Genomic DNA, 57,671 nt, shown 5'->3' with positions numbered 1-57,671 from the left:
CAACCGATTTTAAACGTCGCATTAGCAGCAAGTTCAGCCATTTCGGCGAAATTTACAGAGTTACTGGCAACATCACAACTGAGTGAACAGCAGCTGTTTTCTCAAGATTATAAAGAAATACCTAATACAAACCCGACTAAATACAGCACCGACTACGACAGCTTAACCGATAAAATTTTACCACCAATTCAAGAACCCATTCTTGAAAATAAGCAAATCCTGTTTGCCGGTGCCGTAGACAAAAAAGGTTACTTCCCTACTCACAATAAACGCTACAGCCAGCCACTAACCGGTAACTACCAACAAGATTTAGTGAATAACCGCACTAAGCGTATTTTTAACGATGCTACAGGCAGCCGCTGCGGCAGCCACACCGAAAGCTTTTTATTACAGACCTACAAACGAGATACCGGCGAGATTTTACATGACCTATCAGTACCCATTTATGTAAATGGGAAACACTGGGGCGGTTTTAGAATTGGTTTTAAAAGCAGTTGAAGGCAAAGCTGTAAACGATATGATCTGACCCCGCTAAAAAAGTAGACACGGGGTTTAATTTATTGATTCATATTACATGGGGCTCACATTGCCTAACGCTCTATGCATTCTCACTGATTGCTCATCCATTCTTTTTTATACTGAGCAAAGAAACTTTCTGAGCACGCATTATCCCAGCAATTTATTTTTCTAGACATGCTTATCGTTACATCTCGTTTGTTCAACCACGCTATCATTTCTTTTGCTAGATATTAACTCCCTTGGTCTGAATGAAACAATAGGCTATTTCCATCTGGTTTACGTGCATGCTACGCTTTGTAATAAACGCTGCACACGACCTTTACTGCAATCAAACCCATTGGCTACGGCGGCTTCCCACAATTTTCTGTAACCAGCTATACAGTGATCTTTACTACTTCTTTTTCAAAAAATGAAGTAATGAGTCGTTTTTATTCACTCTATAAGCCACTCTCTACGGTGATCATAGTTTTTCCCCGTGTGTCGATGTTTTTTGCATGATGTGAAAGCGAATAAGGCAGATTGCTTTTCATTGATATAAAAATTGCGGATTTCTTTGCGACTCTCTACACAAACTCAGTTTAAAATAAAAACGGCCAATCATACAATCAGCCGTTTTATAATTGATTCTATGGCTTTTAGTTTCATATTAGCCTTTTGGCTTATATGGATCCGGTGTACCTAGCTTAATAGGCGGCTCTTTAACTAAAGTTTTATTAAACTCTATTACTTTTTTCATGACCACTGGTAATACCCAAGTACTATCCGGAGCAATGTTATAACTCTCTTTTGGATCTTTGGTCAGGTTATAAATATGAGGCACATTTAATTTTTTAGGCGTACCAAACATACTATTTAGCTCTATAAAATGAATTTTCCAATCACGCCATTTGTATGCATACATTTCATCACCGTTGTATACAGGAAAACCTTCTCGAGCACTCTTACCATTTTCGTTAAACAATACTCCAGTTTGAACTACCCCATCAATAATACGATCATCAGGTAATTCAAAGTCCATAATTTTAGCAAATGTTGGTAACAAGTCAGTCATATGAATGATTTCATTACTAACAGTGCCTGACTTTATCTTATTTGGCCAACGAACAATAAATGGCGCACGTAACGACCCTTCAAGCGCTGTAAAGTAGTGACCACGCCAATAACCCGAAGTACCATGATATGCTGCAACTTCTTCTGGCCCATTATCACTAGCAAAAATAACAATGGTGTTATCAGTTACACCAAGCTTTTCAAGCGCTGCGACCATCTCACCAACGTGGTGATCCATTTCAACAACTGAATCTGCAAAGTCACCATTGCCAGTTACACCAATAAAATCAGGGTGTGGTAATGTCGGTAAATGAACTTGTGTTAAAGGAACATAGGCAAAAAATGGTTTGTCAGCCTTAACTTGACGTGTCATAAAGTCGATTGCTTTAGCAGTTAAGTCTGTATCAATTTGTCGACGCATATCTAAGTCATAAGGGGCTATGTCCGTCGGGGTTTTATTATGCTTAGCTTCCTGCACTACAGGCTTAAGGCCCACTTTCCCATCATACTTATATTGAGAACTATATTGCGACTCATCGGTAGTATTTGCAATACCGTACCACTCATCAAAGCCTTGGTTTGTCGGAAAACGGCCATCGGTATCACCCAAATGCCATTTACCAAACATTCCCGTAGAATATCCTTGCTCTGAAAGCAGTTCAGGTAACGTTTGCTCCCATTGAGTTAAACCATATAACATACCCCAAACAACTTTTGTGGTTCCTGAACGGATTGGGTGCCGACCGGTCATCAAAGCTGAACGACTTGGCGTACATTGTGGTTCAACATTAAAATTAGTTAACCTAAGCCCCTGTGCAGCAAGTGTATCTATATTGGGTGTTGGTGCACCACGTAAAGAACCACCGCCATAAACACCCAGCTCGCCATATCCTAAGTTATCAACCATAATCATCAAGACATTCGGCTGAGTTTTAGCAAAAGCAGAACCTATAAACAGAAATAAACAAGTACAACAAATAAATATAAATATTTTAATATTATTCATACATTAATCCTTTTTCTAAGTTATTGTACTTATAGCTTACAGAACTCATTAGCACAAAGTTGATTTTTACTTAGAACTCTCCGGTCGTTATAAACGTATACCGCCGTCTATTTCAATTACACGACCTGTGAAGAAGTCGTTTTGAACAATTTGCTATTCACCGAAAACTTCAAGTGAGTTTTGCAGTAACAACAAAGCTCCAGATAAACCAGAAAAGATTAACAACCAATGTAAAGTAAAGCTTAATAGTCGATCAAACTTTGTTATGTGTTTAAACAAAATGCTTGTAAAAAGTTGAGTAACTTGGAAGGGGTTTTAAGCAACAAATATAATTTAGAGATTTATTTTTTATCAAAGACTTAAGTAAGCTGCCAAATTTGTGTACTGTTGACTAAATTGCTAACAACCTTAGCTATAGCCAAAGTAAACATGTCTGTTTAGAGTTGACTGGGAGTGAGTAAGACTTTCAAAAGGTATATTAATTCTTGTTGGCAAAGTTAAGACGCATATGTATCAGAGCAACCAACCCCAAACCATACAAACTAACGCTAGTATTAACCCGCTAGATAATACCCCTTGCTGTATTCTAGGATCAACCAATGCCTGAAGTTTAAATGCTGGAGAAAAAATCTGCTTAAACGGAGTAAAATAGATTTTCGGCGCAAGCCCTGTACCGACCAAAATTAAAAATACAGCTATTGTACTAGTTAAGTCTAACCATGAAAGATCATTAAAAATGAAATCATAGATACCGATAATTAAGAATAGAAACCCTATGAGCCAACACACAACTAATACTATTTTTTCTTTAATTAGGGTCCCATCCATTAACTACTACTCCATGTTACTCTAACGAGTTTGCAGAACGGCTCGTTTAATTTATTTTTTTATTGATGCATTAACCATAGCCGAGTTCCTACTTTGATTCAATCGGTTACTTCTATTTCATTGAAATATAGTAAGAAGACTTGGTGTGATTTAATTTTTTTGAAGTGCAGCAAGTAAGAGTAGATAAATGGACGGACTAGATAAATGGACAGGCATATTTTATTTATCGTCTAACATCAAAAACCTCCTAAGGAACGACTAATCCCCCTGCATTTATACACTATCAATTTCTTCATTTGTTGATTTATAAGTTTTACATTTTTGGGTATGGTGTTAAACAGCAGAGTAAAGTTTTGCTAGACGGATACTTTATAGGTGAGATTATTTTTCAATTACTAGATAAACTTAGTGCTAACCTACCCCTTTATACCATTTGACATCGTTGGTTGCCGCATGCTGCTTTAATCGTTGTTTACTGCCTGCAAAATTTGAATATTGATGTCTAAATCGCTTTACGGATTCAAGCCATTGCGCTTCTTCTATATTCAAAGTAAGCAGCGCTTTAGGGACTGTGTGGTTTATATGCCCTTTTTTCTTTGGATCTATGTGACGACCACTCCAGTCCACTAATTCAATGTAATCTAGCAAGGCAAAGGGAATTGTATGTTTGATGTCATTACCACCAAATGGCTTTAGCTGTGCAGGTTGGCTTTCATGTTGGATATTATCCTTTTGCTTGAGGGGCTTATTCGCTTTCATCACGTCTGCGGTAAAGGCTTTGAAATGCGCTATACGTTCTTGAATTGAGGTGAAATCACTGTCTTCGAGTGTATCGGCTATATTTGCTCTGATAGGATTTAAATCGACATACGCCATACAACTTAGCACTGCGGCTTGATCTAATAGCGCTTGTGACTTATAGCGCCCTTCCCACAAATTTATAGGGAATAAATTTGAATGCCGTTAGGCAGCCCGAAGGGTGAGTGCCAAGGATGGCAGCGAATAATACTTTCCGGTGCAGTTATCTTCTTTATTGGCCTCGCGGGCTATATATTCATTGAGGTTTTTCATATACCAGCTGATGTCATACAACCTTTCTCGCCATTTTGAGATAATTTCATTGAAGAAAAGTAACCTAGACTTATCTAATTGCTCACCATTTAAGTAACGGTCAACCAGCATGTGACCATTATAGAGTTGATACCAGCGCTTAATTACTTCTTCATCAGACCACTCAAGGGCTTGTTGCCTATTCACATTTACAACGAGATGGTAATGGTTGCTCATAATCGCGTAGGCTGCGATTTCGATGGCAAACACGCTACTTAATAACTTTATTCGCTCTATAAGCCACTCTCTACGGTGATCAAAGTTTTTACCCGTGTGTTTATCATTACCACACAAGTATGCTTGTCTGACACAACGAGCTATTAAGTGGTAATAGGATGTAGATGATAAATCAATCAAGCTTTTTCTTGCGCGAGTCATAAAGTATCAGCTCCAGTTAAACTGTATATAATAACAGTAGTTGATATTATGGTTTTTGCAAAAAAATGTACGCCTGTCCTGTTTTGAGAAAAGTGTCAGCCTTAGCTAGACCCATGTACTGTAACTTTCATTGTGTAAGTTCCTCACATGTCCAAACTGGTTTTTCAAATTTGAAAAGGACCAGTGCGACGAGCAATAAAGCACCGCCAAAAGCCAACCACGATGATATGACTTGCGAAGCATAAAACCACCCGATTGCAGCGGCTATTACAGCAATGAGCACGTGTAACATAAGGGGTACTTTGCCTTGGGTACCGTAAGTTAGCTGATACGCTTTAACAACTTTGTCTGCCACCAAGAACTCGCAGGTAGTTATATTTTTTGTCAGCCCTTTAGCTTGTAGCTTGATTTTCGCTGTTTTATTATCCACCCTAAATTCATGGCACGATTGAAACCTATAGTTTTTAGACTCACTAACAATCTCGCCATCTATTTTTACGATTTCTTTTCCTGACACTGGCGAGCAATCATAAGTGATCTGCTTATTATTGAAATAAAATTTAAAATGCATCCCTTTACTCGCTGAAACTTGTACATTTTCATTCGCCGTAATCATATTCCCTTGCCCTGTAATATTTTTTAATACTATGTTTTTAGTGATTTTAAACAAGCAGCAAAATAGTAATACTTTGCACGCAAACAGCTGTATTTAATACTAGTTTGTTGACTAATTAAACATTTAAAAATAAAAAACGGCAAGCCTTGGCTTACCGTTTTAATCATTAATAATCAATAACCGCGGTTACAAACGAATACCGCCGTCGATCTCAACCACGCGACCAGTGAAAAAGTCATTTTCGATAATATACTGAGCAGTATGCGCAATTTCATCAGCTTCGCCAAAGCGCCCTACTGGGGTGACTGCGAGCATACGCTGCTTAGCTTCTGGCTTCATGGCGTCGGTCATATTAGTGCGGATAACGCCCGGTGCAATAGCACCTACACGAATACCGAAACGGCCAAGCTCTTTTGCCCAACCTGTGGTCATAGCAACCACACCCGCTTTAGAAGCTGCGTAGTTGGTTTGGCCAATATTCCCCGCCCGCGCAACGCTCGACATATTGACAATTACGCCGCCTTTGCCCGATTCAATCATATGGGATGCTGCTTCTCGGCCCGCTAAAAATACGCCTGTTAGGTTCACATCAATCACAGATTTAAATTGATCTAGGGCCATTTTAGCAACGACTTTACCTTCTTTGGCTTTGATAAACATGCCATCACGTAAAATTCCGGCATTATTAATTAACACGCCAATGTGACCAAAGTCTGTGTTAATGGTATTAAAAGTATCGACCATAGCTTGTTCATCAGTGACGTTCGCCACATAGGCTTTAACCGTAGTGCCTTGCTGACTAAGCTCTGCAACTGCCGCATCTAATAAATCTTGCTGCATATCAATTAACGCCAGATCAGCACCAAGCGACGCAAATTTATGCGCCATTGCAAAGCCTAGGCCTTGTGCACCGCCTGTGATCACCACGGTATTATTTTTAATTTCCACCTGTTACTCCTTCGAGAATAGTTTAAAAATGGCGCTAAAATCGTCGCTACCCGCACCTTGATGTTGCAGCATGGTATAAAGGTTTTTCGCCATTGAGCCCATTGGGGTTGCTGAGTTACTTTGCTGCGCGGCTTCCATTGCCAAACCTAAATCTTTAGCCATTAAATCAACCATAAAACCTGGCTTATAATTATTGCTGGCAGGGGCTGTTTCCATAACACCAGGGCATGGGTTATAGAGTTCAAGCGTCCAGTTACGGCCCGAGCTTGCTGTCATTATATCGCTCAGCACTTTTGCATCTAGGCCATTATTAATACCCATTTGAATTGCTTCACTGGTGCCTGCCATTAAAATGCTCAGTAGCATGTTATTACAGATTTTTGCGACTTGCCCTGCACCAATTGCTCCAGCATGAAAAATATTTTTGCCCATATCTGCAAGCACATGCTGCGCTTGACTAAAGTGGGCATCGTCGCCACCGACAATAAAGGTCAATGTACCAGCAGTTGCCCCTGCAACCCCACCCGATACCGGCGCATCAACAAAAGCAATGCCTTGTTCACCAAGTTCAGCACCCACTTCACGCGCGGATGCAGCATCTATCGTAGAACAATCAATAACCAGTGTATTTTTAGCCAATACATGAATAAGGCCAGTATCACCTAAATAAAGCGATTTAACATGCTTACTAGCAGGTAACATGCTGATCAACACATCAATGTCGGTGGCACAGTGTTTAGCATCTGTCGCTGCTAGTGCGCCGTTACTGGCCAAGTCATTTACGACCGACTGGTTTAAATCAAACACTTTGACTTGATGACCCGCTTTCACCAGATTGGCAGCCATAGGGCCGCCCATATTACCTAAACCGATAAAACCAATTGAAAGTGACATAACCTTATCCTTGTGTGAGTTGTTTTAATGGATGCGTATCAGCAGTCCATCGCAGTGTGAAAAAGCTCTCTATTAGCTCTTCAGGCAGTGCTGCTATTGATTTGAACTGCCAGTTAGGCGCGCCATCTTTATCAATTAACAACGCTCTTACCCCCTCTTGGAATTCGCCTACTTCACCACAGCGTACAGACATCCCGAGTTCCATTTGGAAACACTCGCCAAGGCTTTTGCCTTGTGAGTTAGCAAGCTGACGCTCAACTAAAGCACAACTTAATGGGCAACCATGCTTTAATGATTTTTGTGCTCGTGTAAGCCAAACGTCATCAGTATCTAGGTTTAGAATGTAATTAACTTTATCTTTTAAATCAGTAAACTCACCGAGTTTTTGAATTGTCGCTAAATTCGCTTTTACATTGCCTTTTGGCATGCGCCCAGAAATGTTATCAAGCTCGGTTAATAAAGAAGTGAGTTTATCGTGATTTAACGCAGCCGTTTTTCCCCACTTGATAGCGATAAGTTGCTCAATCATACTGTCGTACTTATCAGCTTTAACAAAATAATCCGCCAGCGATACAAACATCGCATCATCGCAATTAATAGACGCTGCGGTTAGCCCTAAAAACAAGCCAACCTGCTCTGGCATTTTGTGTAAAAAGTAGCTCCCGCCTACATCAGGGTATAAGCCAATGGTCAGCTCAGGCATAGCAATACGCGATGTTTCGGTGACAACGCGATGACTCGCACCGGCCATTAAACCAAGTCCACCGCCCATCACAATACCGTTACCCCACACCAAGATTGGCTTGTCGTAACAATGGATTAAATGATCAAGGCGATACTCTTGGGTAAAAAAGTCTTCGATTAGATTAGCAGGCTCGCCACTTTTCATGGCTGTGTACAGGCTGACCACATCACCACCGGCACAAAATGCTTTCTCTCCTGCACCTTTGATAATGACCATAGCAATGTTGCTATCTTCAGCCCATGCTAACAACTGAGGCTCTAATAGTTTGATCATGGCAAAATTCAGTGCGTTTAATGACTTTGGCGCATTAAGGGTGGCAAAACCAATTAATGAGCCGTTTGCAGCGGCCGCGGTTTCAAACACCACTGGCGCATCAGGCGAATTTAATTGTGTTAGTTCAACCATTAGCCGTTCACCCAATTTGCTTTGCGTTTTTCTAAGAAGGCATTGACGCCTTCACGTTGATCCTCAGAATCAAATAAGCCAACAAATAATTCACGCTCAAGGGGTAATACATGTGCCATTGGCTGAGTACGGCCTTTTTGAATTAATGATTTACATGCCGATACTGCAACAGGACTTTGATCGGCCACTTGATTAGCCAGCTTAAGTGCGGCGGCAAAACTTTCACCTTGTGCAACGACTTCTTCAACTAAGCCGATTTGCAGGGCTTTATCAGCTTTTAGGCGTTCACCGCATAAGATCATCCGTTTTGCCCAGCCTTCACCTACTAACCATGCAAGGTTTTGTGTGCCACCAGCACAGGGTAATAAACCCACTTTTGCTTCAGGTAATGCCATTTGTGCTTGCTCTTCAGCAATACGAATATCGCACGCTAAAGCGACTTCTAGACCGCCACCCATGGCATAACCATTAATTGCCGCAATTGATACGCCTCTAAAAGCAGTCAGTGCTTCAAACGCTTCACCAAACACTTGCGACATGGTCGCGGCAACACCTTTATCGCCATCAGCAAATACATTTAAGTCGGCACCAGCACTAAAAAACTTGTCGCCTTCGCCGGTGATCACTAACGAATAGATATTTTTATTATCGTTAAGCTCATTTACGGTAGTTTTTAATGCAATTAACGTGTCTTTGGTCCAGGTATTCGCTGGCGGGTTAGACATAGTTAAAATAGCTACATGACCTTCAATGGTTAAATCAATACTTGGGTTTGACATGACGTGCTCCTTATAAAATATCAGCGGCTGATTCGGCTAAAATACGACGTGCAATGATCACACGCATAATTTCGTTAGTGCCTTCTAAGATTTGGTGTACGCGCACATCTCGAACATGGCGCTCAAGTGGGTATTCTTTAATGTAGCCGTAACCACCATGAATTTGCAGTGCGTCGTTACAGACTGTAAAGCCAACATCAGTGGCAAAACGTTTTGCCATGGCGCAATAAGTGGTTTTTTCACTGTCACCAGAGTCAAGTTTAAACGCAGCTAATCGCACCATTTGTCGTGCTGCCACCAGCTCAGTATTCATATCAGCAATTTTAAATTGCAGCGCCTGAAAAGCAGCCAGAGGCTTACCAAACTGCGTACGCTCCTTTAAATATTCGCGGGCTGTTTCAAGTGCTGCTTGGGCAGTACCAATAGAGCACGTAGCGATATTTATTCGCCCGCCATCTAAGCCTTGCATGGCAAACTTAAAGCCTTCGCCCTCAGCGCCAAGTAAGTTATGTGCTGGTATACGCACATCTTCAAAACTAATTAAGCGCGTAGGTTGTGCATTCCAGCCCATTTTCTCTTCAGCTTTACCATACTCAACGCCTTTAGCGTCAGCCGGTACAACAAACGCTGAAATACCCGCTGCGCCTTCGCCGCCAGTACGTGCCATAACCACTAACACTTCGGTTTCACCTGCACCCGAGATAAACATTTTTGAGCCGTTGATCACGTACTCATCACCTTCACGTACAGCTTTGGTTTTTAGTGATGCAGCATCAGAGCCGGAGCCTGGCTCTGTTAAACAGTAAGAGGCTAATAACTCGCCCATCACTAATTGTTCACAATACTGCGCTTTAGTTTGCTCAGTGCCAAAGCTTGCGATCATCCAGGTGGCCATATTATGAATGGTCAACATTGCAGTAGTTGCAGTACAGCCCATCGCAAGTTGTTCAAAAATAATGCTTGAATCTAAACGCGATAAGCCTAATCCACCGGCTTCTTCTGGGGTGTATAAACCGCAAAAGCCAAGTTCGCCTGCGGCTTTGATAGTCTCTTTTGGGAAAATATGTTCACGGTCCCATTTGGCGGCATGAGGAGCAAGTTCTGACTGCGCAAATTGGCGCGCCGTATCTGCAAATGCTTGCTGATCTTCTGTTAAATTAAAGTCCATTGGCGACCTCTTTATAAAATATGTTGTCAATTTAGATATTCGTGAAGAGCAGCGAAGGCAATGATATTGTGTGTGAAATCGCCTTCGCGCCCCTCTTTTTTATTATGTGGAGTTAGTTAAATTAATTACTTAAGGTTGATGCTCATATTAGGGCCTGAGGCAATATCGTCTTCAAACCAACGTGAGGTAATGGTTTTGGTTTCTGTATAAAAACGAATGCCTTGCTTACCGTAAGTGTGCGTATCCCCGTAGAACGAACCTTTCCAACCAGTAAATGAGAAAAATGGCAGTGGTACAGGGATTGGTACGTTAATACCTACTTGACCGACTTCGATTTCGTGTTGGAATTTACGGGCAGCTGCACCGCTTGAGGTAAATAATGATGTTCCATTACCATAAGGCGAGTCATTGATCAGTGCGATTGCTTCATCCAGAGAATCAACAAACATACACGCCAGTACTGGACCAAAGATCTCTTCTTTGTATAAATCCATGTCGGTGGTTACACCGCTAAACAGGGTTGGTCCAACCCAGTTACCCTTTTCATAACCTGCAACGGTAAAGTCCGAGCCATCAATCAAGCATGTTGCGCCTTGCGCTTTACCACTTTCAATTAATGAAAGAATACGTGCTTTGGCAGCCGGTGATGTTTGTGGGCCGTATGCAGCCTCTTTGTCATCCCATACACCTGGGCGTACATTAGCAAAACCGGCTTTAATATCGTCAACCCAGTCTTTCGCTTGGCCTACAAATACCGCGACTGAAATACCCATACAACGCTGACCTGCCGCACCAACAGACGCACCAACAAGGTTATTAACAACGTGCGAGCGACTAGCATCAGGCATGATCACCATGTGATTTTTTGCACCCACACAAGCTTGTACACGCTTTAAATTTGCAGTGCCTTTAGAGTAGATGTATTCACCTACACCACAAGAGCCAACAAACGAAATTGCACGTACTGCAGGCTCTTCTAATAACCGGTCAACTTGTGCTTTAGTACCATGCACAACTTGCAGCACGCCCGCTGGTGCACCGGCCTCAATGAAAAGCTCAGCCAAACGCATTGGCGTTAATGGGTCTTGCTCTGACGGTTTTAAAATAAAGGTGTTGCCACATACAATCGCCAGTGGGAACATCCACAATGGGATCATCGCTGGAAAGTTAAACGGCGTGATGCCCGCACACACACCCAGTGGCTGCATGTATGAGTAAGTGTCGATTTTACGCGCCACGTTTTCCATTGTTTCACCCATCATTAATGACGGTGCATTAGCCGCTTGTTCAACAACTTCAATGCCACGCCACACATCGCCTTTAGCATCTTCAAATGTTTTGCCTAATTCGTGGCAAATAATGGTGGCAAGTTCATCATGATGTTCTTTTAAAAGTGCCGCGTACTTCATCATAATGCGCGCACGCTCAGTGATTGGTACGTCTTTCCATGTTTTAAAGGTCTCTTTCGCTGATGCGATCGCGGCATCCATTTCTGCGTCTGTTGCACATGGTACTTGTGCAAGCACTTCTTGGTTTGCTGGATTAATAACGTCAATCAGTTGAGCTGATGTTGATTGAACAAATTCACCGTTGATAAGTAATGGTACTTGGTGCATAACGCACTCCTCCCCAGAGGGTAATTAATTAAGCCGCAGTAGTTATTGTTAAAAGAGCCTACGGCTGTGAGAGTTTAAATTTGTTTTCTAAAAACTAGAGTGCTTCTACTGCTAAGGCAACCGCTTCACCGCCACCAATGCATAATGATGCTACGCCTTTTTTAAGGCCCCGATTTTTAAGCGCGTGAATAAGCGTCACTAAAATACGTGCACCACTGGCACCAATTGGATGACCCAGTGCACACGCACCGCCATTAACATTTACTTTGCTTTCATCAAGCTTTAACTCATTGATGGCAAGCATAGTAACCATGGCAAAGGCTTCGTTAATTTCCCACAGGTCAACGTCATTCGTTGTCCAGCCCGCTTTAGCAAGTAAGCTATTCATAGCGCCTACCGGAGCAAGCGTAAACTCACTTGGTTTTTGCGAATGGGTGCTGTGGGCAACAATACGACACAGTGGGGTCAGCCCTTGGGCTTTTGCATGTGATTCGCTCATCAAGATAAGTGCAGCGCCACCGTCAGAGATTGACGATGAATTTGCAGCAGTAATAGTGCCGTCTTTTTTGAAAGCGGCGCGCAGGCTCGGTATTTTTTCAGGACGAGCATTACCCGGTTGTTCATCAATGCTGATAGTAACGTCGCCTTTACGGCCACTGATTGTATGCGGCGCAATCTCGTTGGTAAAACTGCCGTTTTCAATCGCCGCATTGGCTTTACTTAACGAGCTCAGCGCAAACGTATCCATTTGCTCCCGACCAATCCCATATTCATCAGCGGTATCTTGTGCAAAACAGCCCATGGCTTTGTTATCGTACGCGTCCTCTAGGCCATCGCTCATCATGTGATCTTTTATTTCACCGTGCCCCATGCGCATGCCACCGCGTGCTTTTGGAATAAAATACGGCGAATTAGTCATGCTTTCCATGCCACCGGCAACCGCGCTATTAATTGAGCCCGCTTTAATTAAGTCGTGTGCAAGCATCGTCGCTTTCAAGCCTGAGCCACACACTTTATTAATTGTTGTTGCGCCGGTTGAACGAGCAAGTCCAGCTTTTAACATGGCTTGGCGCGCAGGTGCTTGACCTAAACCCGCTGGTAATACACAGCCCATTATCACTTCATCAATCGCAGTATCACTTAAACCAATATCGGCTATTGCACTGGCAATGGCGGTTGCACCCAACTCAGTAGCAGATGCATCGCTGAGAGATCCCATAAAACCGCCCATAGGGGTACGTTTTGCTGCTACAATAACAACGGCTTCACTAGTCATAAAAAGGCTCCATTTATTATCAGGTGTAATCACAACTATTCGGGCTACACCAAGTCATTTATAATTTGATTTGTCTATGAGCATACATAATATTTACGTTTACGCCAACGTAAATCTAAAATCAAGATTTTTGCGGTAAGTAAAATTGTAAACTTATCTTTATTTTAGCGTAGCCATTTGCAAACACTGGGCCTCTACACCTGTAAATACGGGTAAGCTTGTTGTTTTATACCACAAATGTATATGTCTAAAGTATAAGTTCTATTATCCACTTTACCTTTACGTAAACTTCACTTATATTGGAGTTATTCGAATGAGGTAACTAGACTATGAATCAAGATAATCAAACAAACTTTGCTAGCTCAGCCGCTGAGCCTGCCAGCCACGAGCAAACCTTTAGCATCAGCGAACTAGCTAAAGAATTTGACATTACTACCCGCTCAATTCGCTTTTATGAAGATCAGGGCTTAATTTCACCTGAGCGTAATGGCCAAACCCGTATTTATTCAAAACGTGACAAAGTACGTTTAAAGCTAATCTTACGTGGTAAACGCTTAGGGTTTACCTTAGCTGAAACCGGCCGTTTGTTTGAACTGTATGATGCTGATAAATCGAGCGCGAAGCAGTTAGTGACTATGCTGGACTTGATCTCAGAAAAAAAAGCCGACCTCAGCCAACAAATGGATGACATTAAAGTTGTCTTGATGGAGCTGGTAACCGCTGAGCGTCGTTGTCGCGATACCTTAAATCAATTAGATGAATAAACCCTAAACAATTTATAAAAGACTATTCATTAACAGTCTCTCACACAGGAATGAATCATGAGCACTATTTCACTATATAAAGAAATGAACTTTGGCCTTGGCGAAACTGCAGATATGATCCGCGATCATGTTAATAGCTTTGCCAGCCAGGAGATTGCCCCTTTAGCAGAGAAAACCGACCTTGATAATGCGTTTCCTAATCAACTATGGCCCCAGTTAGGCGAGATGGGTGTATTAGGGATGACCGTACCTGAAGAATTAGGGGGGGCGGGTTTAGGTTATTTAGAGCATGTTATCGCGATGGAAGAAATTAGCCGTGCGAGTGCCTCAATTGGTTTAAGTTATGGTGCTCATTCAAACCTCTGTGTGAATCAAATTAACCGCAATGGCACACAAGCACAAAAAGAAAAATACTTACCCAAGCTAATTACTGGTGAGCACATTGGTGCCCTTGCAATGAGTGAGCCAAACGCCGGCTCTGATGTTGTGTCAATGAAACTCAAAGCAGAGAAAAAAGGCGATAAGTACATTCTTAATGGTAATAAAATGTGGATCACCAATGGTCCTGACGCCCATACCTTTGTGATCTATGCAAAAACTGATTTAACGGCCGGTGCTAAAGGTATTACTGCGTTTATTGTTGAGAGCAGTTTCTCTGGTTTTTCAACCGCTCAAAAGCTCGATAAACTCGGGATGCGTGGCTCAAACACCTGTGAATTAGTGTTTGAGAACTGTGAAGTACCTGAAGAAAACATTCTTGGTAACTTAAACGAAGGCGTAAAAGTATTAATGAGTGGCCTTGATTACGAGCGTGTCGTACTTGCGGCGGGCCCACTGGGTATTATGCAAGCCTGTATGGACATTGTTGTGCCGTACATTCATGAACGTAAGCAGTTTGATACCCCGATTGGCCAGTTTCAGCTTATTCAAGGCAAAGTGGCCGATATGTACACACAAATGAATGCGGCGCGTTCATACGTGTATACCGTAGCCAAAGCCTGTGACCGTGGTGAAACCACCCGTAAAGATGCCGCTGGCGCGATTTTATATGCGGCGGAGCTGGCAACTAAAATGGCACTGGATGCGATTCAAATTCTCGGTGGTAATGGCTATATCAATGAATACGCAACAGGTCGCCTGCTACGTGATGCTAAGCTGTATGAGATTGGCGCCGGCACCTCTGAAATTCGCCGTATGCTCATTGGTCGTGAACTATTTACTGAAAGCCGTTAAGGATAAGCGCTATGACAATTTTAAAATCAAGCGTTAATCCAAACGATCCACAGTTTTTACAAAATCATGAAAACATGGCGAGTTTAGTTGATGATTTACGCAGCAAAGTAAATGAAATCAGCCAAGGTGGTGGTGCAGCGTTAATCGAGCGCCATCAAAGCCGTGGTAAAATGTTCGTTCGTGAGCGCATTAGTACTTTACTTGACGAAGGCTCACCATTTTTAGAGATTTCGCAATTTGCTGCCTTTGGCGTTTATGAGCAAGCGATTCCATGCGCCGGTGTTGTTGCTGGTATTGGTCGTGTTAAAGGCGTTGAGTGTATGATCATCGCCAATGACGCGACAGTTAAGGGCGGTACTTACTTCCCGCTAACCGTTAAAAAGCATTTACGCGCGCAAGATATCGCCGAACGTTGTCACCTGCCCTGTATTTATTTGGTTGATTCAGGTGGCGCAAACCTACCAGAACAAGACGATGTGTTTCCAGACAAATTGCATTTCGGTCGTATTTTTTATAACCAAGCGCGTATGTCAGGTAAAGGCATCCCACAAATTGCCGTGGTTATGGGGTTATGTACCGCAGGCGGTGCATACGTGCCTGCAATGGCCGATGAAAGCATTATCGTCAAAGAGCAAGGCACTATCTTTTTAGCGGGCCCACCGCTGGTAAAAGCGGCAACTGGCGAAGAAGTCACAGCTGAAGAGCTCGGTGGTGCCGACGTGCACTGTAAAACATCCGGTGTGGCTGATCACTATGCAGAGAACGACGCACACGCATTATCAATTGCCCGCCAATGTATTGAACGAATTAATTACCAACGCCCTACTTCACCAATACTTGATCAAGAACCTGTAAAAGCACCGCGTTACGACATAAACGAATTATACGGCATTGTCGGCACTGATCTTAAAAAGCCGTTTGATGTGCGTGAAGTTATTGCTCGCACTGTGGACGATTCATCGTTTGATGAGTTTAAGCGTTACTTTGGCGACACCTTAGTGACAGGTTTTGCTAAAATTTATGGTCACCCTGTGGGCATTGTAGCCAATAACGGGATTTTATTTAGTGAGTCTGCGCAAAAAGGCGCGCACTTTATTCAACTATGCGCGCAGCGTAAAATTCCACTGGTATTTTTACAAAACATCACCGGTTTTATGGTGGGTAAAAAGTATGAAGCCGAGGGAATTGCTAAACACGGTGCGAAAATGGTAATGGCAGTATCGTGTGCGGATGTGCCTAAGTTTACAGTACTGATCGGCGGCTCTTATGGCGCTGGCAACTACGGCATGTGTGGCCGTGCGTTTGAACCTACCATGATGTGGATGTGGCCTAACGCCCGTATTTCAGTGATGGGCGGCGAGCAAGCTGCAGGCGTAATGGCACAAGTAAAACAAGATGGTTTAGCCCGTAAAGGTCAAACCATGACTGATGAGCAAATCAGTGAGTTTAAACAGCCTATTATTGACCAGTATGAGCAACAAGGTCACCCTTATTACGCCAGCGCAAGGCTGTGGGATGATGGCATCATCGACCCTGCTGATACCCGCAACGTACTAGGCTTAGCACTAAGTGCTGCAGCTAACGCGCCACAACGTGATTCGCAATTCGGCGTCTTTAGAATGTAAGGAAGTGAGTATGTCAGTAACACTACAAATAACTAAATCAAATGTGGCTGTACTCGTGTTAAGTCGCCCTGAAAAACGCAATGCTTTTAACGAGCAAGTGATTCATGAACTTATTCAATGTATTGAACATGCCAACAGCTTAGATGTACGTGCTTTAGTTCTAAAAACTGAAGGTGAACACTTTTCTGCAGGGGCTGATCTGAACTGGATGAAATCCATGGCAGATAATGATTTTAGCGAAAACCTCGCCGATTCAAAGCAACTTGCCAAACTAATGCATGTGCTAGCGACGAGTCCATTACCAACCATTTGTGCTGTACAAGGTGCTGCATTTGGTGGCGCACTTGGCTTGATTGCTTGTTGCGATATTGCTATTTGCCAAGACAACGCGCAGTTTTGCTTAAGCGAAGTAAAACTTGGCTTAATACCCGCAGTAATTAGCCCTTATGTGATAAGCGCTATTGGCGAGCGTGCTGCGCGTCGCTATTTTTTAACCGCGGAAATTTTTGATGCTCATACGGCAAAACAGTTAGGTCTTATTCATCAAGTAACCGGCAAACTAGACTGCGCCCTTGATCAATTGCTAGAGAATTTACTTAATAATGGCCCATTAGCCGTGCGTGCTGCTAAGCAATTAATTAACGATGTAGCAGGTCATGAGATTAATGGTCAAATTATTAATTTAACCGCCGAACGAATTGCAGAAATTCGCGTATCAGAAGAAGGCCAAGAAGGCTTATCCGCTTTTTTTGAAAAACGCCCACCAAGTTGGCAGAAATAGGGATCACCATGAGCACACAATCATTACAAAAAATTCTTATTGCTAACCGTGGCGAAATTGCCTGTCGGGTAATGCGCACTGCCAAGCAAATGGGTTTAACCACAGTCGCGGTTTATTCTGACGCCGATAAACACGCTCAACATGTACAGTTAGCCGATGAAGCCTATCATATTGGCGCAGCACCAAGTAAAGACTCTTACTTAGTGGCTGATAAAATCCTCAAAGTGGCACTTGATGCTGGTGTTGATTGTATTCACCCAGGCTATGGTTTTTTATCTGAAAACAGTGAGTTTGCTAAAGCCTGTGAACAAAACAACATTGCATTTATTGGTCCACCAGCGGCAAGCATAGAAGCCATGGGCTCAAAAACACGGGCCAAAGAGATCATGGCAGCTGCCAATGTACCTTTAGTACCGGGTTATTATGGCGATAAACAAGATCCTGTGTTCTTACAGGCTGAAGCTGAAAAGATTGGCTATCCGGTGCTTATCAAAGCGGCCTTTGGTGGTGGCGGTAAAGGCATGCGTATTGTTGAGCAGGCAAAAGACTTTATAAGTGCTCTACAAGGCGCACAGCGTGAAGCTATTGCAGGTTTTGGCAATGACTTAGTGCTACTTGAGCGTTATGTAAACAAACCTCGTCACGTTGAAGTACAAGTGTTTGCTGATAATCACGGTAACTGTGTGTATTTAGGTGACCGAGATTGTTCGTTGCAACGTCGTCATCAAAAGGTCATTGAAGAAGCGCCTGCGCCTGGTTTATCTGATGAACTACGTAAAGAAATGGGAGAAGCGGCTGTACGTTGTGCCCTTGCAATTAACTATCGCGGTGCAGGTACTGTAGAGTTTCTACTATGCGGCGATGAATTCTTCTTTATGGAAATGAACACACGTTTACAAGTAGAGCATCCAGTAACCGAAATGGTTACTGGCGTTGATTTAGTCAATTGGCAAATCAATATTGCAGCGGGTAAGCCATTACCCCTTGTACAAAGCGATATTCAGTTACACGGTCATAGTTTTGAAGCGCGGATTTATGCCGAAGATCCAAGTAATGACTTTATCCCCTGCTCTGGCACTATTAACGGTTTATATACTCCCGTGCAATCTGAATATGTACGCATTGATACCGGTGTTATACAAGGCGATGAAATTAGCCCATTCTACGACCCAATGATTGCAAAACTCATTGTTCACGATGATAACCGTGAACAGGCCTTAGCACGTTTAAGCACGGCACTTGAACAGTTTCATTTGGCAGGGTTTAGCTGTAACGTCAGCTTTTTACATACCCTTGCTAATCACCCCGCATTTAAATTAGGCGCACCAGACACTCACTTTATAGAAGAGCAAGGCGCTGCCTTGATCAAAGTGGATCAAAAGCACCGTGATATTAGCAACGTTATTGCCGCATTTAGCTATTTAACATCGCTTAAGCAACACAATAAATACTCAGCCTGGGATAATTTACCCGGTTTTAAACTAAATAGTGCAACCACCATCACAGTCCCTTTTGCAGAGCAGCATCTACTTGCTACAGCAACGGCCGATGGGTTTATTATTCACCTTGATGAAGTTGACTATACAACCTCTGGCGACATTGAAAATAACCTTTGTAGTGTATTTATAAATGGTGAGAAACACACATCCCACGTAGATACGTGTGATAACACCGTTACAGTGATGTATAAAGCGCTACAAAGCCGCTATGACATTGTTGATAAGCACTATGTCAGCGAACACGAAAGTGATGCACTGCCACTTGCAGCTCCACTCAATGGCACGGTTGTTAAGCATTTAGTGGCTGTAGGTAGTCAAATTACTAAAGGTGATGCCGTGGTGATCATCGAAGCGATGAAAATGGAATACACTCTCACCGCCCCCCATGATGGGGTACTGCAAAGCTACTGTTTTGCAGAAGGCGAACTGGTGAGTCATGGTGCGCTGTTAGCAATCGTCAATGAAGAGAGCACCACTGATGAGTAATGCTTCAGCAAATCAATTGCCTAGTCACGTTCGCATTGTTGAAGTGGGTGCCCGTGATGGCTTACAAAACGAAAGCGCAGTGAGCACTCAAAGCAAGATTGCGCTTATTAATGCACTTGCCGCTGCCGGTATCAAAGATATTGAAGCTGGTGCCTTTGTCTCGCCCAAATGGGTGCCACAAATGGCCGATTCAAATGAGGTAATTAGCGCACTTGAGTTGCCTGATTGCAATCTAACCGCCCTCACCCCCAATTTAAAAGGGGCAGAAGCAGCACATGCGGTGGGGATTAAAGAATTTGCTATATTCACCGCAGCCAGTGAATCGTTTTGCCAAAAAAACATCAACTGCTCAATTGACGAAAGTATTGCCCGATTTAAAGATGTAATGGCGTTTGCCAAAGCGCATAACATTCGCGTGCGAGGTTATGTAAGCTGCGTGCTAGGTTGCCCGTACGAAGGAGATATTGACCCTCAGGCTGTGCTCACTGTTACAGAAAAGTTATTAGCACTGGGCTGTTATGAAATTAGCCTTGGTGACACGATTGGGGTAGGCACTGCCAAAAAGGTCGATCAGCTACTAGACTTACTCCTGAGCAAAATTGATAAATCGGTGTTAGCTGTTCATTTTCACGACACCTATGGCCAAGCGCTCACAAATATTTACACTGCGCTAAAGCGTGGTATAGCAACGGTTGACAGTGCAGTTGCAGGCCTTGGTGGTTGCCCTTACGCTAAAGGAGCGTCAGGAAATGTTGCCACCGAAGATGTCGTTTACTTACTGCAAGGACTTGGCATTGAGCATGGAATTGATTTAGAAAGACTGGCTGAGGCTGGTTGGGCTATTTGTAGTGCATTAAACAAACAACCTGTAAGCAAGGTATCCCTTGCCCTTAAAAATCAAGCTGCTGAACAATAACAGCAGTTATACACATAATTATAAGGAGTGGGCCCATGGCCGGTTTCGATAAAGTGGTTTCAAGTTATGAAGCTGCAATGGAAGGTTTAAAAGATGGCGATACTATTATCGCTGGTGGCTTTGGTTTATGCGGTATCCCAGAGGGGTTAATTAGCGAGATCAAGCGTAAACAAACAAAAGATCTTACTGTGGTATCAAATAACTGCGGTGTTGATGATTTTGGCTTAGGGATTTTATTACACGACAAACAAATTAAAAAAATCATCGCCTCATATGTGGGCGAAAATGCCCTTTTTGAACAGCAGTTATTAAATGGTGAAATTGACGTTGTGCTAACCCCACAAGGTACATTAGCTGAAAAAATGCGTGCTGGTGGTGCGGGTATTCCTGCGTTTTATACAGCCACAGGTTACGGTACACCCGTTGCTGAAGGTAAAGAAGTTAAAGAGTTTAACGGCCGACCGTATATTTTAGAAGAGTCAATCACCGGTGAGTTTGCAATTGTAAAAGCATGGAAAGCAGACCGCTATGGTAATTTAGTGTTTCGCCACACGGCGATGAACTTCAATCCAATGGCAGCCACAGCAGGTAAAATTACTGTAGCCGAAGTTGAAGAAATAGTAGAGCCGGGTGAACTTGAACCAAGCCAAATTCATACCCCTGGTATTTTTGTAAATCGCGTGATCAAAGGAAGCTTTGAAAAACGCATTGAACGCATCACCACAAGCGATTAGGAGCAACATCATGGCATTATCACGTGAACAAGTCGCAATGCGTGTTGCGCAAGAGCTACAAGACGGTTACTACGTAAACCTCGGTATTGGCATTCCTACCCTAGTTGCTAACTATGTACCTGATGGCATTGAAGTTATGTTACAGTCTGAAAATGGCTTATTAGGCATGGGGCCATACCCTACAAAAGCTGAGCTTGACGCTGATATGATCAATGCGGGTAAAGAAACCGTGACAGCAGCCACAGGTGCAGCCATATTTAATAGTGCAGATAGTTTTGCAATGATCCGTGGAGGTCATGTAGACTTAACAGTCTTAGGTGCATTTGAAGTTGACCAGAACGGAAACATCGCATCGTGGATGATCCCAAAAAAGCTGATCAAAGGCATGGGTGGCGCGATGGACCTTGTTGCTGGTGCTAAGAATATTATTGTTACAATGACCCATGCCAGTAAGCATGGCGACTCTAAATTACTTGAAAGTTGCTCTTTACCCTTAACTGGTGTTAACTGTGTAAAGAAAATAGTAACGGATTTAGCCGTTTTAGAAGTAAAAGACGGCGCATTTCATCTGCTAGAACGCGCACCTGGCGTATCAGTGGACGAAATAATAAGTAAAACGGCAGGAAAATTGCTTGTTGATGGTGAAATACCTGAGATGGTTTTTTAAATTATCTCTTAGTTTCATCTTGTACCAACCTCATTCCCAGTGCCAATGGCGCTGAGTTACCCAAAATCCCTCGCAAGAGGGATTTTTTTTGTCTGTAACTTACTGCACCAAATTATAGCAAAGCATTTTTTTGTGCCCCATATCTGTGATTTGTACTACAATTGGAGAACTCAACGAATTGTTGTTATCTAAAAGAGAAAACAACGATTAACCTGAGAACTACTATCACACAAATTAAATAGCCTTAAATTGGTTGTTTTTTAATTGTAGACGCAGAAAATAGCTATAATGCAAACTAATTTTGCTAACACTTTGCAAGTTGGGATAGTTATTGCTTTACTAACGTTATTGAGAATTACTAACATCGATTATGCAAACACCTATTAGAGGATTACGTTCATTTTGTTTTGCGGCAAGAACGTTAAGCTTTAAAGAAGCCGCAAACTTACTTTATCTTACGCCGTCTGCTGTCAGTCACCAAATCAAACAGCTAGAAGAGCAGTTAGGTATTGAATTGTTTGAACGTCAAACACGCTCTATCAATTTAACCGCTGCGGGTAAAAACTTTTATGACTCAGTGTCACCGCTTATTAAAGCACTTGAAAAAACCATCACTGAATTTAGTCAGTTGCAAGAAAATGTCACCATCAGCATTACCTTACCTGAGTTCTTTGCTAGTGAATTATTGATGCCCAAACTCAGCGAGTGGACCACTGAGCACCCTAAGACTAATTTACAACTTAACACAATGAAAACCCGTAAAGAGTTGGCTATCCATAGTGATTTATCAATCGTGTTGTCTTCTTCAAAACCCATTGAAGGTGTTGTGCACGAATTATTTTCACTGCAATATTCACCTGCGTGTAACAAAGAAAACTGGCAACAATGGCATGAGAATCCACTTGAAGCATTACAACAAGTGCCGCTTATTTTGCATAAAGCTCGCCCTTGGGCATGGCATCAATGGGCTGAACATGCTGGTTTAGATGACTTTTCACCAAAACAAATTATCCAGGTTGATAGTATGTTTGGTGTTGCTCGCGCAGCGCAACAAGGGATGGGAATTGCACTGATCCCCTTGCCTATCAGTCAAACATGGTTTGATGAAGGCTGGTTGTTTAATTTCACCGAAGAACCATTAGTCACTAAGGATAAATATTACTTAGTGCAGCATGAGCCAAGTGAAACGAATGCCTCACTTGAACTGTTTATTAAGTGGTTACTTGATACCTTTAAGCACCTTAAGTAATACTCATAAATTAAACCCAGCATTAAGCTGGGTTTTCTGTTCAAATGTTTTTATTAGCTTTGATTGCGTGCAACAAACTCAAGTACCGTTGCATTAATGCAATAGCGATCTTGTCCTTTTGGGCCTTCACCCGGAAATAAATGCCCTAAATGAATACCAGAAGATTTTGATTTAATTTCAATACGCTGCATACCATAGCTATTATCTTCATGCAGTGTCACAGTGTCTTTAACTGGATGAGTGAATGACAACCAACCAGTCCCAGATTTAAAGCGATCGCGAGTGTCAAATAACGGCACACCACTGAGTTTATCGATAAAAATACCATCAGGGGTATTTTTGAAAATATCATACTGCTTACAGAATGGGCTATCTGTGCTGGCATTAAATGCAACTGAATAAGCCTCGCTGTTCCCTAACTTGAACGCCCCCAGAGCTTTATAAAATTCGCCCGCAGGCACATACCCCTGACGACCATAAACTTCTTTGCCATCTTCCAAAAATAAAATGGTTGGTGTGGCCCATGTCGGTGTTTTAATTGTTAAGCCATCAAGTTGGTCGGCTTTACGATAAGTTAAATTAATACTGCCTTTGTAATCGTTACTAACCTCTTTTTTAAATTTCTCGCAGTATGGACAATACGCACGAGAATCAATCACCACAATCTGTTTTCCAGTAAGCAATGCCGTGTTATCAATTGCTTCTTCTGTTGGTTTTTCAAACACCACGCCAGTTGAGTGATCGGGGCAATAGCCATTTGGGTTTTTCACCAAATAGTCTTGATGGTATTCCTCAGCCGGAAAAAATTCAGTAAGCGGTTTAATGATTGTTTTAATATCCCCATACCCTGCCGCAGTTAGTTTAGTTTGATACTGCGCTTTTAATTGTGTGGCTAGATTAGCTTGCTCTGCTGTTGTTGTTAAAATAATTGAACGATACTGTGTACCGATATCATTTCCTTGGCGATTTTTCTGTGTTGGATCATGACTTTCAAAATAATTTTTTAACAATGCTTCAGCACTGATAATAGTGCTGTTGAAGGTTACTTGAACAACTTCAGCGTAGTTATTCTCATCAAAACGACGAGATTGTTGTGTAATATTGCGGTAGCTTGCTTTGAACCCTTTACCATCAGCGTAACCTGATTCTGCATCGATCACACCATCTAATGCTTCATAGCGTTTTTCAGCTCCCCAAAAGCAACCAGAGCCTAATACAATCGTTTCTAAATGCATGGTTGCTTGAACATCGCCCGCTTGTTCAGTTTCAAGCGAAAACGCATAATTTGCCACGCTAAACAAAACGCTACAAGTAGCTAATTTAAGCCAATTCTTTGCTGTCATCATTACCCTGCCTCACTCTATAAATAGCTTCAATCTAATAGACCTTAGAGCTGCAATGATTATTTCATTAATTTGCATTATTTTATCGCTCAATATCGCAGCTTTACCGAATTCAACTTAACCTACGAACCTAAATAAGGTAAAAAGGCTTTTATTTAATATAGGTTTGACAATGAAAACGCTTTTCAATTTATCAGCGCTAACACTTGCTGTTACTGTTAGTACGCACACTCTAGCTGCAGAGTTTAATTTTACTAATAAAATAGATAACAATGCCCATGCATTAGTGTTGCTTTATAGCCAAGACGGCAGCAATAAGCAGTTTAAATCGCTTAATAAAACACTAAACAACCAATTACAACGTGCTATTGATAGTAATGACTTTAATGGTAAATACGCCAGTGTCGTTGAAGTATTAGCACCCCATAACAGTGATTTTAACCGTGTACTGATTGTTGGTGCAGGTGAGCAAGATAAACTTGATAAAGCATTAATGGCTAAACTAGGTGGCAATATTCACGCCCAGTTACTTGCTAATAAAACAGTATCTGCCGCAGTCGCCATGGATGAATTAAATGGGGTAAATACTAATAGCGAATTAGCAGCTAACTTTGCCCATGGGGCGAACTTGCGTGATCACCGTTTTGAAAAATACAAACAAAAACCGAATACTCAGACAGTTAATTATAGTTTTGATGTTGATAACGCAAAACAAACAAAGCGTGAATACACACAACTTGAAAGCATCCAGGCAGGCGTATTTTTAGCACGCGACCTTACATCAGAAGTGGCTACAGAAATGACTCCTGAAGATTTTGCTAATGCAGCCAAAGAACTAGAGTCGCTCGGTGTTGAAATCACCATTTTAGAGCCAAAACAATTAAAAGAGCTTGGTATGGGGGCGCTTGAAGCCGTTGGCCGTGGTAGCCAACAAGGAGCTCGTTTAGTGGTCGCTCACTATAAAGGCTCAAACGACACACCTATTGCACTAGTAGGTAAAGGGATCACTTTTGATTCAGGCGGCTATAGTTTAAAAACAGGTGCATCAATTGCACGTATGAAGTCAGATATGGCAGGTGCTGCAGCGGTGCTTGGTACAGTCAAAGCAATGGCATTAGCAAAAGCAGATAAAAATGTCGTGGCTGTAATGGGGATGGCTGCCAACATGGTATCGCAGTTCGCGGTAGCTCCAGGGGATGTAGTACGTACAGCGGAAGGTTTAAGCGTTGAGATTGTTAACACCGATGCAGAGGGCCGTTTGGTGTTAAGTGATGCGATGTGGTACGCCAGAGAGTATTTCAAGCCACAAGTCATGATAGATGTTGCAACACTTACAGGCTCTAAAATTCAAGCTGTAGGTAATGATTATGCTGCGGTTTTTTCTGATGACGATGAACTTGTTGAACAATTAACCTTTGCTGGTAAGCAAGTCAATGAGCTTTTATGGCGCCTACCTTTAGGTTATAAAGAGACCTTATCATCTGAAATAGCTGATCTGAAGAACTTAGGTTCAAGTGGCCCAGGTGCAACCACTGCAGCAAGCTTTTTACAACATTTTGCTGGGGATACGCGATGGGTACATATCGATATCGCTGGTAATGCGTTAGCAAGCAAAGGTAAAGATGAAATCTCTGCCGGTGGCACTGGCTACGGTGTTCGTTTACTAAGCGAATGGCTATTAAGTAATGAAGTTAAGTAACTAAGCTACCTTATACGCATAAGCACATGTTTTGCTTATGCGTTCCCCGCTTAGAGTCAACAGTCATGGCTTGAGTCTTAAAATCCATAAATCTAATCGCATTGCTGTAAACATTTAATACTGAGTGTGCTAGTTTGGAATGATTAAGAATTAATAAAAATAGTCACCCATGAATTCAAACGCCACCGTGTCTGTTGTTATACTCAGTAGCAATAGTGTGCATTTAGATGCAACACACTTAAATGACGACAGTTTAATAATCCAAAAAAGAATTTGGGCATTGGTGAGTCGCTGTAACGACACCAATGCCTTTATTGATGTTGTACCAGCCATGAACTCGCTCACTGTTTATTTGAGCAACCCCGCTGAACTTGAAAAGTGGCAAACCACCTTAGCACAGTGGTGGGATGAGATTGATCCGCAACAACATCAAGGTACACATCATAAAATAATCACCCACTATGGTGGTGACTTTGGCCCCGATCTGAATTTTGTTGCTGATGCACACGGCCTATCACCAAAACAAGTGATTGAATTACATAGCAGTGCTCACTATCAAGTATTGTTCTTAGGCTTTCAACCTGGTTTTGTCTACTTACATGGGTTAAATGAGCAATTACATACACCTCGAAGAGCAACCCCACGTACACATGTAACCAAAGGCTCTGTTGCAATCGGGGCTAGTCAAACGGGTATCTATCCGGCTGACTCTCCCGGCGGTTGGCATATTATTGGCCACACTGATTTTACTTTATTTAACTGCCACGCTAATCCTCCCAGTGTTATTCAACCTGGCGATACACTGCAATTTGTTTGTTTGGAGTCTGCCTTATGATCACGGTATTAAAACCCGGTTTATTAATGACGATTCAAGATAAAGGCCGTGCTGGCTTTCGCCATTTGGGTGTTGCTCAATCAGGAGCCGTGGATCGTTACGCTATGACCATAGCAAACCGTTTACTCGGTAACAATGATAATGATGCCGTTATTGAAATAACGTTAGGGTTGGCACAGTTACAATTTAATTGCGACACCGTTATTGCCTTAATTGGCACTGATATGAAAGCAAAACTTGACGATACGCCTGTTTACCCTGGTTGGACATATACAGTCAAACAAGGTCAAATATTGACGTTTTCTGCAGCTAGAAATGGCTTTAGAGCTTACCTAGCGGTTAAAGGTGGCATAATCTGTGAGCAGGTAATGAATTCACGTGCGACCGATTTAGCTGCAGGCTTTGGAGGAGCCACCGCAGCCGCGCTCAAAGACAACGATACGCTCAGTATTACGCCCTACTCCCAAAGTTGGCCAAAACTGGGGGCACTCTCTCCACCGAAACGTAATGTCATTCGTATTCACCCAAGCATACACGCAAACTTACTTAAGCAATCAGTACTTGACGATTTTTGCGTAAAGACATGGCAAGTAACCCCGCAATCTAATCGAATGGGCGTAAGGCTCCAAACGCAAAGTAATCAATTAACACACTCGCATTCATTACCGTCTTTGCCTGTCAGCCCAGGCTCAATCCAGTTACCCCCCAATGGGGAACCAATTGTATTGCTTAATGATGGTCAAACGACCGGTGGCTACCCATTACTTGGCACCGTAATTAGTGCCGATCTTTATCATTTTGCCCAACTTAAACCGGGTGACAGTATTAACTTTAGCTATGTCGATTTAGCAACGGCAAATGCAGCACAAGCTAAACTTGATGCCCACATGCAGCAACTGTCTATCGCACTTAAAAACAAGTATTAACGACCGTGTTTTGTTTAAAGGTAAAAAATACGCTGTAAAGTACGTTTACCATGCTATAAAGAACAACTACTTCCGCCTTCATCTTGTTGGCGGTTAAATCTATAGGTGGTTTTTAATGACGAAACTGACATCCAGTATGCCCTGTGTATTGCTCACCGGCTTTGCGCCATTTGCTGGGGAGTCAATTAACCCTTCTTGGCAAACTGTCAGTAAGCTAGATGACAGTTTGATAGCAAAACACCGCGTTATCACTTTAGAATTACCCTGTGAATTTCATCGTTCATTGGCAATCCTATATCAAGCGATTGAGCAACATCATCCTGTGTTGGTGCTTTGTGTTGGCCAAGCTGGTGGACGCTGCGAAATTAGTATTGAGCGTATTGCAATTAATATTGATGATGCACGCATTAATGACAATGCAGGCAACCAACCGATTGATACACCTGTGATAGCAAATGCACCTGCTGCATATTTTACAAATCTTCCTATTAAACGTATGTTGCTTGCATTACATCAGGCTGAGATCCCTGCTGCCATCTCAAATACGGCTGGCACCTATGTGTGTAATCACGTGATGTATGGTCTGTTGCACCATATCAATCAACACGAACCTCAAATTAATGGTGGCTTTGTTCATGTACCCTATTTACCTAGTCAAGCGGTGCACCACAATGGCGCACCCAGCATGAGCGAAGACACGTTACTCAGTGCATTAAAAGTCATGATCAACGAAGCGATCAGTGCAAAACAGGATATAAAAGTAGCAGCAGGCACCACTCACTGATCATTTTGGTGCACCACCATTCATTATGGTGCATAAATTATTCTAAAAATATTGTAAAAGCTATGTGACTTAGTTAATTATTTCTGTTAAAACAAGGGTTCGCGTTTAGGAAAAATCTGCCTATGGCGCACACATGATAGGAATGAGGAGTTACTATGTGTTCAATTTTTGGTGTATTAGATATTAAATCTGATCCCGCCCAATTGCGTACCCAAGCAATTGAAATGTCAAAATTATTACGTCACCGTGGTCCCGATTGGTCTGGTGTCTATTCATCTGAAAAAGCGATTTTAGTGCATGAGCGTTTAGCCATTGTTGGTGTTTCAAGCGGTGCACAACCATTATACAACCCTGAAAAAACTAATATTCTAGCTGTTAATGGTGAGATATATAATCATAAAGAATTAGCTGCAAATCTTGAAACCGAGTTTACTTTTCAAACTCAATCAGACTGTGAAGTGATATTAGCGCTATACAAGCAAAAAGGCCCTGAATTTTTAGATGACCTTAATGGCATTTTTGCCTTTTGTTTATACGATGAAGAACACGATGCCTACCTAATTGGCCGTGATCATATTGGTATAATTCCACTTTATACCGGCCATGACGAACATGGTAATTTTTATGTTGCCTCAGAGCTCAAAGCGTTATCACCTATTTGTAAACACATAGAAGAGTTCCCACCAGGGCATTACCTGTGGAGCAAAGACGGTCAGTTACGCTCTTATTACCAACGTGATTGGCAATCTTTCGATGCCGTTAAAGATAATGATGCAAAAGCCGAAGACGTAAAAGATGCCTTAGAAGCTGCCGTTAAACGCCAACTTATGTGTGACGTACCGTATGGTGTATTACTTTCTGGTGGCTTAGATTCTTCTGTTATCTCAGCAATCACCCAGCGTTTTGCCGCTAAGCGTATTGAAGATAATGACGAAAGTGATGCGTGGTGGCCAAAACTGCATTCTTTCTCTGTTGGTCTTGAAGGGTCACCTGATCTAGCAGCAGCTCAAAAAGTAGCTGATATGATTGGTACTGTGCACCACCCTATTCACTTTACTATTCAAGAAGGTATAGATGCATTACGGGAAGTGATCTATCACATTGAAACTTACGATGTAACGACCATTCGAGCTTCAACACCTATGTATCTAATGGCACGTCAAATTAAAGCTATGGGGATTAAAATGGTGCTCTCTGGTGAAGGTGCCGATGAGTTATTTGGTGGTTACTTGTACTTCCATAAAGCACCTAACGCACAAGAGTTCCATGAAGAGCTCAATCGTAAAGTGTCTAAACTACACATGTTTGATTGCCTACGCGCAAATAAATCAATGGCTGCATGGGGGGTTGAAGCCCGCGTACCTTTCCTAGATAAAGAGTTTGTTGATGTGGCAATGCGCATTAACCCTGAGGCAAAAATGTGCGGCAATGGTAAAATTGAAAAGCATATTTTACGTGAAGGCTTTGAAGGCTACCTACCAGATGACGTTCTTTGGCGACAAAAAGAACAATTTTCTGATGGCGTTGGCTACAGTTGGATTGATACATTAAAAGAATACGTGGCTGAACAAGTGAGCGACCAAGATTTAGCCAATGCTAAATTTAAGTATCCAATCAATACACCGGATTCTAAAGAAGCTTATTTCTATCGCAGTATTTTTGAATCTCACTTCCCTGGAGACGCAGCTGCTAAGTGTGTTCCGCACGGTAAGTCTGTGGCGTGCTCTACACCTGAAGCACTTGCATGGGATGCATCATTTCAAAATAATGCCGATCCTTCTGGTCGTGCCGCTGGTATCCATAACGACGCCTATGCGCAAAAGTAACAAACGACTTTGCTTATATAACACTCACTTAAAAGCTAATAAGTACACAGCCTTGCGCTGTGTACTTATTGCTTCAGAGCAAACAGTTTTTAGTGATCCTCATTCCCAATGCTATGGCTCATCTGCATTAATTATCATCCACAGAAATGGCTTGACCTCTGCCATGATGCAAAAAATAGCCAGTAGCAGCACGCATCCCGCCACCGTATTTCTAAAACAACAGGATATTAAAAAACGTCACTGCGCTATTCGTTGGTTTAATCACAGCCATGAGATCAGCCGCTGTGGTCACGGCACGTTGGCAGCAGCACTCTTTTTAAAAAAATTTCAAGGTATAAGCCCACAAGGTTTTTATTCTAACAACAAAGAGTTATTTACGATTAAAAGCCAACGTAAGCAAACGCAGTTGCAAATGACAACAATAAAAAGCACACAAGTTGCCCCTCTTCCACTACTTAGCAATGCAATAAAAGGCAAAATAATAAAAACATACCAAACTGCAGAGCAACATGGCTACATCACAGTGTTGGTTGATAATCGACAACCTTTAACGTCATATATTGTCGATATCGACGAACTGACTCATGTTGCCAATGCGGTGATCTTATTACAACAAGCGAATATAACAGAGCAACAAGGTGTTTGGTATTTTCGTTATTTTGCTCCTTATTACGGTGTTAATGAAGACCGTGCTACAGGCTCAGCTTTGAGCGTTATAGCACCAATCACAGAACAACTAACACATAAAAAACAATCTTTGCTGATACAACAGTCAAGTACTAAAGCGGTGATCCACTCCTGCTTATCGGGAAAAAGTGTGATCATTCATTAAAATGCTATAGTGGCCTTAATAAACACAATGCAAAGTAGCCTCGCTGATCTTGCCAAGTATGCTCTAAACGCAAATTAGCTTGAGCACTCAACTGACTAAATGCCGCTAGTGTGTATTTATGAGAATTTTCAGTATGGATGCTTTCACCTTCCGCAAAGTGAAATAATTGACCATTTAGCCTAACTGTCTGCTCGCAGTCACTGGAAAGGTGCATTTCAATGCGGCTTAGCTTTTCGTTAAATCGTGACTGATGCGTAAATTGCTCTGGATTGAAGTCTGCACCGAGCTCATTATTGATCCGTAATAGCAGATTTTTATTAAATGCAGCTGTGACCTTTTTTTTATCATCATAGGCATCAAGTAGCACTTGCCGATCTTTGACAAGATCAATACCAATGAGGACATAGCCGTTAATACCGCACAAGCGATGGAAATTTTTCATGATTTCAATCGCTTTAACCGGTGAAAAATTACCGAGTGTTGAACCTGGAAAATATACCAAGTTAGTTTGTGTCTCCAGCTGCGCTTCGCGACTGAGCTGCTTGACCATTTGGCTATGTGTAAAATCACCGAGCAAAGGCGCAATCGCAAGCTCTGGGAATAACGGCGATAAATGGGCCAGTGAATAGTTAAGCATTTCACTTGAAATCTCAAATGGTACAAAACTCTTAACATTCACTAAATGCGCCAGCAAATAAGCAATTTTTTTACCTGAGCCACAACCGGGCTCTATTATTGATAAGTTATCAGGTAGCAACTGTGCAATGGCTTGGCTATATTGACTTAAAATACTTAGCTCCGTGCGGGTCACATAGTATTCATCAAGTTCAGTGATCTGTTCAAATAAAGCAGCCCCTACATCATCATAAAAGTATTTACAGGGTAGGTTTTTTTGTCGTTGCGATAACCCGGCTATAACATCGTTTAAAAACTGAGTATCTACTTTGTTTGTCATTAATTGTGTTATTTGGCTCATAATCAATCCTTAGCGAGTCTAATGCCACTGCGCATCCACGCTTGATATGGGTAATAAAAATTGCGATAAGTGAGTCTTAAGTGATTTTTCGGGGTAAATTTACAGCCACCGCGTAATACCATCTGATTAGCCATAAATTTACCGTTGTACTCCCCCGCGACACCTGCAACTGGCTTAAAGCCCGGATACGGCAAATAAGCACTGTTTGTCCACTGCCAACAATGTTCAGTAAGTTGCTCTATAACAGGTGCTGTTGAGTTTGCACTGTTGCTTTGTTTAAACTGATCTTCTAATGTATGCGCCGCTGCATATTCCCATTCAAACTCTGTTGGCAAACGTGCATTACAATAATGGGCATAGGCACTGGCTTCATAAAAGGTAATATGAGTTACTGGCTCTGCAAGTGCTAGCGGTTGCAATCCATGCAAGGTAAATTCAAACCACTCATTATTTATCTTGTGCCAATAAAGCGGCGCAGTTTGATGCGTTTTATTTATCTGCGCCCAGCCATCACTTAGCCAGTGTTCTGGGTTTTGGTAACCACCACTTTGCATAAATGCAAGATACTCGCCATTGGTTATTAAGCGATTAGCGAACCTGAAAGGCTGAATAAACACTTGATGTTTTGGTCGTTCATTGTCGTAACTAAAGTCGCTATCAGCTGCGCCAATGTCGATTATTTGCTGCGAAAATGGCACAAAATTGAGTTCGCTCACTTGGCTTTGGCTAACTGCTACAGGGTTGTTATTTTTATCGTAGTAATGAGGAAATAGTGGGTTAATCGAAAAGTTGTATTTAATATCCATTAACATCAGTTCTTGATGCTGTTGTTCATGATTAAGACCAAGCTCAATAATATCGGCAATCTCTTTACTAACATGAATTGTTTGGTTAAGAAATTCTAATACAGCATTATCTACATAACGTCGGTAACCAAGTACACTCTCTAGACTAGGTCGCGACAATGCTCCTCGACTGGCACGGCTGTACTGATCGCCTATCCCATTGTAATACGAGTTAAAAAGCACTTTAAACGCGCTATCAAATACTTGGTATTGCGCTTGTTGTTGAGTAAGTAAAAATGTCTCAAAAAACCATGTCGTATGAGCCAAATGCCACTTGCTAGGGCTTACATCAGCCATCGCTTGTAATTGACAATCTTCGGCTGACAGTTCAGCTATCAAGTTAACGCTATGCTGTCGAATTGCATGGTAACGGTTTATTAAACTTGCGATCTCCTCGTACTTTGCATTTGATGTAAAATTCATATGTTATAAGTATCCTTCTGTTTGCCTTATACTAAAGATAGACCACAGATACGTTAAAACACATTCAGATGACAGCTAGATTAAAGTCAAATTAAAATTACAATGTCATTAATTCTTGATTGTCTACTGCCAATTAAAGATTAGACCGATAGGTTTAATACTAATTTTTCTTTATTTTAAACACAAAAAATCGGCTAGGTATAAGCTAGCCGATTGATAAAATTGGTTATTCTACTTACCCAATAAATTACTTAAACATTCGCTAACTCTTGTTCAAGCTGCTTACTTTCATCGCCTCTTGGTGAAGTAAAACGTGCAAGCCCTAAATATATCACCGGTGTTAAATACAAGGTAAACAATACCGCAAGTGATAGCCCACCAAATACTACCCAACCAATTGCATTGCGTGCTTCGGCCCCTGCACCGGTTGATAATATTAACGGCAATGCACCGAGCAAGGTTGATACTAAAGTCATCGTGATCGGTCTTAAGCGCACTAATGCCGCTTGCTCAACGGCTTTGCGAACTGATAAACCTTGATCTCGTAGTTGATCGGCAAACTCAACTAGTAGAATCGCATTTTTAGCAATTAAACCTATTAACATCACTAAGCCTATTTGTGAGTAAATATTCAATGAAGTCCCCGTCAGGTAAAGCGCTAAGATTGCAGAGGTGATGCCAAATGGTACTGTGACCATTACTACAACCGCACTATTTACGTTTTCAAATTGTGCGGCCAAGACTAAGAAGACAATTAAAAATGCCAATATATACGTAATAAACACTTCATTAGAGGTTTCTTCAAACGTTAACGCTTCGCCTTTGAATGCTAAGCTAATGCCACTTGGTAATGTTTGCTCAGCAATTTCACGTAACTGCGAGACAAGCTCGGCAATACTCATGTCTTCTGGTAATTCCATATCTAATTCAATGGCGCGGCGCTGTGCATGACGTTCAAGTTCTGCTGCAACCCCTTCTTCACTAATTGTGGCCACACTACTCAATGGTACGAGTCTCCCATTTGCAGCACTGACATAAAGATTAGCTAAATCACTCGGATCGTTAATGGTTTGATTTTGTGATTGCAGCATTATCGGCACTGATTGGTCACCAATATTTAGATCGGCTATGTCATCACCATTGATAGCAGCACGCAAAGTGACTGATATATCACTCAACAAAACACCTAACTCATCAGCGCGGCGTCTATCTATATTAACCCGTAACTGTGGTTGTGAAGGTTGATATGAAATCCTAACATTATCAATTGCAGGAATTTGTTGCTCAACTTGGGCAGCAAGTTGCTGCGCCGCTTTATAAATTTGTAAGTAATCTTGCCCTAATAACGCCAGCTCAATTCCGCCTCCTTGGCCACGTAAATTTAAACTATTAGAACCGTTAGGATAGCCAGCAGCACCAGGGACATTACCCAGTGGTGCACGAATTTTATTAATGATCTCTTGCTGAGTAAAATGACGCTCGTCCCAATGCTTTAATGGCACTGTAATGAAAACGATATTTGGATCCCATTGCCCTACGACCGTATAAATAGATTCTATTTCACCACTTTCTACGTACGGTAATAAAATGTCTTCCATTTGCATTGCTTGGCGATCCATAAAATTTAAACCAACGCCATCGGGACCACGGGCAAAGATACGAATTTTACCACGGTCTTCTGATGGTAATAACTCATTATCTAAATTGACATACAATGCGCCAGAACCGGCTGCAATCAATACGCACGCAGCAAAAGTGAGCCATGCATGATCAAGTACCCAATGAATGGTTTTAGTGTAAATATTAGCAAGCCAGTGACCTATTTTTGCAAATGGATGTTTACCTCCTTGCTTTAATTTTAACTTTGAGGTTAATGCAGGAACCAAAGATAACGCGACAAAACTTGAGATGATCACAGCACCTGCAAGTACCCCACCAAACTCCCTAAATAGTCGCCCAGCGGTTGAGGGTAAAAATGCGATAGGGACAAATACTGCTGCCAAAACAGCCGTTGTGGCCACAACGGCAAAAAAGACTTCCCGTGTGCCGATAACTGCAGCTGCACGTCGACCAAGCCCTAAACCACGTTGCCGTTGAATGTTTTCGCTGACCACAATCGCATCATCAACAATCAAGCCCGTTGCAAGTACTAATGCTAAAAGCGTAAGTATATTAATTGAAAAGCCCAGTGCCCAAATCAAGGCTAGTGAACCAACCAAAGCAACCGGAATTGCAAATGCTGGAACTAAAGTCGCGCGCCATGACCCAATAAATACCCACAACGTAATTATCACAAGTAACACGGTTAATACTAACGACGAGATCACTTCATCAACTGAGCTTCTAATAAATTGCGCATCATCTGATGTCAGAGTAAATTCTAGTTCAGGAAAACGCGTTTGCATTTTCGCTAATAAACTTAACACTTCATCTGATATCTCAATGGTGTTTGACTGTGCTTGGCGGATCACTTCCATACCAATCACAGGCTGGCCATTTAAACGTACCATAGAGCGTGGATCCGCAGGGCCAAAATACACAGCTGCAATATCGCCAATACGCGTACCATCACGAATAATAATATCTGCTACCTGCTCTGCTGTAACCGATGTAGCATCTGCACGGACAATAATCTGTTGATCGGCTGACTTTAAACTACCTGCTGGTACGTCAAATGGAGCTTGGCGCAGCACTTGGGCAACATCAGGTACTGTTAAATTAAAACTGGTTAATTTAAGTGGGTCTAATCGTACTCTTAACACTCGTTTGCGGTCACCATTTAGGCGTACATCAGCAACACCTGGAATGGTTAAAAACTGTGGGGCCAAATCCACTTCAACTAATTCAGTCAAAGCCTCAAGCGCTAAAGACTCACTTGAAACGGTTAACGATACTACAGCTTCGGCATCGTTATCCGCTTTAATAATCGAGACTCGTTCAACCTCTTCTGGTAACTCACGTTGCACTCGCGCTACGGATTCACGCGTTTCATTTGCAGCATCATCAAGATCAACACCAGCACGAAACTCAACCACAATACGTGCGCTGCCTTCTTCACTCTGCGCACGAATAGTTTTAACACCACTGACTCGTGCAACCGCACCTTCAAGTTTACTGGTTACCTCGGTATCAACCGTCTCAGGTGAACCACCTGGAAAAGAAGCCGATACAGTGATCCTTGGCGTATCAACATCGGGCAGTTCACGTACCTCAACACCCGCGATTGCAGCTATCCCTGCAATTATAATTAATAAATTGAGTACGACTATTAATACTGGACGACGAATTGCCATTGAAGGCAAGTCTTGCATCATAGGTGATTGCATTTGCTACTCCTGCACAGTTGCAAGTGGTTGCACAAATTCAAGAGCTTGTGCGGGACGAAGCCGTTGCACCCCTTCAACCACCAAAATGTCGTCTTTATATAACGGGCCTGAGACTAATAAACGTCCTGCTAAACGTTGCTGAATTTTAACATCCACACGCGTGGCTTTTTGCTCAACACTTTTCCATACATATGGACCTGTTGCGCCCCAAAGCAAAGCAGCTTCAGGCACTGCCGCAAAGCGCTCACCTTGTATTTCTATATGAACTCTAAAACTCATACCTGGTAAAAATTGTGCGTTTTTATTGTCTAATTTTGCTTTTACCCGCAGCGTTCTGGTTTGAGGATCAATACGTGAATCAAGATAAGCAACCTTAGCATTGACTGCCTTGTTACCCTGCCATGGAATAACGCGCACTTGTCCGCTACTTCTGAGCATACTAATTGCGGATTCTGGTGCATTAAAATTAATGTAGAGTTGTTGGGTATCATCAATACTTGCTATGGCTGTCTGTGTTGTAATGCGGTCGCCGACTTCAACATCAGTCAACCCCATTGTGCCACTAAAAGGGGCACGGACTTGACGGTCTTGTAACTCAGTCTCAGCTTTAGTGACGGCTACTTTTGCTAACTCGTACACGGTTTTAGCATCGTCTAAATCACTTTGCGGTACCGCTCCTTTAGCATGACTTTGTTGCAAACGGGTTTGAATACGCTCGCTATCGGCAAGCTTTATTTTTGCTTCATTCAAGGCAGCAATTTGTCTGCGCGAATCCAGTTCTAAAAGCACCGAACCCGCAGTTACTTTATCACCTGGTTTAAAATGTACCGCCGTCACTTTATCACCCACAGCCGGATAGAGAATAACTGAGCGGATAGCTTCTGCATTGCCAACTGCTTGCACTTGCTCATTGGCATGTTCCATCGCAACACGTTCTACAAGTACATTAGCAGCCAGTGCCGAAGGTACAACCGCAGCACAACTAAAATAAACACAAGTTATAAGCACGCGAAATTTCAAAAGTTCACCTAATTAATTATTATTTCTATTATTATACCCAGTGTATCAGCCTTTTGATCAATAAAAAGTCTAGTTCGATTAACTGGCAAAACAATACGTTGAAATACCTTGGAAGTGGCAAGAATAAAAGATAATTGAAAGCGTTGTATTGAACGCAGCGATTTACACTTGTTATTAGGTGAACATTGTTTGGTGAATAATTATTAGCTGAATAAGCCTTAACTTAAACCGTCAGATTCGATTAACAGGACGTAAACAAGCCTGACCGTTACTAATGTGCTGTGAGCAGACGGTGATAACGCTTAACATATGGGGATTTTAGGAGCATTTTTTCAGCGAATAAAATTCTGACCATGATGTTTTTTGTGAGGCCTAAACTAGATCCCTTTTAAAATCGTCATACAGCTTTTGAACTATAGGTTCTGAGGCTGCATTTAAAAATTTAACCATTGATTCTTTTGATAAAAACAAGTCCTTTAGCTTTATTGAGTATCCAGGGGCGACAGGAGAAATTGGTATCGCATTATAAGACCACATGATTTTACCCGAGCTATCGAATAACTGTGCAGCGATATTAAAGCGAGAATTGAACTCGTCAGAAAAACCATGAACCATACCTAAAACTACAACATTAAGTGTAATCACTAACTTATTTTGAGAATTGCTATCAAAGTTAATATTAAGGTTATCAGCTTTTACTTTTTCAATGAATTGATTCTGCACGATCTCATTTAAGCTTATATGATTTTCTTTCATAAATTTTAACGCAAGCTCTCTAACTCCTAAGCCGTCACTAGCAGTTCCAGAATAATAATAACTGACACCTGTCCATTGAACTTCAACCGTACTTATAGCTGTTAGCATTGAATTATCGTTTGGGCTGGCTTCAAGCTTTATAGTTTGTAACTGATCGAAATTTTCTTTTTTCAGTTTTACACTCGGGACTGATGAACATCCACTAACAAAGATTATAAAAAGAAGTACCAAATAATGAAGTTTCAACGAAACTCTCCTATAGACCTAACGAGCCTGTAGAATAACTCGTTTAAAATTTATTTTTATTTATGCATTAACCATAGCCGAGTTCCTATTTTGATTCAATTAGTTACTTTGATTTTACGTAAAATATAAAAAGCGGATTTGCTGTTGCTCTAATGGGGGTTTTGGAAAGTATGACAGGTGTTTGAGTGGCATATTTGAAGTAATAAGGGCTTACTCTAATTAATGCATCATGTTTTACGCATGCTCATATTAGCCTTTAAGTTAATCCTCATTTACTTCTCATTCCCTTCTCTTTGTGCAAAAAAATTTAGTGAATTATTCACAAAGAGGTTAAGAGACGCTGCGCTTTAGAGGAATATCACAAATACTTCGCTAATAACATAAAGGTTATCGCGTAGCATCCCAATATGTGTTTGCCGTAAGCTACTTGCTTAACAGCCGCATCGACAGACGAAATAAACGAATTTGTTTATTGATTTAGAATTGACCGTCCATTTATAAAAACGGTCAAAAAGAATTTTCAATAAATTTCTGTTTAGAAACCCAAAAGTAAGAGTGTTAAATCACTTACTTTGCTTAACTAATGCACTATATAAGTGCCACTCAATTAACGGTTTAACCACATAATTAATTTACTTTTTAATGTGTCGGGTTTTATCGGTTTGGTTATATAGTCGTTCATTCCGGCTGAAATACAGCGCTCTCTATCGCCAGCCATAGCACTGGCTGTCATGGCAATGATGGGAACCTGCTTGTAAGCAGTACCAGCGTGCCCCTTACGAATAGCGGCAGTGGTATCGTAGCCATTTAAGTTTGGCATTTGGCAGTCCATTAAAATCAAATCAAAAGATGTAGTTTGCTGTGATTTTAATGTTTCAATGGCTTCACAACCATCACTTGCACAAGTGATAGCAACTCCTGTCCTTTTTAATATTGCTTTGGCCACTTCAAGGTTGATCATATTATCATCAACAAGAAGTACATTAAATTGTGAGAGGTTTATCTCTACTTCGTCTGTTTTTAATGGCTTTTGCGCGGGCAGTAAAAAACGCTTACTAGTACCAAAAAGACTGGCTAATTTAAAACTCAGCTGATCTTGCGTTAAGGGCTTATTAAGTACATGACAGTTTTCCGGGTAACTTGTTTTAACTTCCTTATTTAATAATAAGTCTCTTAAAATAAGCATGTATTTCTTGTTTAGCTGCTCACACAAGGCGATCAACTTATCAAGTTCAGGGTGTTCATTGTCAATAACGAGAAGGTCCACGTTCAGCTCATGATGCTGTAAAAGGTAATCAAAGCGCTGAATATTATTGGCTTTAACGTTACAGTTTTTCACTAGTAGATTACTCAGGTTATTAAACACACTGTCTTTATCAATCAGTACACCAACTTGTATATCATTGATTAACTCTATCGGTGTGTTAAGTTTTTTTTCTGCTGCGACATGCAACTCAACGAACGCGGTAAAACAACTGCCTTTCCCTTTCTCACTTGTTACCGTTATGTCCCCTCCCATTAACTGAGCTAGTTTCTTACAAATAGATAATCCTAAGCCAGTTCCCCCAAAATGGCGTGTCGTGCTGGTATCTTCTTGGGTAAACAGATCAAATAACTTGTCTTGGTTCGCAGCTTCAATACCAATTCCTGTATCAGTGACTGCAAAGCTCATAATTAATTTATCATCCGTTAGATAATTAACATCTAAACTTAAACTTACCTCGCCTTTATGAGTGAACTTAAACGCATTGTTTAACAGATTTATCAGGATCTGTTTCAGCCTATGGCTATCACCAACCACTAAACGATCAATCACTTTATTGGTATTAAGAATGACTTCTAAGCCTTTACGTTGTCCCTGTAATGCCATCGATGTGATCATGTCACTGCACACGGTGATAATGTCAAAACTATGGTTATCAATATCCAGTTTACCCGCTTCAATTTTAGAAAAGTCCAAAATATCATTAATTAATGTCATCAAAGAATGAGCACTGTTGTTAGCTAACTTTAGATAATGTTGCTGTTCTTCATTAAGAGAATCATCTTTTAGCATGTCTAACATGCCTAACACACCATTCATTGGTGTACGTATTTCATGAGAAATGTTTGCTACAAAGTCACTTTTAGCTTGGCTTGCTGCGAGTGCATCTTCAATTGCAGTTTCTAATTCAACTGTGCGCTGGGCTACCTTTTGTTCCAACGACTCGTTAAGTTTCTTAAGCTCAACCTGTGTTTTTTTAAGTGAATCAATATTCCTCAATATAGCAGCTACTTGTGTTTGCTGGCTAAACACATCAAAAACAGCTGTTAAAGTGATTGAATAGTAATGTTTTTGGTTATCGGCTGCTATATATATGCCTTCAAAAGAAGATTTGTTCCCTTCAATAATCGTGTTTGCAATACACGATGTATCTTTATCTTTTAATTGAAACAACTCGTTAAAAACTACTCTTCCTTCCACTAAGTTAAAATCCGTTTTTGCAGTTTGGTTTGCATGGCAGATCACGCCATTAGCTTTTACAGTAACAATTGCATCAAGTGAATTTTCAATGATTTTATTATTTTGCTCTTTTAGTGAATGTAACTCTAATTTACGATTTATATAACGCTGGTATAACCACACCAAAAATAACAGCGTTGAAAATAGTCCGATAACTATCAGTATAAAGTTATCTCTGCGCTGTGTTACTTCATTAAGTAAATAGTCTGTGTCTATTGAAACCGCTAATGTAAGTGGCAACATTTCAACTTTCCCCTCAAATGAAATCTCTCTTTTGAGGTAATACTGCGATGGCAGTTCAGTCAGTGGTAATGCTGTATATTGACTCATGAGTTGAGTGGTTGAGAATTCATCAAACCAATTTGTAGTCTGGTCAAATTCAAACGCAAATCGTAAGTTTGGCTCTGGGTGATATAAAAATTGATTATTATTATTCAGTAAATACAGGTTGATCCCATTAGGCGTATTAAACGTTAAGCTGTTAATGAGTGATTCAGCGAAGTAATTAGCAACAAGAATACCAAAGACTTGCCCATTACTATCAAAAACAGGTTTTGCAACACGGTAGGTACTGACATATGGAACCTGTATTTTGCCGTTTTCGCGATTATAGTTAATCGGAGAAATATACACCGAATTCTCATCAAGCTTACTTGCTTCTATTACATAATCACGTTGCCCCTTTTTTTGCAATTGAGAGTCTGTAAGTCGGATTAGCCCCTCCTCGGTTCTGTCAATGCGGACAATCTCTTGCCCATGCTCAGCCAGCATAATATAGCGTGATTGGGCTAAGTAACCGTCAGTTTGCATAAATCCGGTAAATATTTCAGCTAAGCGTGTTTGCCACACCTCCATCGGTGTTTTTAACTCAGGATCAACCGAATTATTAGCGGCGGCACGCATAATGCCAGAAACGGGTGGCGTCACATTAAAAAATTTAATTGTCGCTATACTGTTTTGCAGCTGTTCACGTAATGCGTGGCTTTTCGTATCTAATTCTTCTTGCAGATTAGCATGCGCTAACTGGTAGACATCTTTTCGCGTTTTTAACTCAAAAATATAAAGAGTGGGGACCAACAAGATACAAAAAGCTAATAGTGCAATCAGAAAGACTTTATTACCACTTACTAAACGGTTAAAGGAGGTATTATTTGGCATCGAACACGTTCTACTGTCTATAAACTAATACATAGTATAGGTAAATTAGAAAAATATTTCTCATACTTATTAGGACGCGTTGAGCTTTTAGGAATAAAGATCCCCCCTTGTCGTAGTATTTTTGGAAGGATTTAAAGGTGGGGTAAAACTGGCTAGCTTTTGTGCTCAATAAGTAAGCCTGTTTATAAAAGAAATGGCGGTAATACCGCCATTTTTAAGCCTCATACTATCTAAACAATACGGCTTCTTTGTTAAACCATTTAACACAAAATGCCAATAGTGCACCAGCGACAACGACTGTAGCTAAGAAAATTAAGCCTAACAAAGTGTAATCAATAGTACCTTTGATGATTTCTTTGATTGCTAATGCCACATTCGTAACAGGAATAAAAGCTGTTTTAGCATTGAGCTCAATATTAGGTAATAGTGCCACTATGATAGGAAAGATCACCCCCATGCTGAGCGGAGTCATGTAATTTTGTGCCTCTTTAAATGTACGTGCATAAATTGAAATTGCTAATGCAAGGGACGAAAATATAGCGGCAACGGGGAGTAATATTATAAATATTAAAGCAAGATCTAACACCCGCAACGAGCTAAATGCCGTTTTAACAACAGCTAAATCAACAAAAGTGATCGCTATACTGATCCAAATCCCCATACTCAACACGGTGATTGTGGTGGTTGCGATTGACGCTGCCAGCAAAGTTATAAACTTTCCTAAAACTAGTTGCGTACGCGTTATTGGTGTCAGTAGTAACGTTTCTAACGTACCGCGTTCTTTTTCACCCGCGCCTAAGTCTATTGCAGGGTAAGTTGCCCCCATTAACACTAATGGAATAAGTAAATATGGAATAAAGCCACCTATTTTCTCACCTAAATTCTCGCGTTTATCTGCGGTATCAACTTTAACTACCTTAATTGGTGCAATGATGGCTTGTTGCTGCTGCTCATCGATACCATAGCTAAGTAATTTCTGTGCGCGTAAGTTATTACCAAACTCTTCGGCCAACTCTTTTACTCGGTCGAATAAAAAATTGATTGTTTTGGCATCGTTATAAACCACTTGCCACTGGCTTTGCTTCGCATCATCTAGCGTTTGTTTGGCATCCGAAGGTAAATAAATCCCCATATCTATAATGCCTGCTTTTACTGCTTCGCTAAGCTCTTCAACGCTTGTAAAGGTCTGTTCACCTTTATAGAGCTCAAAACTTTTATGATAAAACACTTTATCAGTAAATGACTGCGCATATTGACCATTAATGATGGCGTAGGTATGTACTTTTTGCTCTGCCTCAAGGGCTGCTTGTGAGCTAATAAATGCCATAACAGCAAATAGCAGCGGAAAAATTGCAACGGGTAATGCAACGATAAAAATTAAGGTTTTTTTATCTCGCAGTAGTTCTGTTATTTCCTTTTTAAATACTTCAAACATCACTTTTCTCCGTTAGAATGTTCATAAATGCTTGATTCAATTCGTCACTCTTGCCTACTTTTTTAAATTCCTCAAGGCTGCCATCAAAGCAACTTTTTCCTTCGTTGATCACTGCGACACGGTCACACAATAATGCAACTTCGTCTAAGTGATGTGTTGAGAAAATAACGGGGGTGCCCTGCGCTTTTAATCCTTTGATAAAGTTAATCACGGTTTGTGTCGTCATAATGTCTAAACCAGTGGTTGGTTCATCCAGTACCACCACTGCCGGATGATGGACAACAGCACGCGCGATATTCGCTTTTTGCTTCATTCCGGTAGATAAGTTCTCTGCACGTTTATCAATAAAGCTATGCATATCGAGTAAATCAAATAACTCGTCACAGCGAGAGCTAATAGCGGCTTTGCTCATACCATGCAATTTCGCAAAGTATTCAATGTTCTCTTTAACGGTCAAACGGCCATATAAACCGGTACTGCCCGATAAAAAACCGATAGATTTACGGCCAAACAGTGGATTTTTAATGATATTTTCACCACCGATGTGAATGCTTCCAGCATCAGGCTTTAACGCCGTTGAGATCATTCTTAACGTAGTGGTTTTACCAGCCCCATTAGGCCCGAGTAAGCCCAGCACTTCGCCTTGGGCACAGTAGAAGCTAACATCAGTAACTGAATGAAAATAGTCTTTGTCTTCGCGTGGATCAATTTTATCAAGCTTATTTTTTTTATGATCTTTAGTCAGCTTAAATTTCTTTTTAAGCCCTGATACTTCTATCATGTTCGTATCCTTCGTTTCGGTCTAAAGTAATCCGTATTACTATAAAATTCGGGGTTATTGTTGTCATACCAACCAGGCACCCCCAGTAAAGGTAACGGTGAAAGCTGGCTGTTGTCCCTTAAACAGTTATCATGCTTAATCATCTCATAAAGCGTTTGATCAATATACTGATACTGCTGGGTTAAATCTTTACAAAATATGTCATTTGGCACTTTTACAAATAATGCTTTTCCCGTTAAACCAATATACGGTTTAGTTAGCATTTCGTAATTTGCATGACCAAACATAAAGGGCGTAATAGTTTTACCCCATAATGCTCTGTGTTTAACGAATGCGTCTTGCCACTGGTGATTTTTAAGTAACTGCGGCCAAACATCATCACACACCGCAAGTACCACACCACATTCATCAAACAAGGTCAGCGCATTACGGTGCTTTGAGCGCTGCTTTGTACCATGAATAGCAATTTCTTCCACATGGCGTTGATTAATTAACGCTTTAGTTTTCGGAAACAAACACCAAATCAAGCCACCAAATAGATCATGCCAATTTTGCTGGCGCGTAGGCACTTTACCCGTATCAAAAATGATTTGCTCATAGTAGCGCTCTTCCTCACTAAAACAGGCATCGTCCACAAAGCGAATAACTTGCTGGTTCGCATTTTTAGCATCTAAAAAGGATGAAAACCACGCACACGCAGGCCAATCAGGTAAACATTGCAAAGCAAACAATGTATTTAAGTGGTTAAATGCGCCACTTTCTAAGCTGGCGCTATGCCATTGTTCGTGGGGAGTAAAACGCTTCATGAGTATCTTTAGCTTTACAGAAATTTTAGGGGGAGTTTACCGCAAAAACTGGTTCTATTTAATAGAAGTTCTTATACTCAGCACACTTAAAACAAAAAAAGAGCGACTATGAAACGTTATTTTTCTCTTACACTCCTTGCAACATCAGTACTTGCAGGATGTGCAACAACAAGTCTTACCTCTGATGATGTTAGCAAAGGTTATGATTCGATAAATGCTCAACAATTAGCTGAGCATATAAAAGTACTCGCCTCAGATGAATTTGGTGGCCGTGCGCCTTCTTCTAAAGGTGAAGAACTGACACTCGCGTATCTAACAACAGAATTTAAAAAACTTGGTTTTCAACCTGGTAACGGTGATAGCTTTTTACAAGAAGTGCCGTTAGTTTCTCTAGAAGCTGATTCAGATATGGTACTTAATATTGGCGGAAAAGATTACCAATATAAGAAAGATATGGTAATGGGCAGCAGCCGCATTAGTGAACAACAAAGTATTAAAGACTCTGAGCTTGTTTTTGTCGGTTATGGTGTAAATGCACCAGAATATAACTGGAACGATTATGAAGGCTTAGATGTGAAAGGCAAAACGGTTGTTATGCTGGTTAACGATCCAGGTTTTGCGACAAAAGATCCTGCGCTTTTTACTGGTGACGCCATGACTTACTACGGCCGCTGGACGTACAAATACGAAGAAGCGAGTCGTCAAGGCGCTGCAGGTGCGATTATTATCCATGAAACTGCGCCAGCATCATACCCTTGGTCTGTAGTAGAAAATTCATGGAGTGGTGAGCAGTTTGGTTTTCAAAAAGAAAATAACAACATGGACAGAGTTGCTGTTGAAGGCTGGGTAACTACAGACGTTGCAAAAGAGTTATTCACTAAGGCGGGGTTAGATTTTGATACAGCTAAAGCCAATGCCGCTAAAGGTGCTTATCATGTTGATATGGGTGATCTAACTGCGTCTGTGGCTGTTAAAAACACCATTAAGAAATCTATTTCGTATAACTTTATTGCCACTTTACCAGGTAGCGAAAAAGCCGATGAGCACATTGTTTATTCAGCTCACTGGGATCACTTAGGCACAGATAAAACCCGCAAAGGTGACCAAATATATAATGGCGCACATGATAACGCCACCGGTACTGCAGGCTTAATTGAAGTTGCAGAAGCGTTTGCAAGTCTACCTAAGCATCCTAGCCGCTCAATGACGTTTTTAGCTGTTACAGCTGAAGAGCAAGGCTTATTAGGCTCGAAGTATTATGCTGCAAACCCTGTAATACCAGCAAATAAAACTGTTGCGAATATCAATATGGACAGCCTAAATTTATTGGGCAAAGTAAAAGATATCAGTGTTGTCGGCCTTGGTAAATCTGAAATGGACACTCTCTTAGAAGTCGCGGCTAAAGCACAAGGTCGTACAGTGTCAGGTGATCCTAAGCCGTCATCAGGGGGTTACTACCGCTCAGATCACTTTGCATTTGCAAATATGGGTATTCCAGCCATGTATGCGGGCGGCGGCAGTGAAGCACTTGATGAAGAAACGGCGAATTACCGCAAACGTATGAGCTTAGTACTTCGTGGTTGCTATCATCAACCATGTGACAGATACCGTGATGAATGGGATTTATCTGGTGCTGTGCAAGACTTACAATTATTTTATCAAGTTGGTTTTGATATTTCAGAGCAAGCAACTTGGCCTACTTGGAATAAAAATTCTGAATTCCAAAGAAAATAATGTAAATGATATTGATTTTCATTTGATTTAAATCTAAAGTGCAACTTAGATAATTTTTAGGTTGCACTTATGTTTTCACTCTCACTTCCCAAAATAAGTTTACCCACTTCCACACAATTTATTATGAGTAATAAACGGCTTTTATTGCCTCTATTTCTGCTAGTCTGTTTAGCGTACTCCCCTATGAGAACACTCACACTCGCAGCAATGAGTGATGCTTTTTTTCAAGTGAGTGTATTTGTTGCAGCCACCTTGTTTATTTATTACTACGTTATCGATCGGCTTCCCCAACTGGAATTGGGTTACTTAAGTCAAAAATCACCGCTATTAGAGGTCAGCTTTGCGTCATTACTCGGTGCATTACCAGGCTGTGGTGGTGCAATAATAGTCGTCACACAATTTACCAAAGGACAAGCTAGCTTTGGCTCTGTCGTAGCAGTGTTAACTGCAACTATGGGAGATGCCGCATTTTTATTATTAGCAACTAAACCTGTTGAAGGGTTGCTTATCATGTTTATTGGCCTAAGCGTGGGTATCGTTAGTGGCAGCTTAGTTAATGCACTACATAAGCCTGATCACCTACGACCTGCACCAAATGACTATACGGATGACTGCCTTAGCCAGCCAAGTAAAGCGTTAATAATGAGTAAGTCTATCTGGCAAGTTGTGTTGATCCCGAGTGTAATAATTGCAATTATGATCGCTATTAATACTGACTTTAATAGCTTAAATACCCTGTTGGCAGATTCAATTACGCTGTTTGGTGCGGCTATGGCGCTAGTTGCTGTAGCAACGTGGGCATTCTCTTCTAAAGGGCAAAGCTACCAAGAAGTTACATCTGAAGAAGAGACTATCTCCCCCCCATCAAAGCTGTATAAAGTGCTGCAGGATACTCATTTTGTAACAGCTTGGGTGGTCGCATCATTTATGTTATTTGAAATATTAATTACTTTTGCCGGAGTAGATCTAAAAGCCTGGTTTGCCCATTATGCGTATTTAGCCCCTTTAATTGCCGTAGTGATTGGTTTTTTACCTGGTTGTGGCCCGCAAATAGTTGTTACTACTCTTTATATTCAAGGGATCATTCCATTTAGCGCCCTCGCAGCGAATGCCATATCAAATGATGGCGATGCGCTTTTCCCTGCAATAGCCATGGCACCGCGCGCAGCCTTCGTCGCGACGATATATTCTGCAGTGCCAGCAATACTTGTGGGCTATGGTTTATATTTTTATGGCCTTTAAATTTTGGCTATAAAAAAGCTCAGCAATTGCTGAGCTTAAACATTAAATATGGTGCTAAATACTTTTATGAACTTTGCAAATCAAGCTCTTTTGGATTAGCACCGTGATCGTTTTCACCCTCTTGCGAGTCCTGCGCAAGAAAAATAATCAATACAATCCAACCTACTATTGGCACAAGCCAAAGTAACTGCCACCAGCCAGAACGGTTCGTATCATGAAGACGACGAGCACCTGCACTTAGTTGAGGGATCAATAAAGCCAAGCTATAAATTGTTCCAACAATGGCTGTTCCTGTAAAATAATCGACTGCACCTGTTACAATCGAAAAAATAACATTGAATAAAATAAACATCCAATAAGCTTTACGACGAATACGGCCATTAAAATCGGCGTAACGACGCATTGCTTCCATAAAGTATTCCATATTAACTCCTTAATTTTTTTAATTCCCTGACGGGTGTCGCTTTTTAGAGACAACAACATGATAAAGAAAAAGCAACAATATGAAAACAAAAAACCAGCATTAAGCTGGTTTTAAAATAAGTCTATTTAAAGTTAACTCATTGCCATCATCATTTTGGCTGGGTTCTCTAAATACGACTTCCAGAGGTTATTAAAACGTGCAATTGTGCCACCATCAATCACTCGATGATCGCCAGACCAACTGACTTGCATAATAGCCTTACTTACAACCTGACCTTGCTCATCAAAGCGTGGTAAATGCTGTAACTTACCTAATGCTACAATCGCTACTTCTGGCTTGTTGATAATTGGCGTTGCTATCGTGCCACCAATTGCACCAATATTAGAAATGCTAATAGTACCAGCTTTTAAATCATCCGGAGCAACACGCCCTTCTCTTGCTGCATCCGTTAATCGCGTAACTTCATTCGCCACGTCAACAATACTTTTTGTTTGGCATTGCTTTATATTAGGCACCAGCAAACCGATTTTTGAATCAACCGCCATACCAATATTGTGATCAGCAAAATAAGTAAGCTCTGTACACTCGTCATTTACTTTTGAGTTTAAGACTGGAAACTCTTTCATTGCAAGAGATAACGCCTTGATAAAAAACGGCATCATAGTCAATTTAATACCTTGTTGCTGATACTGCTCTTTAAGCTCAGAGCGCAATCTAATCAACGCCGTTAAATCAATTTCGTCACAAAACGTAAAATGAGGAATAGTACTCACAGACGCCACCATCTGCTTAGCCATCGCAGCCTTGATACCTTTGATTGGCTCAACGCGTGTATCACTTTCGATAGAATTGCTTGTATTTACAGCAGCTGTTTCAACTTGCAATGGCGAAGTATCAATACTGTTTGGTACTTCACCTTTAACAAAGCGTTCTATGTCTTCTTTGTAAATACGCCCATTTTTTCCACTGCCAGGAACTGTGGTTAAATCAACATCAAGTTCCCGTGCTTTACGTCGGACTGCAGGTGAAGCAACTGCTTTTTGATTAACTTGTTGCGCGGCTGCTTCTCGCACTGTCGCTTTAGGTTCAACGGCTTTTGTTTGTGCTTTAACGAGTGCGTCACTAACATCAACTTTAGCTGAGTGAGTACCCGCGATCGACATTTGAAAAAGTGGTTTATGTACTTGCGCAACATCCCCTTTAGCATAATAAAGTTTTACAACAGTCCCTGTATATTTTGCAGGGATCTGCACCAATGCTTTATCTGTCATTACATCACAAACGGCTTGATCTTCTTCTATAACATCGCCTTCATTGACTAACCACTCAACAATTTCGCACTCAACAATCCCTTCACCGATATCAGGTAAAATAAAATCTTCGAGTTGCTCAGTTCTGTTGCTGCTAGCTGCTGTTTCACTAGGAGCTACTTGTTGTTCTGGCTCAGCGCTAGTCTCACCCGCCACATCCATTGCAAAAAGCGGCGCATGTACTAAAGCAATATCACCTTTTGCATAATATAGTTTAGTGATAACACCATCATGTACTGCAGGAATTTGCACCAGCGCTTTATCTGTCATTACATCGCAAATAGGTTGATCTTCAGTTACTGTGTCACCTTCGGCGACCAGCCACTCAACCACTTCGCATTCAACGATGCCTTCACCGATATCCGGTAAAATAAAATCTTTTGCCATGATAACTCCTAAAATTCGACCGATTGCTTAATTGCAGCGAGTACTTTTAATGCATCCGGTACATATTCTTTTTCAAGCGCTAAAGGATACGGGGTATCTAAGCCACAGACACGTAAAATAGGTGACTCTAAATGTAAGAAGCATTCTTGCTGAATCGTCGCCACGATTTCAGCACCAAACCCATTGGTAATTGGCGCTTCATGGCTAACAATTAAACGCCCTGTTTTGGTTACAGACTTTGCAATAGTTTCCATATCCCACGGTAAAATGCTGCGTAAATCAATTACTTCACAACTGATACCTTGCTCGCTAGCACGTTTTGCAGCATCTTCGATGATCTCCATCTGTGCGCCCCACGCCAGCAGTGTTACATCTGTCCCCTCAGTCACAACTTCAGCTTTACCAAGTTCAATGCTGTAATCTTCTTCTGGTACTTCACCAGTCGATGCACGGTATAATCGTTTCGGCTCAAAGAAAATAACTGGATTATCATCTTTAATCGCAGCACGTAACAAACCTTTTGCTTGGTATGGGTTACGCGGGACCACAATTTTAAGCCCAGGTGTATGCGCAAAATACGCTTCAGGTGATTGTGAGTGATATAATCCCCCCGCTATACCGCCACCGTAAGGAGTACGAATAGTAAGGTTGCCCACATTAAATTCATTACCACTGCGATAACGGAATTTAGCTGATTCATTCACTATTTGGTCAAATGCTGGAAAGATGTAGTCAGCAAACTGAATTTCAGCAAGTGCCGGTGCACCAAATGCAGCTAAGCCATTGGCAAACCCCATAATACCTTGTTCAGTAAGTGGCGTGTTAAATACGCGGTGCTGGCCATATTTTTCTTGTAAGCCTGAGGTTGCACGAAACACACCACCAAAATAGCCAACATCTTCACCAAAAATACATGCTTGCGGGTGTTCAGCCATGGTGATATCAAGGGCTGAATTAATTGCATGTAACATATTCATTTTAGCCATTACTTAATTCTCCCTGCTGTCACTGGGTAGGCATCTGGGTGTTGCTTAATGTGATTTTTTAATTGCTCATATTGGCGTTGTAATGAAGGAATTGGTGTATCATAAACATCTGATACCAACTCTTCTAAAGGCGGCTTTGCTATTACTTCTGCGCGCTTTAATGCCGCAAGAATATCTTCACGAATTGTTTCTTTCGCTTTAACGTCTTCTTCTTCATTAAGCCAGTTTTGTTTCACTAACCATTTACGAAAGCGCTCAATTGGACATGCCTGGTAATTCGCTTCTTCATCTTTTGAGCGATAGCCGCTTGGATCATCTGATGTTGAATGCGCACCTAAACGATATGCAATAGATTCAATGAGTACTGGCTCGCCAGTCGTGGTGGCAATATCTCGTGCTTTTTTTGTGGCTGCATAAACTGCAAGAGCGTCGGCTCCATCAACACGGATCGTTTTAATACCATACCCCACACCGCGAGATGCAATCCCATCGCCTTTAAACTGCTCATCTGCCGGAGTAGAAATTGCATAGCCGTTGTTGCGGGCAAAAAATATAACAGGAGATTTGTGTACCGCAGCCATATTTAAGCCTGCATGGAAGTCACCTTCCGATGCGGCACCTTCACCAAAATAACAAATAGTGATGTTATCAATTGCTGAATTTAACTCACCAGTTTGGGGGTCAATATGCTTAATTTTTTGGCCATAAGCATAACCGGTCGCTTGTGGGATTTGCGTACCAAGTGGAGACGAAATGGTCATATAATTAAGCGCAGCACTACCATAATGAATTGGCATTTGGCGGCCTTTACCGAGATCACGCTCATTTGAAAACATTTGATTCATAAACTGATCTAGGGTAAATCCACGATAATGTAACGCAGCTTGCTCACGGTATTGCGCCATGATCATATCATCTTGATCAAGTGCAGCAGCGGATGCAGTAACCGCAGCCTCTTCACCCAAACATTGCATATAAAAGCTTACACGGCCTTGACGTTGAGCTGCCTGCATACGCTCATCAAGCGCACGAATAAATCGCATGGTTTCGTATAATCGCAGCGCAGTGCTTTCATCTATATCAGGGGCTGTTGCACCGTGGTGGATATCGCCATCCTCGTTTAAAATACTCAAGGTCGGAATATTCAGCGCATGACCGTCAATAAATTCAAGATCGTGACTGATATTCAGCGATACGTTATTTGGATTACTCATAACCTACCTTCTTTCGTTGTCAAAACAGTGCAAATCGCTTGTTATTATTGATGAATTCTGCTGGTTAAAGTTTGCAGAAATTACACTGTATTTAAATTAAATCTATCGACACTTTACGTTAACGTAAGATGTTATTCAACTAATCATAGACGAAACAAACTGAATTGGCGAGACAGGGACTGGAAAGTTAACTATACAATAAAATAAATCCATTACAATCATATAGTTAACTAATTTTATGGCGCTATTTAAATAATATTGTCTGTTAAGTGTAATGGGATTACTGTCAATAAGGCACGTTGTCCTAAAGCAACATCTGCGTTAGGAAATATAATTGCTTCCCCCTCAACATCAGCGTAGTAACATAGGTCGCCATCGGTTGCTAACAACTCGCCCTTACTAAAGCCAGTAAAGTTTTCTGCATCATCAGAGAAAGGAAAGGAAAAGTTATGTGCCGTACGATTAATTGACCTGTGGACCTCGAACAGCTCAAAATCATTTGCATTAAAATCTTTATATGAAACTTCATTTTGACTAATTAATGCAGATAACGTGTCGCGAGTTTTAGCAAAGCGGCTCATGTCATTTTCACCAAATGGTTTAACTTGCCCTAACTCTACCGTAAATGAATCAGCATTATGCACGAACGATGAATAATAACTAAATGTTGTTGCTGCGGATTTCATCATCAGCACGGTATTGACACCACAACTTAATAAAAATTGTAGCTGTGATTTTTTCCATGGCTTCCCATGTAAAAATGGATAAACTGCAAATTTGTCATTTTTTGAGCCACGAATGGCAGTGTGTAGATCATAATGACAGCGAATACGATCTTCCCCACCCCGGTTAAAAAAGTCACTTACATAGCCTTCTAACTTTGCGGCACGCTCACGTTCTCTATTCATTTCAATACCATCAACAGTATGATGACCATTAAACAAACGGTTTAAATTTTCTTCGACAAAGCGTTTACCAATATTGATTGATTGCGGGTTGCCATAGATAAACAGCACCCTTTGCATTAACACCAACTCGCCGGTGATTATCTGCTTAATAAGCACATCACAAATTTCAATAGGGGCAGTCTCATTACCATGAATAGCACTCGACAGTACGATATCTTTCGTGCTCACTGATTGCGGTTGAAACTCTATAACACCTGTATCATGTACATTAACTTGGGTACCGTTTGCTAATGTAAATTCACTAGGCGCTAAGTACCACTCATTAGCACGGCTAAGGGTTAAAAAGTCACCGGTTTGTTTAAAATCATTAATATAGTGTGTTGTGGCTGACATTAAAATCGCCTTTTGTGTGGAGTAAATACAAAAACGGCTGAATAAATCAGCCGTTTCTTTAACAAATTGATGATTAGCTGATCACTGAATCAACTAATTTTTTAGCTTCTTTTTCAAGTAATGCTAAGTGCGCTTCACCTTTGAATGACTCAAGGTAAATTTTATATATATCTTCTGTTCCAGAAGGACGTGCTGCGAACCAGCCATTTTCCGTAACGACTTTTAAACCCCCAATTGCTGCATTGTTACCAGGTGCATGGGTTAGCTTTTGTAAAATTGGCTCACCAGCTAATGTATCAGCAGTAACGTCTTTAGCACTAAGCGCTTTGAGACGATCTTTTTGCACAGCATTTGCTGGCGCATCAATACGTTTATAAATTGGCGCACCAAATTCTTGCTCAAGTTCTTTATAAAGAGCAGAGGGTGTCTTACCAGTCACAGCTAAAATTTCAGCTGCTAATAAGCCCATAATAAAACCATCTTTGTCAGTATCCCACACCGTTCCATCAAAACGTAGGAATGACGCCCCTGCGCTTTCTTCACCACCGAATGCGAGTGTTCCCGTGCTCAAGCCTTCAACAAACCACTTGAAACCGACGGGCACTTCTTGTACTTGGCAATTATTACGAGCAACCACTCTGTCAATCATGGCACTTGAAACAAGCGTCTTACCAATTTGCACATCCTTGGACCAATTACGATGATTTAATAAGTAATCAATTGCCACCGCTAAAAAGTGATTCGGATTCATTAAGCCATCTGGGGTTACAATACCATGGCGGTCATAATCAGGGTCATTACCGATACCAAGGTCAAAATCGTCTTTGAGGGCAATAAGATTTGCCATTGCATAAGGAGATGAACAATCCATGCGGATTTTACCGTCTTTATCCAAAGGCATAAAGGCAAAGCGTGGATCAACTTGATTATTTACGACCGTTAAGTCTAAATTAAATTTTTTGGCGATAACTGGCCAAAAGTTAATACCTGAACCACCTAAGGGATCAATACCAATTTTTATTTTTGCTTTGCTTATCGCTGCAACATCGACCACATTTATTAAATCTTCAATGTATGGTGTCATTAAATCTTGGTATTTTATAAAACCAGAGCGTGATGCTTTAGCAAATGGAAACAGTTCAACTTCAACTAAGTCTTCAAGTAATAATTGATTTGCTCTATCTTCAATCCATTTAGTGACATCTGTATCAGCTGGACCGCCATTAGGTGGGTTATATTTAAAGCCACCGTCTTCAGGTGGGTTATGTGAAGGAGTAACAACAATCCCATCGGCAAGTTCATGTGGATGCAATTTGTTATGACAAACAACAGCATGACTAATTACCGGGGTCGGTGTAAAGTCATCATTTTCTTGAGTGATCACTTGCACTTCATTAGCAACCAACACTTCAATAGCTGAATTATACGCGGCTTCACTTAATGCATGGGTATCTTTACCTAAATAAAGCGGGCCAAAAATATTATTTTGCTTTCGGTAGTCACAAATTGCTTGAGTAATGGCGAGGATATGAGATTCATTGAATTTCACATCATACGAACACCCTCGGTGACCTGAGGTACCAAAGGCAACACAATGTTCAGGATTCTGCTCTAAATCGGGTTCATTTAAATAATAAGCCGACACTAATTTTGGTACATTTACTAAATCTGATTGTGTTGCAGGTTTCCCTGCACCGGAATGAATCGCCATTACATTTCCTTTATAAGTAGTCTCGAATTTTTTCAGCTTGTTCAGCGCTATAACCTAAGCCAAGCGCCACTTCATGTAGCATCATTTTCTTACGGGTAGTATTTGAATTAGTCATGACCCAATATTCACTATCCGTGATATTTTTTGGATTCATGCTACTACCACTATTTACCAGTGCTTCTTTACTAGTTGCAAAGTAAACACGATCACGCCCTTGTACATCAAGCACTGCCGAAAAATCGGCTTTATGGGTGCGATGTAACGCAGAAAGGATAAACAAAAAGCGCCCTACGACCCCTTTTTGCATCGCCAGCTCTTCTTTATTCAGTATATTAAAAACATTTGCACGCTGAGGCGTGACAGCTACTGGCTTTTTAGTATCTGTTACCGAAGTCGTATCAGATGACTGTATATTTGAGGCAGCATCAGCTTTCTTTGCTGGTGCTGTAGGGCTCTGTGGTTTTTCTGTTACGACTAAATCATTCTCGTCGTGAATATTTAACAAACGACGTAAAATAGTTGAAGCGCTTTCGCCTATACTTTGTGTATTACTTGCAATGTATTGATATAACTCGTCGTCTATGTCAATTTTTTTCATGTTATTCCTGTCGTTACGGGTCACATTTTTTTATTCCTTTGAGATTATACCCAAACCTGATTTAATTCTCTATGTTTTGCAATTTGTTATTTCACTAGGCAAACTAAGCGCACTTTTGATTAAATATTTTTGGATACGTTGATGTTGTTAAATTACAAACAAACGGGCCAAGGCCCACATGTAATTTTGATCCATGGCCTATTTGGTTCACTGGAAAACCTAAATGTTATTGCTAAATCATTAGCCGAAAATTTTACAATAACCAATATTGATCTACGTAATCATGGTCAGTCACCACACAGTGACGTAATGGACTACCCAAGTATGGCAGCCGACGTACTGAATTTAATGGCCCATTTATCCATCAATAAAGCTCACTTAGTCGGTCACTCTATGGGCGGCAAAGTGGCTATGCAAATTGCACATTTAAACCCCGAAGTAGTCAATAAACTCGTGGTATTAGATATTGCACCTGTGGCATACAAAAGTCGCCACAACGATATTATTGCGGCGTTAAAACGCGTACAACAACACGCTGTTAATGACCGTAAACAGGCCGACACACTCATGGAACCGCTCATCCCTGAGTTAGGTGTTCGCCAGTTTTTATTAAAAAGCTACGCAAAAGACCAACATGGCCAATTGCAATGGCGATTTAATTTAGCTGCTTTGAGTGAAAAATATAGTAATATACTAGCAAATATTAAAGCAAATGATTCTTGTTTATGCGATACTTTGTTTATCAAAGGGAACGATTCTGACTATATATTGCCTGAATACCGTGATGCAATTATGGCGCAATTTAAAAATGCCCAAGCAAAAGTTATACATGGTGCGGGCCATTGGTTACATGCACAAAAACCAGCGGCGGTTAATAAGTCAATCAGTGCATTTTTAATGGCATAATAAAGCTAAATTTAATCCACTATTTTTGACTACGCGCACTAAATTA

46 protein-coding genes and 2 pseudogenes (1 of these 48 only partly in view) are annotated in these 57,671 nt (G+C 41.2%); 19 read left to right on the top strand and 29 right to left on the bottom strand.

Annotated features, from left to right (window positions below):
• Positions 1 to 498, top strand: the final stretch of a protein-coding gene (locus PHAL_RS0117350) for a methyl-accepting chemotaxis protein (RefSeq protein ID WP_016709702.1). It extends 1,044 nt beyond the left edge of the window; only the last 498 of its 1,542 coding nucleotides appear in the window; its start codon lies beyond the left edge, outside the window; the stop codon is at positions 496 to 498.
• A gap of 116 nt (positions 499 to 614) precedes the next feature.
• Here the strand turns inward: PHAL_RS0117350 and PHAL_RS24605 are convergent.
• The 12 genes and pseudogenes from PHAL_RS24605 to PHAL_RS0117290 all read right to left on the bottom strand — a co-directional run.
• A pseudogene (locus PHAL_RS24605) lies at positions 615 to 800 on the bottom strand (IS3-like element ISSse1 family transposase); the annotation flags it as partial.
• A gap of 365 nt (positions 801 to 1,165) precedes the next feature.
• Positions 1,166 to 2,575 (bottom strand): arylsulfatase, encoded by a 1,410-nt coding sequence (locus PHAL_RS0117345; protein ID WP_016709701.1) that lies wholly within the window; start codon positions 2,573 to 2,575, stop codon positions 1,166 to 1,168.
• A 513-nt stretch (positions 2,576 to 3,088) separates the two neighbouring features.
• Entirely contained in the window at positions 3,089 to 3,403 is a 315-nt protein-coding gene (locus PHAL_RS0117340; protein ID WP_016709700.1) for a hypothetical protein, read from the bottom strand.
• 411 nt (positions 3,404 to 3,814) lie between these two features.
• A pseudogene (locus PHAL_RS23170) lies at positions 3,815 to 4,891 on the bottom strand (alpha-amylase family glycosyl hydrolase).
• A gap of 127 nt (positions 4,892 to 5,018) precedes the next feature.
• Complete coding sequence (locus PHAL_RS0117330; RefSeq protein ID WP_232321814.1) at positions 5,019 to 5,561, bottom strand: hypothetical protein; 543 nt, start codon at positions 5,559 to 5,561, stop codon at positions 5,019 to 5,021.
• 132 nt (positions 5,562 to 5,693) lie between these two features.
• Positions 5,694 to 6,455, bottom strand: coding sequence for an SDR family oxidoreductase (locus PHAL_RS0117320; protein ID WP_016709697.1), 762 nt, complete (start codon positions 6,453 to 6,455; stop codon positions 5,694 to 5,696).
• A gap of 3 nt (positions 6,456 to 6,458) precedes the next feature.
• Positions 6,459 to 7,349 (bottom strand): 3-hydroxyisobutyrate dehydrogenase, encoded by an 891-nt coding sequence (gene mmsB / locus PHAL_RS0117315; RefSeq protein WP_016709696.1) that lies wholly within the window; start codon positions 7,347 to 7,349, stop codon positions 6,459 to 6,461.
• 4 nt (positions 7,350 to 7,353) lie between these two features.
• Positions 7,354 to 8,499, bottom strand: a complete 1,146-nt coding sequence (locus PHAL_RS0117310; RefSeq protein ID WP_016709695.1) for an enoyl-CoA hydratase/isomerase family protein — start codon at positions 8,497 to 8,499, stop codon at positions 7,354 to 7,356.
• The gene (locus PHAL_RS0117305) at positions 8,499 to 9,278 is read right to left on the bottom strand and encodes an enoyl-CoA hydratase (RefSeq protein ID WP_016709694.1); all 780 of its coding nucleotides are present in this window, start codon (positions 9,276 to 9,278) and stop codon (positions 8,499 to 8,501) included. Before PHAL_RS0117305 ends, PHAL_RS0117310 begins: the two co-directional genes overlap by 1 nt.
• A gap of 10 nt (positions 9,279 to 9,288) precedes the next feature.
• Positions 9,289 to 10,446 carry an acyl-CoA dehydrogenase family protein gene (locus PHAL_RS0117300; RefSeq protein ID WP_016709693.1) on the bottom strand — a complete coding sequence of 386 codons (1,158 nt, stop codon included), beginning with the start codon at positions 10,444 to 10,446 and terminating at the stop codon, positions 9,289 to 9,291.
• A 125-nt stretch (positions 10,447 to 10,571) separates the two neighbouring features.
• Positions 10,572 to 12,062 carry a CoA-acylating methylmalonate-semialdehyde dehydrogenase gene (locus PHAL_RS0117295; RefSeq protein WP_016709692.1) on the bottom strand — a complete coding sequence of 497 codons (1,491 nt, stop codon included), beginning with the start codon at positions 12,060 to 12,062 and terminating at the stop codon, positions 10,572 to 10,574.
• Between the two features lie 94 nt (positions 12,063 to 12,156).
• Positions 12,157 to 13,338 (bottom strand): acetyl-CoA C-acyltransferase, encoded by a 1,182-nt coding sequence (locus PHAL_RS0117290; RefSeq protein ID WP_016709691.1) that lies wholly within the window; start codon positions 13,336 to 13,338, stop codon positions 12,157 to 12,159.
• 329 nt (positions 13,339 to 13,667) lie between these two features.
• Between PHAL_RS0117290 and PHAL_RS0117285 the strand changes: the two genes are divergently transcribed.
• The 9 genes from PHAL_RS0117285 (at position 13,668) to PHAL_RS0117245 (ending at position 23,292) form a co-directional block, all read left to right on the top strand.
• A complete protein-coding gene (locus PHAL_RS0117285) occupies positions 13,668 to 14,102 on the top strand; it encodes a MerR family transcriptional regulator (RefSeq protein WP_016709690.1) in 435 nt (144 codons plus the stop codon).
• A 57-nt stretch (positions 14,103 to 14,159) separates the two neighbouring features.
• Complete coding sequence (locus tag PHAL_RS0117280; RefSeq protein WP_016709689.1) at positions 14,160 to 15,335, top strand: isovaleryl-CoA dehydrogenase; 1,176 nt, start codon at positions 14,160 to 14,162, stop codon at positions 15,333 to 15,335.
• 11 nt (positions 15,336 to 15,346) lie between these two features.
• A complete protein-coding gene (locus PHAL_RS0117275; RefSeq protein ID WP_016709688.1) occupies positions 15,347 to 16,960 on the top strand; it encodes a carboxyl transferase domain-containing protein in 1,614 nt (537 codons plus the stop codon).
• Positions 16,961 to 16,970: 10 nt separating this feature from the next.
• Entirely contained in the window at positions 16,971 to 17,741 is a 771-nt protein-coding gene (locus PHAL_RS0117270; RefSeq protein ID WP_016709687.1) for an enoyl-CoA hydratase/isomerase family protein, read from the top strand.
• Positions 17,742 to 17,749: 8 nt separating this feature from the next.
• Complete coding sequence (locus tag PHAL_RS0117265) at positions 17,750 to 19,726, top strand: acetyl/propionyl/methylcrotonyl-CoA carboxylase subunit alpha (RefSeq protein WP_016709686.1); 1,977 nt, start codon at positions 17,750 to 17,752, stop codon at positions 19,724 to 19,726.
• Positions 19,719 to 20,642: a hydroxymethylglutaryl-CoA lyase gene (locus tag PHAL_RS0117260; RefSeq protein WP_016709685.1), complete on the top strand. Its 924-nt coding sequence runs from the start codon at positions 19,719 to 19,721 to the stop codon at positions 20,640 to 20,642. The genes PHAL_RS0117265 and PHAL_RS0117260 overlap by 8 nt, the downstream gene beginning before the upstream one ends.
• Before the next feature lie 35 nt (positions 20,643 to 20,677).
• Complete coding sequence (locus PHAL_RS0117255) at positions 20,678 to 21,376, top strand: CoA transferase subunit A (RefSeq protein WP_016709684.1); 699 nt, start codon at positions 20,678 to 20,680, stop codon at positions 21,374 to 21,376.
• Positions 21,377 to 21,386: 10 nt separating this feature from the next.
• Positions 21,387 to 22,043 carry a CoA transferase subunit B gene (locus PHAL_RS0117250; protein ID WP_016709683.1) on the top strand — a complete coding sequence of 219 codons (657 nt, stop codon included), beginning with the start codon at positions 21,387 to 21,389 and terminating at the stop codon, positions 22,041 to 22,043.
• Positions 22,044 to 22,413: 370 nt separating this feature from the next.
• Complete coding sequence (locus PHAL_RS0117245; RefSeq protein ID WP_016709682.1) at positions 22,414 to 23,292, top strand: LysR family transcriptional regulator; 879 nt, start codon at positions 22,414 to 22,416, stop codon at positions 23,290 to 23,292.
• A gap of 53 nt (positions 23,293 to 23,345) precedes the next feature.
• On the opposite strand, the gene msrA is transcribed toward PHAL_RS0117245, so the two are convergent.
• Positions 23,346 to 24,638 (bottom strand): peptide-methionine (S)-S-oxide reductase MsrA, encoded by a 1,293-nt coding sequence (gene msrA / locus PHAL_RS0117240; protein WP_016709681.1) that lies wholly within the window; start codon positions 24,636 to 24,638, stop codon positions 23,346 to 23,348.
• A gap of 169 nt (positions 24,639 to 24,807) precedes the next feature.
• Here msrA and PHAL_RS0117235 point away from each other — a divergent pair, with 169 nt between their 5' ends.
• The 6 genes from PHAL_RS0117235 to PHAL_RS0117210 all read left to right on the top strand — a co-directional run bounded on the left by PHAL_RS0117235 (position 24,808) and on the right by PHAL_RS0117210 (position 31,537).
• Positions 24,808 to 26,334, top strand: a complete 1,527-nt coding sequence (locus PHAL_RS0117235; protein WP_016709680.1) for a leucyl aminopeptidase — start codon at positions 24,808 to 24,810, stop codon at positions 26,332 to 26,334.
• A 169-nt stretch (positions 26,335 to 26,503) separates the two neighbouring features.
• Positions 26,504 to 27,169 carry a 5-oxoprolinase subunit PxpB gene (pxpB, locus tag PHAL_RS0117230; protein ID WP_016709679.1) on the top strand — a complete coding sequence of 222 codons (666 nt, stop codon included), beginning with the start codon at positions 26,504 to 26,506 and terminating at the stop codon, positions 27,167 to 27,169.
• On the top strand, positions 27,166 to 28,095 hold the full coding sequence (locus tag PHAL_RS0117225) for a 5-oxoprolinase subunit C family protein (RefSeq protein ID WP_016709678.1): 930 nt from the start codon (positions 27,166 to 27,168) through the stop codon (positions 28,093 to 28,095). The genes pxpB and PHAL_RS0117225 overlap by 4 nt, the downstream gene beginning before the upstream one ends.
• A 115-nt stretch (positions 28,096 to 28,210) precedes the next feature.
• Entirely contained in the window at positions 28,211 to 28,879 is a 669-nt protein-coding gene (gene pcp, locus PHAL_RS0117220; protein WP_016709677.1) for a pyroglutamyl-peptidase I, read from the top strand.
• Positions 28,880 to 29,034: 155 nt separating this feature from the next.
• The gene (gene asnB / locus PHAL_RS0117215) at positions 29,035 to 30,705 is read left to right on the top strand and encodes an asparagine synthase B (RefSeq protein WP_016709676.1); all 1,671 of its coding nucleotides are present in this window, start codon (positions 29,035 to 29,037) and stop codon (positions 30,703 to 30,705) included.
• Complete coding sequence (locus PHAL_RS0117210; RefSeq protein ID WP_016709675.1) at positions 30,692 to 31,537, top strand: PhzF family phenazine biosynthesis protein; 846 nt, start codon at positions 30,692 to 30,694, stop codon at positions 31,535 to 31,537. Before asnB ends, PHAL_RS0117210 begins: the two co-directional genes overlap by 14 nt.
• A 4-nt stretch (positions 31,538 to 31,541) precedes the next feature.
• On the opposite strand, the gene egtD is transcribed toward PHAL_RS0117210, so the two are convergent.
• The 9 genes from egtD to PHAL_RS0117165 form a co-directional block, all read right to left on the bottom strand.
• Positions 31,542 to 32,513 (bottom strand): L-histidine N(alpha)-methyltransferase, encoded by a 972-nt coding sequence (gene egtD / locus PHAL_RS0117205; RefSeq protein WP_016709674.1) that lies wholly within the window; start codon positions 32,511 to 32,513, stop codon positions 31,542 to 31,544.
• Between the two features lie 2 nt (positions 32,514 to 32,515).
• On the bottom strand, positions 32,516 to 33,781 hold the full coding sequence (egtB, locus tag PHAL_RS0117200; RefSeq protein ID WP_016709673.1) for an ergothioneine biosynthesis protein EgtB: 1,266 nt from the start codon (positions 33,779 to 33,781) through the stop codon (positions 32,516 to 32,518).
• Positions 33,782 to 34,032: 251 nt separating this feature from the next.
• Positions 34,033 to 37,107, bottom strand: coding sequence for an efflux RND transporter permease subunit (locus tag PHAL_RS0117195; protein WP_016709672.1), 3,075 nt, complete (start codon positions 37,105 to 37,107; stop codon positions 34,033 to 34,035).
• Positions 37,108 to 37,110: 3 nt separating this feature from the next.
• Complete coding sequence (locus PHAL_RS0117190; protein WP_016709671.1) at positions 37,111 to 38,127, bottom strand: efflux RND transporter periplasmic adaptor subunit; 1,017 nt, start codon at positions 38,125 to 38,127, stop codon at positions 37,111 to 37,113.
• A gap of 372 nt (positions 38,128 to 38,499) precedes the next feature.
• Positions 38,500 to 39,129: a hypothetical protein gene (locus PHAL_RS0117185; RefSeq protein ID WP_016709670.1), complete on the bottom strand. Its 630-nt coding sequence runs from the start codon at positions 39,127 to 39,129 to the stop codon at positions 38,500 to 38,502.
• Positions 39,130 to 39,736: 607 nt separating this feature from the next.
• Entirely contained in the window at positions 39,737 to 42,790 is a 3,054-nt protein-coding gene (locus tag PHAL_RS0117180; RefSeq protein ID WP_016709669.1) for an ATP-binding protein, read from the bottom strand.
• A gap of 226 nt (positions 42,791 to 43,016) precedes the next feature.
• Positions 43,017 to 44,225, bottom strand: coding sequence for an ABC transporter permease (locus PHAL_RS0117175; RefSeq protein WP_016709668.1), 1,209 nt, complete (start codon positions 44,223 to 44,225; stop codon positions 43,017 to 43,019).
• Positions 44,218 to 45,006, bottom strand: a complete 789-nt coding sequence (locus PHAL_RS0117170) for an ABC transporter ATP-binding protein (protein ID WP_016709667.1) — start codon at positions 45,004 to 45,006, stop codon at positions 44,218 to 44,220. The genes PHAL_RS0117175 and PHAL_RS0117170 overlap by 8 nt, the downstream gene beginning before the upstream one ends.
• Complete coding sequence (locus PHAL_RS0117165) at positions 45,003 to 45,812, bottom strand: DUF3025 domain-containing protein (protein WP_016709666.1); 810 nt, start codon at positions 45,810 to 45,812, stop codon at positions 45,003 to 45,005. Before PHAL_RS0117165 ends, PHAL_RS0117170 begins: the two co-directional genes overlap by 4 nt.
• Positions 45,813 to 45,920: 108 nt before the next feature.
• Here PHAL_RS0117165 and PHAL_RS0117160 point away from each other — a divergent pair, with 108 nt between their 5' ends.
• Positions 45,921 to 47,546, top strand: coding sequence for a M28 family metallopeptidase (locus PHAL_RS0117160; protein WP_016709665.1), 1,626 nt, complete (start codon positions 45,921 to 45,923; stop codon positions 47,544 to 47,546).
• Positions 47,547 to 47,615: 69 nt separating this feature from the next.
• Positions 47,616 to 48,788, top strand: a complete 1,173-nt coding sequence (locus tag PHAL_RS0117155; RefSeq protein ID WP_016709664.1) for a putative manganese transporter — start codon at positions 47,616 to 47,618, stop codon at positions 48,786 to 48,788.
• A gap of 64 nt (positions 48,789 to 48,852) precedes the next feature.
• On the opposite strand, the gene PHAL_RS0117150 is transcribed toward PHAL_RS0117155, so the two are convergent.
• The 7 genes from PHAL_RS0117150 to seqA all read right to left on the bottom strand — a co-directional run bounded on the left by PHAL_RS0117150 (position 48,853) and on the right by seqA (position 56,719).
• Entirely contained in the window at positions 48,853 to 49,212 is a 360-nt protein-coding gene (locus PHAL_RS0117150) for a DUF805 domain-containing protein (protein ID WP_016709663.1), read from the bottom strand.
• Between the two features lie 131 nt (positions 49,213 to 49,343).
• Positions 49,344 to 50,909: a dihydrolipoyllysine-residue acetyltransferase gene (locus tag PHAL_RS0117145; RefSeq protein ID WP_016709662.1), complete on the bottom strand. Its 1,566-nt coding sequence runs from the start codon at positions 50,907 to 50,909 to the stop codon at positions 49,344 to 49,346.
• A gap of 8 nt (positions 50,910 to 50,917) precedes the next feature.
• Complete coding sequence (locus tag PHAL_RS0117140) at positions 50,918 to 51,895, bottom strand: alpha-ketoacid dehydrogenase subunit beta (protein WP_016709661.1); 978 nt, start codon at positions 51,893 to 51,895, stop codon at positions 50,918 to 50,920.
• The gene (locus PHAL_RS0117135) at positions 51,895 to 53,109 is read right to left on the bottom strand and encodes a thiamine pyrophosphate-dependent dehydrogenase E1 component subunit alpha (RefSeq protein WP_016709660.1); all 1,215 of its coding nucleotides are present in this window, start codon (positions 53,107 to 53,109) and stop codon (positions 51,895 to 51,897) included. Before PHAL_RS0117135 ends, PHAL_RS0117140 begins: the two co-directional genes overlap by 1 nt.
• Before the next feature lie 248 nt (positions 53,110 to 53,357).
• The gene (gene astE / locus PHAL_RS0117130; RefSeq protein ID WP_016709659.1) at positions 53,358 to 54,410 is read right to left on the bottom strand and encodes a succinylglutamate desuccinylase; all 1,053 of its coding nucleotides are present in this window, start codon (positions 54,408 to 54,410) and stop codon (positions 53,358 to 53,360) included.
• A 73-nt stretch (positions 54,411 to 54,483) separates the two neighbouring features.
• A complete protein-coding gene (gene pgm, locus PHAL_RS0117125) occupies positions 54,484 to 56,121 on the bottom strand; it encodes a phosphoglucomutase (alpha-D-glucose-1,6-bisphosphate-dependent) (RefSeq protein ID WP_016709658.1) in 1,638 nt (545 codons plus the stop codon).
• A 10-nt stretch (positions 56,122 to 56,131) separates the two neighbouring features.
• A complete protein-coding gene (gene seqA, locus PHAL_RS0117120; protein WP_016709657.1) occupies positions 56,132 to 56,719 on the bottom strand; it encodes a replication initiation negative regulator SeqA in 588 nt (195 codons plus the stop codon).
• Between the two features lie 141 nt (positions 56,720 to 56,860).
• Between seqA and PHAL_RS0117115 the strand changes: the two genes are divergently transcribed.
• Positions 56,861 to 57,625: an alpha/beta fold hydrolase gene (locus PHAL_RS0117115; RefSeq protein WP_016709656.1), complete on the top strand. Its 765-nt coding sequence runs from the start codon at positions 56,861 to 56,863 to the stop codon at positions 57,623 to 57,625.
• Positions 57,626 to 57,671 lie beyond the last annotated feature (46 nt).

The sequence above is a fragment of the Pseudoalteromonas haloplanktis ATCC 14393 genome, assembly GCF_000238355.1.
GTDB lineage: Bacteria > Pseudomonadota > Gammaproteobacteria > Enterobacterales > Alteromonadaceae > Pseudoalteromonas > Pseudoalteromonas haloplanktis.
This window is presented reverse-complemented; position numbering and strand designations above follow the sequence as displayed.

Coding starts and splice junctions, on each gene's coding strand:
- egtD (WP_016709674.1), bottom strand. CDS start 32,513: ATGAGCCAAATAACACAATTAATGACAAACAAAGTAGATACTCAGTTT.
- PHAL_RS0117280 (WP_016709689.1), top strand. CDS start 14,160: ATGAGCACTATTTCACTATATAAAGAAATGAACTTTGGCCTTGGCGAA.
- PHAL_RS0117250 (WP_016709683.1), top strand. CDS start 21,387: ATGGCATTATCACGTGAACAAGTCGCAATGCGTGTTGCGCAAGAGCTA.
- PHAL_RS0117270 (WP_016709687.1), top strand. CDS start 16,971: ATGTCAGTAACACTACAAATAACTAAATCAAATGTGGCTGTACTCGTG.
- PHAL_RS0117265 (WP_016709686.1), top strand. CDS start 17,750: ATGAGCACACAATCATTACAAAAAATTCTTATTGCTAACCGTGGCGAA.
- PHAL_RS0117275 (WP_016709688.1), top strand. CDS start 15,347: ATGACAATTTTAAAATCAAGCGTTAATCCAAACGATCCACAGTTTTTA.
- PHAL_RS0117175 (WP_016709668.1), bottom strand. CDS start 44,225: ATGTTTGAAGTATTTAAAAAGGAAATAACAGAACTACTGCGAGATAAA.
- pcp (WP_016709677.1), top strand. CDS start 28,211: ATGACGAAACTGACATCCAGTATGCCCTGTGTATTGCTCACCGGCTTT.
- PHAL_RS0117170 (WP_016709667.1), bottom strand. CDS start 45,006: ATGATAGAAGTATCAGGGCTTAAAAAGAAATTTAAGCTGACTAAAGAT.
- PHAL_RS0117345 (WP_016709701.1), bottom strand. CDS start 2,575: ATGAATAATATTAAAATATTTATATTTATTTGTTGTACTTGTTTATTT.
- PHAL_RS0117245 (WP_016709682.1), top strand. CDS start 22,414: ATGCAAACACCTATTAGAGGATTACGTTCATTTTGTTTTGCGGCAAGA.
- PHAL_RS0117195 (WP_016709672.1), bottom strand. CDS start 37,107: ATGCAATCACCTATGATGCAAGACTTGCCTTCAATGGCAATTCGTCGT.
- PHAL_RS0117180 (WP_016709669.1), bottom strand. CDS start 42,790: ATGCCAAATAATACCTCCTTTAACCGTTTAGTAAGTGGTAATAAAGTC.
- PHAL_RS0117145 (WP_016709662.1), bottom strand. CDS start 50,909: ATGGCAAAAGATTTTATTTTACCGGATATCGGTGAAGGCATCGTTGAA.
- PHAL_RS0117295 (WP_016709692.1), bottom strand. CDS start 12,062: ATGCACCAAGTACCATTACTTATCAACGGTGAATTTGTTCAATCAACA.
- msrA (WP_016709681.1), bottom strand. CDS start 24,638: ATGATGACAGCAAAGAATTGGCTTAAATTAGCTACTTGTAGCGTTTTG.
- PHAL_RS0117290 (WP_016709691.1), bottom strand. CDS start 13,338: ATGACTAGTGAAGCCGTTGTTATTGTAGCAGCAAAACGTACCCCTATG.
- mmsB (WP_016709696.1), bottom strand. CDS start 7,349: ATGTCACTTTCAATTGGTTTTATCGGTTTAGGTAATATGGGCGGCCCT.
- PHAL_RS0117305 (WP_016709694.1), bottom strand. CDS start 9,278: ATGTCAAACCCAAGTATTGATTTAACCATTGAAGGTCATGTAGCTATT.
- PHAL_RS0117285 (WP_016709690.1), top strand. CDS start 13,668: ATGAATCAAGATAATCAAACAAACTTTGCTAGCTCAGCCGCTGAGCCT.
- PHAL_RS0117260 (WP_016709685.1), top strand. CDS start 19,719: ATGAGTAATGCTTCAGCAAATCAATTGCCTAGTCACGTTCGCATTGTT.
- PHAL_RS0117150 (WP_016709663.1), bottom strand. CDS start 49,212: ATGGAATACTTTATGGAAGCAATGCGTCGTTACGCCGATTTTAATGGC.
- PHAL_RS0117255 (WP_016709684.1), top strand. CDS start 20,678: ATGGCCGGTTTCGATAAAGTGGTTTCAAGTTATGAAGCTGCAATGGAA.
- PHAL_RS0117225 (WP_016709678.1), top strand. CDS start 27,166: ATGATCACGGTATTAAAACCCGGTTTATTAATGACGATTCAAGATAAA.
- pgm (WP_016709658.1), bottom strand. CDS start 56,121: ATGGCGATTCATTCCGGTGCAGGGAAACCTGCAACACAATCAGATTTA.
- PHAL_RS0117135 (WP_016709660.1), bottom strand. CDS start 53,109: ATGAGTAATCCAAATAACGTATCGCTGAATATCAGTCACGATCTTGAA.
- PHAL_RS0117235 (WP_016709680.1), top strand. CDS start 24,808: ATGAAAACGCTTTTCAATTTATCAGCGCTAACACTTGCTGTTACTGTT.
- PHAL_RS0117140 (WP_016709661.1), bottom strand. CDS start 51,895: ATGGCTAAAATGAATATGTTACATGCAATTAATTCAGCCCTTGATATC.
- PHAL_RS0117210 (WP_016709675.1), top strand. CDS start 30,692: ATGCGCAAAAGTAACAAACGACTTTGCTTATATAACACTCACTTAAAA.
- PHAL_RS0117155 (WP_016709664.1), top strand. CDS start 47,616: ATGTTTTCACTCTCACTTCCCAAAATAAGTTTACCCACTTCCACACAA.
- PHAL_RS0117160 (WP_016709665.1), top strand. CDS start 45,921: ATGAAACGTTATTTTTCTCTTACACTCCTTGCAACATCAGTACTTGCA.
- asnB (WP_016709676.1), top strand. CDS start 29,035: ATGTGTTCAATTTTTGGTGTATTAGATATTAAATCTGATCCCGCCCAA.
- pxpB (WP_016709679.1), top strand. CDS start 26,504: ATGAATTCAAACGCCACCGTGTCTGTTGTTATACTCAGTAGCAATAGT.
- PHAL_RS0117310 (WP_016709695.1), bottom strand. CDS start 8,499: ATGGTTGAACTAACACAATTAAATTCGCCTGATGCGCCAGTGGTGTTT.
- PHAL_RS0117340 (WP_016709700.1), bottom strand. CDS start 3,403: ATGGATGGGACCCTAATTAAAGAAAAAATAGTATTAGTTGTGTGTTGG.
- PHAL_RS0117300 (WP_016709693.1), bottom strand. CDS start 10,446: ATGGACTTTAATTTAACAGAAGATCAGCAAGCATTTGCAGATACGGCG.
- PHAL_RS0117115 (WP_016709656.1), top strand. CDS start 56,861: ATGTTGTTAAATTACAAACAAACGGGCCAAGGCCCACATGTAATTTTG.
- astE (WP_016709659.1), bottom strand. CDS start 54,410: ATGTCAGCCACAACACACTATATTAATGATTTTAAACAAACCGGTGAC.
- egtB (WP_016709673.1), bottom strand. CDS start 33,781: ATGAATTTTACATCAAATGCAAAGTACGAGGAGATCGCAAGTTTAATA.
- PHAL_RS0117165 (WP_016709666.1), bottom strand. CDS start 45,812: ATGAAGCGTTTTACTCCCCACGAACAATGGCATAGCGCCAGCTTAGAA.
- seqA (WP_016709657.1), bottom strand. CDS start 56,719: ATGAAAAAAATTGACATAGACGACGAGTTATATCAATACATTGCAAGT.